Raw genomic sequence first — 57,671 nt, forward strand, 5'->3', positions numbered from 1 at the left:
GCCGGCGACGCGACGACGTGCGCGGCGACGCGCTGCTCGGTCGGCGTCATGGCGGGCATGCGCTGGTGGAGGGTGGTCAGCACGCTGCTCGACATGGCGCTCCACGGGTCGTCGGGGGCTGGCGGCGCTCACTCTGCCACGATCGTGTGTCCGGCGTGTAAAAATTGCCAACGGGTCTGGACATCGTGGCAATGATTGCCACTACTGTGCAGCATCGTCCTGCAACGCGGCAGGAGCACGACGACGGACAGGACTCCATGACCACCTCCGCTGGCATCTGGCCGACCGGTGTCGCGCACACCGAGCAGCGCCTCGCCGAGTCGGCCGGCCTCGACGAGATGACGTCGCTCGAGGTGCTGACCCTGCTCAACCGTCAGGACGCGACCGTGGCCGGCGCCGTCGCGGCGCAGCTGCCCGCGGTCGCCCGGCTGGTCGACGCGGCGGACGCCGCGCTCGACGCCGGGGAGCGGTCCACTACTTCGGCGCCGGCACGTCCGGGCGGCTCGCGGTGCTCGACGCCGCGGAGCTGCTGCCGACGTTCAACATCGACTCCGGCACCGTGATCGCGCACATGGCCGGCGGCCCCGCCGCGCTGGTCGTCGCCGTGGAGAACTCCGAGGACTCCGAGGACGACGGCGCCGCCGCCGCGGCCGGGCTCGGACCGCACGACGTCGCCATCGGGCTGACCGCGTCGGGGCGCACGCCCTACGTCGGCGCCGCGCTGCGCACGGCGCGCGCGGCGGGCGCGGTGACCGCGCTCATCACCAACAACCCGGGGGCGGTGCTGTCCGCCGAGGTCGACATCGCGATCGAGGTCGACACCGGCCCCGAGGTGCTGACCGGCTCGACCCGGCTCAAGGCGGGAACGGCGCAGAAGCTCGTGCTCAACGGCTTCTCCACCGCGCTGATGATCCGCCGCGGCCGGGTCTGGTCGAACCTCATGGTCTCGGTCGTCGCCACCAACGCCAAGCTGCGCGACCGCACCGTGCGCATCCTCGCCGAGGCGACCGGCCAGGACCTGCCGTCCGCGGCCGCCGTCCTGGCCGAGGCCGACGGCGACCTCAAGCCCGCCCTGGTCGCCACCCTGTGCGGCGTCGACGTGGACGCCGCCCGCACCGCCCTGGCGGCGTCGTCCGGATCCGTCCGCGACGCCGTCCGTCACCTCGCGCCGTGACACCCGTGTCCCGGCGCAGCACCGATGTCCCATCCGCCCGCACCCGAGCTCGGAGACAGCCCCTCATGACAACTCGCAAGCATCTGGTCCTCGCCGGCCTCGCCGCCGGCGCCCTCGCGCTGAGCGCCTGTGCTCCCGCCTCGGACGCCCCGGCGGCGGACGAGACCCCCGCCGCCGGTGCCGGGGGCGGCGAGGAGGTCACCCTGACCGTGTGGTCGTGGCAGGCCTCCACCGCACCCGCCTGGGAGGCGATCTTCGACGTGTACGAGGAGGCGAACCCCGGCGTCACGGTCGAGTTCGAGGGCTTCCAGCCGACCGAGTACAACCAGATCCTCGCCACCGGGCTCGAGGGCAGCGACGGCCCCGACGTCCCCATGCTCCGCGCCTACGGCGGCGTGCAGAACGCGATCCGCGCCGGCCAGCTCACCCCCATCGGGGACGACGTCGACGGGCTCGACCAGTTCGACCCGACCGTCCTGCGGGCCGCGCAGGGGCAGGAGGACGGGCTGACCTACGGCGTCCCGTTCGCCTACCAGACGATGCAGATGTTCTACAACAAGACGATGTTCGACGAGATGGGCCTGACCGAGCCCACCACGTGGGACGAGTTCATCGAGCTCCAGGAGACGCTGCTCGCCGAGGGCGTCACCCCCATGGCGCTCGGCGCCCGCGAGGACTGGGTGCTGCCGATGTTCCACGACGTCGTCGGCTCGGCCCGCTACGGCGGCTCGCAGTTCGAGGAGGCCGTGCTGACCGGGGCGAAGGACTTCACCGACCCGGACTACGTCGCCTCGCTCGAGATCGTCCAGGAGATGCAGAAGTACCTCGACCCCGACGTGAGCGCGATCGCCGTCGCCGACGCGTCGTTGCAGTTCACCTCCGGGCTCGCGGCGCAGTGGCCGGGCGGGTCGTTCGACCTGCCCACGTTCCAGGACGGCGCGCCGGACACCGAGTGGGGCGTCTACGAGGTCCCGCCGCCCCCGGCTCGGTGCTCGACGAGGCCGTGACCCCGGGTACGCGGACGGCAGCTTCGGCCTCAACGCCGCCTCGGACAACAAGGAGGAGGCGCTGGAGCTCCTCAGCTGGATGGCGACGCCGGAGTTCGGGCAGACCTTCGCCGACGAGGCCAAGCAGTTCTCCCCGCTTCCGGGCGTGGAGTACGCCGACCCGCTCATGCAGGAGATGAACGAGCAGTACACCGAGAACCCGGCGCCGTACCTGCTCCTCGTGGACTTCCGCTACGGCGACCCGACCGGTACCGCCGTGCTCGGGCCGGACATCCAGAGCCTGTTCCTCGGGCAGTCCACCCCGCAGGACCTGGCCGCGAACCTGCAGGCCGGCGTCTCCACCTGGTTCACGCCGAGCGCGTGACCTCCCGCCGGCCGACGCCGGGGCCACCTGCCCCGGCGTCGGTCGGCCCGCCGCCCCGCCGAGGAAGGGACCGACATGGCAATCCCCGCAGTCGCGGGCCGCACGTCGCGCGTGCGCAGCAAGAACACCGGCGTCCACCTGCCCTTCGGGGTGGGGCTCGCCTTCGTGCTGCCGGCCGCGGCGCTGTTCGGCGTGTTCATCCTGTACCCGATGGTGGCGGCGCTGAGCTACTCGTTCTTCGAGTGGACCGGGACCCGTCAGGGCGGCTTCTCCGGTTTCGGCAACTACGTCACGCTGCTGACCCAGGCGCCGTACGCGCACGACCTGCGCAACGCCTTCCTGCACAACCTGCTGCTGTTCGGCGGCGCGGTGGTCTTCCAGAACACCCTGGGCCTGGCCATCGCGGCGCTGCTGCACCGGCGCAAGCGCACCAAGCGGCTGTTCCAGACCGTGTTCGCGCTGCCGTACCTCGTCAGCCCGATGGTCATCGGCTACCTGTGGTCGCTCATGCTGTCGCCGCTGTTCGGCCCGGTGAACGCGATCCTGCGCGGCGTCGGCCTCGAGTCGTTCGCGCTGCCGTGGCTCGGCGACCCGACGCTGGCGATCTGGGTCGTCGTCGGCGTCACGGCCTGGCAGTGGATCGGCTTCCCGATCCTGCTGTACGGGGCCGCGATGGGCGGCATCTCGCCGGAGATCGACGAGGCCGCCTCGCTCGACGGCGCCACGTCGTGGAAGAGGTTCCGGCACATCACCCTGCCGATGCTCACCCCGACGATCGGGATCATCACGGTGCTGACGTTCATCGGCGCGATGGAGTCGATGGCGATCCCGTTCGCGCTCGGCGGCTCCTCGGGCAGCCCGGCGCGGTCCACCGACGTGATGATGCTGCTCTTCTACCGCACGGCGTTCGAGGGCGGGAACGCCAACTCGATCGGCGTCTCCTCCGCGCTGGCGACCGTCCTGTTCCTCTTCATCTTCATCGTGTCCGTGGTGATCACCCGGGTGATGCGCCGGGCCGAGCGGAGGCTCTTCTGATGACCACCGTCCAGCACGTCCCCGCCGAGCTGCCACGCACGCACGCGTCCGGTGACGCCCGGGTCACCCCGCCCGGCCGGGGTGACCGGCGCCGCCGACCCGTCCGCCAGGGCGGGCTGCTGAGCTCGGTGCTCACCAACGTCTTCCTGTGGGGCTACGCGCTCGTCGCCGTCGGCCCGCTCGTGCTCATGGTGAACAACTCGCTGCGCTCGCAGCAGCAGATCGCCACCGAGCCGCTCGGCCTGGCCCTCGAGCCCACCGTGTCCAGCTACCAGGAGGCATGGCTCACCGCATCGTTCGAGACCTACTTCATCAACTCGGCCGTGGTGACGGTCGGCTCCGTCGCGCTCGGCACGGTGGTCTCGGTCCTGGCCGCGTACGCCTTCGCCCGCAGCCGCAGCCGGTTCTTCGCCGGCGCGGAGGCCGTGTTCCTGTCCGGGCTCATGCTGCCGGTGCACCTGGCGATCCTGCCGCTGTTCTACATGCTCGACGCGCTCGGGATGACCAGCAGCCGGCTCAGCCTGATCCTCGTGTACGCGGCGCTCGGCATCCCGTTCAGCACGTTCGTGCTGGCCGTGTTCTTCCGGCAGATGCCGATCGAGCTGGAGGAGGCGGCGCGCCTGGACGGCGCCGGACCGTTCCAGACGTTCTGGCGCGTCCTGCTCCCGCTGGTCCGGCCGGCGCTGGCGACCGTCATCGTGTTCCGGTTCGTGCCGGTGTGGAACGACTTCTTCTACCCGCTGATCCTGCTGCGCGACCGCGACACCTACACCCTGCCGGTCGGCCTGACCCGGTTCTTCGGGGAGTACTCGACCGACTGGCCGCAGCTGTTCGCCGGGCTGACCATCGCGACGGTCCCGCTCGTGGTCATCTTCCTCATCGCCACCAAGCAGATCATCAACGGGCTCACCGCCGGCATGAGCAAGTGAGCCGGGGCACGTGAGTCACCCGGGCTCCGGGCTGCTGATCGCCGTCGACGTCGGCGGCAGCAGCAGCCGGTCGGTCGCCGTCGACGCCGCCGGGCGGCCGGTCGCGTCCGCGGTGGCGCCCGGTGCCCGCAAGACCGACGCGGGGATCGCGGGCGCCGTCGTCGACGCGGTCCGGCGCCTCGTGCCCGACGGCGTCGCGGCGCTCGGCGGTCCGGTCGTCGCCGTCGCGGTCGGGGCGACCGGCCTCGGGTCGCTGTCCACCGACCGGCCGTCCCTGGCCGCGACGCTGACGACGCTGACGGGGTGCGACCGCGTCGCGCTCGCCGCGGACGCGCTCACCGCGCACCTCGGGGCGCTGGACGGCGAGGCCGGTGCGGTGCTGGCGGTCGGGACCGGGGTGGTGGCGCTCGGCCGCGGCCGCGCCGGGCGGTGGCGGCGCGCGGACGGCTGGGGGCACCTCCTCGGCGACCGCGGCGGCGCGGCGTGGCTCGGCGCCGAAGGGCTGCGGCGCGCGCTCGAGGCGTTCGACGGGCGGTCCGCGGACGGCGCCGCCCTGCTGGCCGAGGCGCGCGCCCTCCTGGGCGACCCCACCGGGTGGCCACGGCTGGTCCACGAGCGCGACGACCCGGCCACGCTGCTCGCCTCGGTCGCCGGCGTCGTGACCGGCCTGGCCGACGGCGGCGACGCGGCCGCGCGCGGCATCGTCGCGGAGGCCGGGCGGAGCCTCGCCCGTGCGGCCGGGGCGGTGCTGACCGACGACGTGCCGCCCGTCCTCGCGTGCGTGGGGGGCGTCAGCCGCGTCGCCGTCGTCGACGCCGCGCTCCGGCACGCCCTCGCCCGGGCCCGACCCGACGTCCGGGTCGTCGCCGCGGCGGGGGACCCGCTCGCCGGCAGCGTCGCGCTCGCGCGCAGCCTGACGACGGCGGACCGCCCCGGGCCGGTGGAGGGGCTGCTGTGGACGTGACCACCGACGACCGGCTGGCCAGCGCCCTCGCCGGGACCGTGGACGGCGCCCGCCTGCGCGGGCTGCCCGGCACCGCCGTGTCGGTCGCCGTCCGCACCCCGTCCGGGGCGACGGTCCGGCTGCACCGGGGCACCACCGGGCGGGTCGAGCCGGGCGGAGAGCCGGACGACGTCACGGGCCAGACCCTGTGGGACCTCGCGTCGCTCACCAAGACGTACGTGGCCGTCGCGGCGCTCGCGCTGCACGAGGACGGCGTCGTCGACCTCGACGCGCCGGTCGCCGCGCTCGTCCCGGTCGGCGCCGGCCCCGGCGCGGCGTCCGTCACGCTGCGCCACCTGCTCACCCACACGGCCGGGCTCGCCGACTCCTCGGCCGCCTGGCGCACGGAACGCGACCCGGACCGGCTGCTCGCGACCGTGCTCGCCGGCCCGCTGACGGCCGCACCCGGCACCGCCCACACCTACTCCTGCCTGGGGTACATCGCCGTCGGGCGGGCGCTGGAGGTCGCGACGGGAGAGCCGCTCGACGCCCTCGTCACCCGCCGGGTGCTGCGACCGCTCGGCGCGGGGACCGCGCGGTACGGCCCGGTGCCCGCCCCGGCCGCGGTCGCCACCGAGGACCAGCCCGGCCGCGGCGTCGTCCGCGGTGCGGTGCACGACGAGCTCGCCCACGCGCTCGCGCGCCCGGTCGGCAACGCCGGCCTGTTCGGCACGGCCGACGACGTCCTCGCCCTCGGCGAGCTCGTCCTGGCGGACGGCGTCGGGCGCGCGGGGCGCGTGCTGACCGCGGCGTCCGTGCGTGTGCTGCGGGAGCCGGTCGCGGGTCTGCCGCCCGGGCACCCGCCCTACGGCCAGGCCGTCGGCTTCCGGGTGGCCGACGCCGCCTTCATGGGCGGCGTCCGGGGGATCGGGCACACCGGCTTCACCGGGACGTCCCTCGTGGTCGACCCGGGCCGCGGCACCGTCGCCGTGCTGCTCACGAACCGCGTCCACCCCACGCGGGCGGGGACGGACGTCAACCCGCTGCGTCGTGCGGTGGCCGACGCCGTCGCCGCGCACGCGAGCGGTCGCGCTGCTGACCGCCCGGCCGGGGTGGCGCAGGCCCTCGGGTAGCCTGGACCGCCGTGGCAGCCACTGACTTCGCGGTCGAGATCCGCAACCTCCGCACGACCCTCGAGACGATCCGTGGCGTGAGCGACCCCGAGGCGCTGCGCGCCCGGATCACCGACCTGTCCGAGCAGGCGTCCAGCCCGAACCTGTGGGACGACCCCGACGCCGGGCAGAAGATCACCTCCGAGCTCTCCGCGGCGCAGTCCGAGCTGGACCGCGTGGAGAACCTCGGCGGGCGCATCGACGACCTCGAGACCCTGGTCGAGATGGCCACCGAGGACGGCGGCGACGCCGACACCCTCGCCGAGGCCGAGACCGAGCTCGCGACCATCCGCAAGGACCTCGGCGAGCTCGAGGTCCGCACCCTGCTGTCGGGGAGTACGACGCCCGCGAGGCCGTCGTCACGATCCGCTCCGGTGCAGGTGGCGTGGACGCCGCCGACTTCGCCGAGATGCTGCTGCGGATGTACCTGCGCTGGGCCGAGCGGCACGGCTACCCGACCGCCGTCCTGGACACCTCCTACGCGGAGGAGGCCGGGCTGAAGTCGGCGACCTTCGAGGTCAAGGTGCCCTACGCGTTCGGCAACTTGTCGGTCGAGGCCGGCACGCACCGCCTCGTGCGGATCTCGCCGTTCGACAACCAGGGCCGCCGGCAGACGTCCTTCGCCGCGGTCGAGGTCATCCCGCTCATCGAGCAGACCGACTCGGTCGAGATCCCGGAGAGCGAGATCAAGGTCGACGTGTTCCGCTCGTCCGGCCCGGGTGGCCAGTCGGTCAACACGACCGACTCCGCCGTCCGCATGACCCACATCCCGACCGGGATCGTGGTGTCGATGCAGAACGAGAAGTCCCAGATCCAGAACCGCGCCGCCGCGCTGCGCGTGCTGCAGTCCCGCCTGCTGCTGCAGCGTCAGGCGGAAGAGAGCGCCGCGAAGAAGGCGATGGCCGGCGACGTCAAGGCGAGCTGGGGCGACCAGATGCGCTCCTACGTGCTGCACCCGTACCAGATGGTCAAGGACCTGCGCACGGAGTACGAGGTCGGCAACACCTCAGCGGTGTTCGACGGCGAGATCGACGCGTTCATCGAGGCCGGCATCCGCTGGCGGATGAACCAGCAGCTGGCGGCGGAGGCATCCTGAACCGGGACCGAGGGGACGTCCTCCCCTCCGCGCAGCCGGTGGGCCACCTGCGACGTGGCGTGTCCAGGGCCGAACGGGTGAGACGCCTGCCTAGGCTGGTCGGCGGTCAGCGCTCCGCCCCCTCCGTCCCCTCCTCCTGGCCACGGCAACCGTGATCCGCTTCGAGAACGTCAGCAAGGTCTACGAGCGCGGCGCGCGCCCGGCGCTCGACCGCGTGTCGCTCGAGGTCGGGCGGGGGAGTTCGTCTTCCTCGTCGGTGCGTCCGGCTCCGGGAAGTCGACGTTCCTGCGCCTGGTCATGCGCGAGGAGCGCCCGACGGCGGGCAAGGTCGTCGTCGCGGGCAAGGACCTGTCGACGATGTCGACGTGGAAGGTGCCGCACCTGCGCCGGCAGATCGGCGTCGTCTTCCAGGACTTCCGGCTGCTGCCCAACAAGACGGTGTTCGAGAACGTGGCGTTCGCGCTGCAGGTCATCGGCCAGCCGCGCCACCACATCATGACCACGGTCCCGGACACCCTGGAGCTGGTCGGTCTGGGCGGCAAGGAGAAGCGACGCCCGCACGAGCTGTCCGGTGGTGAGCAGCAGCGCGTGGCGATCGCGCGCGCGTTCGTCAACCGGCCCTCGATCCTGCTCGCCGACGAGCCCACCGGGAACCTCGACCCGACCACGTCCCTGGGCATCATGCGGCTGCTGGACCGGATCAACCGGACCGGCACGACCGTGGTGATGGCCACCCACGACGACGAGATCGTCGACCAGATGCGCAAGCGCGTGGTCGAGCTCACCCACGGGGAGATGGTCCGTGACCAGTCCCGCGGTGTGTACGGCTCGGCGCGCTGAAGGGTTCCCCGCGTGAGACTCCAGTTCATCCTGTCCGAGATCGGTATCGGCCTGCGCCGGAACCTGGCGATGTCGATCTCGGTCGTCCTCGTGACCTTCGTGTCGCTGACCTTCGTCGGGGCGGCGGCGCTGCTGCAGCAGCAGATCTCCCAGATGAAGGACGACTGGTACGACAAGGTCGAGGTGTCGGTCTTCCTGTGCGCGCAGGGCTCGGAGGCGCCGTCCTGCGCGTCGGGCGAGGTGACCGAGGAGCAGAAGGACGCGATCGAGGCCGAGCTGGAGTCCCCGGAGATCGAGCCGTACGTCCAGACGGTCTACTTCGAGACCAAGGAGCAGGCGTACGAGTCATTCCAGGACACGATCGGCGACCAGTGGTGGGCCGCCGAGGTGACCGCGGCGGACATGCAGTCGTCCTACCGGATCAAGCTCGCCGACCCCGAGCAGTACCAGGTCGTCGCGGACGTGCTGACCGGCCGGCAGGGGGTCGAGGAGGTCCTCGACCAACGGCGGCTGTTCGACTCGTTGTTCACGGTCCTCAACCGGGCGACCATCGTGTCGATCGGCATCGCGGGAATCATGCTGCTCGCCGCGGTGCTACTCATCACGACGACCATCCGGTTGTCGGCGATGAGCAGACGACGCGAGACGGGCATCATGCGGCTCGTGGGAGCATCGAACCTGTTCATCCAGCTGCCGTTCATGCTCGAGGGCGCGATCGCGGCCACGATCGGTGCGGCGCTCGCGGTCGGGGCGCTGTGGCTGGGTGTCCGCTATCTCGTGACGGACTGGTTAGGAGGTCAGGTGTCGTGGATCGACTACGTCGACTCCGCGGACGTCCTGACCATCGCGCCCGTCCTGCTCGCCGTCGCCATCGTGCTCGCCGTGATCTCCTCGGTGGTCACCCTGAGTCGCTACACGAAGGTCTGAATCGATGAGGCCCACCCGCCTGCTCACCGCCACCGTCGCCGGGGTGCTCGCTGCCTTCGTGGCCGTCGGGGCGCCCGCGTTCGCCGACGAGCTGGACGACCGCCGCGCCGCCGCGGAGCAGCGCGGTGCCGCCGCGGACCGCCAGCTCGAGGCGCTCGAGGCGTCGATCGAGGGCCTCGACGCCCAGCTCGGCCAGGCCGTGCTCGACCTGCAGGCCACCCAGTCCCGGCTGCCCGCCGCGCAGGCCGAGCTCGCCACCGCGGAGGAGGAGCTCGAGCGCTCCCAGCGTGAGGCCGACCTCATCGCCGCCCGACTCCTCGACGCGACGGATCAGGTCGCGCGCCTCACCGAGACGATCGCCGTCGACGAGGCCCGCGGCGAGGAGATCCGGACCGCCGTCGGGCAGATGGCGCGCCGCGCCTACAAGGGCGACACCGCGACGAGCAGCCTGAGCGTCGTCATGGACGCCGAGAGCACCCAGGAGTTCGTCGACCAGTACGGCATGGTCAACACCGCCATGCGGACCCAGACGAAGGCGCTGGACGAGCTTCGCCAGATCGAGGCCGCCAACCGCAACAGCCAGGCCCGGCTCGCCGCGGTGCGCGAGCGCGTCGCCGAGCTCAAAATCGAGGCCGACGCGAAGGTCGTCGAGGCCGACGCCGCCCGGGCAGCCGCGGCGGAGCGCAAGGCCGAGATCGAGAACCTCATCGCCCAGCAGGCCGCCCAGCAGGCGGCGATCGAGGGCATGAAGGCGCAGGCGGAGGGCCAGGCCGCCCAGGTCGAGGCGCAGCGCAGCTCGATCGAGTCCGAGCTGCAGGGCATCATCGCCCAGGAGCGCGCGGCCGCCCAGGCGGCCGCCGCTCGGGCCGCCACGCGTCCCGGCGCGGGCGGCGGGTCCGCGGCCTCCGCGGCCAGCGGTGCCGCGCAGGCGCCGTCGGGCAGCGTGTCCGGCGCGATGTTCTCCAACCCGACGTCGATCAGGCCGATGTACGTGACGTCCAGCTACGGGCCGCGGCTGCACCCGATCCTCGGGTACTCGCGACTGCACGCCGGGACCGACCTGCGCACGGGCTGCAACACGCCCCTGTACGCGCCCCGCGACGGGACGGTGCGGTGGTCGCAGTGGCGAGGCGGGTTCGGGAACCAGGTGATGATCGACCACGGCTACGTGGACGGGAACTCGCTCATGTCGAGCTCCAACCACCTGACGCGGGCGGTCGTGTCCGGCGGGCAGCGCGTCACGCGCGGGCAGCTCATCGGCTACGCGGGCAACACGGGCCTGTCCGGTGCCTGCCACCTGCACTTCGAGGTGTACATCAACGGCGCGACGACGGACCCGCGGCCGCTGCTCGGTCCGTAGCGCCTGCCACCGGCACGTCCGGTCGGTTCGCTCGGCTGGTCCGCTCGGCCGGTCTGCTCGGCCGGTAGCAGAACGCTCGATATCCCCGGGCGCCGCCGACCCGCCGTCGCCTAGGCTGGACGACGGCCACGCGCGACGCGCGCGGCTAGGCAGCAGGCAGCAGGCACGCGGGCGAGGGGACAGGGCAGACGATGGCCAAGGACACCGGGCGGAAGCTCGTGGCCAACAACAAGAAGGCCCGGCACGACTTCATGATCGAAGACGTGTTCGAGGCCGGCCTCGTGCTGTCCGGGACCGAGGTCAAGGCGCTGCGCGCCGGGCGCGCGTCCCTGGTGGACGGCTGGTGCACGGTCGAGCGCGGCGAGGCCTGGCTCGAGGGTGTGCACATCCCCGAGTACACGCAGGGCACCTGGACCAACCACGCGCCGCGCCGCAAGCGCAAGCTGCTGCTGCACCGCACCGAGATCGACCGGCTCGACGCGAAGACGCGCGAGAAGGGCCAGACTATCGTCCCGCTGTCGCTGTACTTCCTCGACGGCCGCGCGAAGGTCGAGATCGCGCTCGCCCGAGGCAAGCGCGAGTACGACAAGCGCCAGACGCTGCGCGAGCGGCAGGACAACCTCGAGGCGCAGAAGGCCATGCGCGCCAAGCGCGACCGCTGACGTGGGGGTGCTGGGGGGCGCCGGTGCCGGCGTGGTGGTGAGTGGCGTGCGAGCCCGCGCTGCGCGGGGCGTGCGCGGCGCGGTCGCTGCCGCGGTGCTGCTCGTCGCGGGCACGCTGGGGTTCGCCGCGCCCGCCGCGGCGCAGACCGACGGCCGGGAGATCACCCGCTACGACGCGGACATCACGCTCGGGCCCGACGGCGTCGCCGACGTCCGCCTCGACTTCGACTTCGACTTCGGCGACGACCCCGGGCACGGCCCGTTCCTCACCCTGCCCACCCGGCAGGACATCGCGGGCAACGACGAGCAGGACCGCCTCTTCCGCATCACCGACGTCACCGCAGCCAGCGAGACCGCCCCGGCCGACCTCGACACCGACCACGGCCGGTACGGCGTCGTGGTGCGGATCGGCGACGAGGACGTCGACGACGTCGAGGGCACCCACACCTACACGGTCACCTACCGCGTTGAGGGGTGGGTCAACCCGGCCGGCACCCGCGTGGGCACCAGCGGCACCGCCCCGCCCGAGGGCGACGAGCTGTACCTCGACGTGATCGGCACCGACTGGGAGATCCCGCTCTCCGACGTCACCGCGACGGTCACCGGCCCGGCCGACATCGTGGACGCGGCCTGCTTCGCCGGGCCGCCCGGCAGCACCGAGCCGTGCACGGGGGCGCCGACACCCGCGTCGTCCGGTGACCTGGCGTCGGCGCGCTTCGGGCAGGACGTCGTGCTGCCGGGGAGGCGTTCACCGTCGCCGCCGCGTGGCCGGCCGGGACCTTCCCCGGCGTCGAGCCGATCCTCGCCGAGACGATCGACCACCTGGACCCGTGGCGCCCGACGTCGCCGCTGGGTGCGGCCGCGCTCGTGACGCTCGTCGGCGGCGGGGCGTTCGCGGTGGTCCGCGCGCGACGCGGTGGCCGGGATCGCGAGGCGCTCGGCCTCGCTCCCGGCATGGTGTCCGACGGCGGCCCGGGTGCTGCCGCTGCGTCCGGCGGCGCCGCGGGGGCGGCGTCGGGCGTGCGAACGCGGCGTTCCACGAGCACCGACCTCCGGTCGCCGTGCGGGCGACGCCGCCGGACGCCGTGCTGCCCGGTGAGCTCGGCACGCTGCTCGACGAGGTCGCCGACCCGCGTGACGTCACCGCGACGATCGTCGACCTCGCGGTGCGGGGGTACCTGGAGATCCACGAGGAGCCGGCGTCCGGTTCGGGGGAGTCGGGCGAGGACGAGGACGACGACGGCGACGACGACGCGGCCGAGGACTGGCGGCTCGTCGCGACCGACCGGTCCCGCGCGGACCTCACCGGGTTCGAGCAGCGGCTGCTCGCCGACCTGTTCGCCGACCGTGCGTCGGTGCGGATGTCCGAGGTGCGCGAGACGTTCGCGTCGTCGATGGCCGCGGTGCAGGGGCTGCTGTACGAGCACGTCACCGAGCGCGGCTGGTTCCGCGGCAACCCGGCGACCGTCCGGTCGCACTGGTACCTCGCCGGTGGGCTGCTGCTGGTGCCCGGGCTGGTCGTCGCCGGGATCGGCATCGCGTCGCTGGTCGACGGGCTCGCGCTGCTCGGCGTCGTGCTGGTCGTGCTCGGAGTCGTCGTGCTGGCGCTCGCGAAGCAGGCGCCGGCGCGGACGTCGTCCGGCACCGGGGTGCTCGCCGAGGCGGTCGCGTTCAAGCGGTACCTGGAGACCGCGAGCCCCGACTCGCTGCGGGTGCTGCACGGCGAGGACCTGTTCAGCCGGTACCTGCCGTACGCCATCGTGTTCGGGCTGACGGAGCAGTGGGCCGGGGTGTTCGGCGATCTCGCGGCCCGCGGTGAGCGTGTGCCGGAGCCGACCTGGTACCACGGGTACGGCGCCGGCTACCTGTACTGGGGGCTGCCGGCGGGTTCAGTCAGAGCGTCGAGAGCTTCTCCACGGTGGCGACCGAGTCGATCTCCGCGGCGACGCCGTCGTCGTCCGGGTCGTCCGGCACCAGCGGCGGGTTCTCCGGTGGGGGAGTCGGCGGCGGGGGCGGCGGAGGCTGGTGAGCGGGAATGATGAGGACGGTGCGCGGGTTGAGCACTATGCTTGACCTGCTCGACCCCGGCCGCTCGCGGCCCGGTGACGGCACCCGGACGTACCGGCCGCTCGCGGACCGCACGCCCGGGGCTTGATAACTGCACACGGGGGTGATCGGTTTCGACGGTGGTCGTCGATCCAGGAGAAGCGTGCCGAGGACGCAGGGTTATCTCGTAAACGATCCTTGCAAACCAATAGGTGCCGATAAGAACAGCACCGACCAGTTCGCTCTCGCCGCCTGAGCGAGTCGAACGGTCCGTCAGCCTGAGAGTGCTCTCGACTCAGTAGCTGGCGTCATCTAGAGAGCCACTGCTCCCAACGTTCGTCGTCGGCGTTGGGGGGACACTTAGACGACTGAGCCCGTCCATGACATGTCTGCTAGATCATGGGGGCCGAGAAAATCGCAGCAGACTGCGCACGGAGAAGTCCTGGTTCACAGTCATCGGACGCGGGTTCGATTCCCGCCACCTCCACCCCTCTGACCTGCGGAAACGCTGGTCATGTTGACAGCAAGGTAGCCAATCGTTGACACGATTGACTACCTTGTTGTGTATGGCCTCTCTGCGGGAGCGGCGTCGCGCTGACGGGACGCGCGCGTTCGCGGTGCTCTGGTGTGACCCCGAGACGGGACGCCAGACGTCCCTGACGTACGACGACGAACGCGAGGCGATCGTCGCTAAGCAGCTCATCGAAGCCGCCGGCGGATACGCCGCCGAGGCGGCACGGATCGCTGACGCCATTCGCAAGCCCGGGCCCACCGTCGCCCAGGTCGTCGCCGAGCACATCGACCTCCTGACCGCGGTCGGCACCGACACCCGAGCGCACTACCGCCAGCAGATGAGGGCACACATCGTCCCCACGCTCGGCGCCTTCCCGGTGGCGGCGCTCACCTACCGGCAGGTCGCGGGTTGGGTCGCCGACATGTCGAAGAAGGGGCTGGCGCCGAAGACGATCGCCAACGTGCACGGCCTCTTCTCCGCCTCGATGTCCACGGCCGTGCGACTGGGCTACCGGCCCGACAACCCGTGCGCCGGCGTCCTGCTGCCCAAGTCGCAGTCCACGCGCGACGACATGACTGTCCTCACGCGCGAGGAGTTCATGTTCCTGCTGTCCAAGATCCCCGCCCACTACCAGCCACTGGTGCTGACCCTCGTCGCCACCGGACTGCGCTGGGGCGAGGCCACCGCCCTGACAACCGGCGACGTCGACCTCGTGTCTCAGCCGGCGACAATCAAGGTGACAAAGGCGTGGAAGCGAGATCAGGACCGGCACTGGTACGTCGGCCCGCCGAAGACCAAGCGCGCGCGGCGCACCGTGTCGCTTCCCGATGACTTGGTGGACGTGCTGTTGCCGCTCGTCGCCGGCAAGGCACCCAGCGAACTCCTGTTTACCAACACCGTCGGCGCGCAGCTGCAGTCCCCGCGATTCTGGACGACTACCTGGACGCCCGCGCTCGAGGCCGCCCGTAATCCCAAGCTGCCGGACGGCTCGCCCGACCGTGACGCCCCGCGGCTGTCGAAGCGGCCTCGCGTGCACGACCTCCGGCACACGCACGCGTCCTGGATGATCGCGGCGGGGACGGACCTATTCGTCCTGCAGCGCCGGCTCGGGCACGAGTCGATCACGACGACCACCGAGACCTATGCGCACCTGCTGCCCGACCAGCAGCGGGCGGCCGCCGATGCAGCTGGCCGCGCCCTCGGCGGGCTCATGTCCCCGCGTGCACCCCGCCCTGGCGCGAGCTCAAGTGATGAGTAGGGACCCAATCGTTGGCACGACGTCGCTCGCTTCTGCCAGGGCTCACTTGTCCGCCATCGTCAGATCGGTTCACTACACCGGCCAGCGCATGGTGATCAGCCGAAACGGAGAGCCTGCGGCGATACTCATCTCCCCGGACGACCTCGCCTCGCTGGAAGAGACCCTCGAGGTCCTGTCCGACGCCTCCGTAATGGGATATCTGGGTGAAGCGCGAGCCGAGATCGATGCGGGCACGACGGTCGATCTGACCGAACTCCACCGGCGGTGATCTCCATGGCCCCGCCGCCATGTGACCGGAGACAACGCGGTGCCCCCGAGTGTCTCGCGCGCGCGCCCCGCCGGTAGCTTGACCTCTCGGGTCTTAAGACAATCGGCGGTCGCCCGAGACGTGTGGACGACGCCGGTGTGCCGCAAGGGACTTGACGGTCGAGCCGAGAGCGCTGAGGTCACTCGAGGCCGTCACCGGCGGATTGGCCTCGTCAGCGACGCACTCAACCGTGATGAGCGCCAACAGCGCATCGACGTGCTCAGGCAGCAGCCGGATGCTTCCCCTCCCAACGCGTAGGTGCGGGATCCGTCCACGGCGCGCCTGCTCGCGCACCCACCATGGCGAAGTACCGAGCGTCTTAGCGACGTCCTCAGGGCTCAGCGTCACGTAGTCAGACATGTGTCCTCTTCTCGATCAATGCACTACAAGAGGTGTGCGGCAAGAGCAGAGCGACCGCGTTCGGGGCTGGGGAGTCCGCGCCCGCGTCGGCGCGAAGGTCGGTCATAGGTCGATGCCGGGCTCCGGCGGTCGGGTGGTCGGCCACCCGTGCGACGTCCGCCATGCACCATGGATCTGGCGGCCCTCGAGCTGGGGCGGCAGGTACCGCCGGGCGCCCTTGATCGTCCACCCGTCGAAGCCGCCCGACACCCGGGGTTCGCTAGGCCCGGCGGCGGTCAAGCCGTCGCGAAGCGCGCCGGCGGCCAGGTTCCCCAGTGCGAGGCTCACCTCCCGGTCGAGCGTCGCGCGGTCGCCGGCGATCGTCAGTGACGGGCGGCCCCAGACGCTGGCCTCCACCTCAACCGACCCCAGCACCTGCTCGGGGTGGTCGTCGAAGTACCGGTTCAGCACGATTTCGCCGCCGGGGAGCGCCAACTGGACCGTCGCCTCGAACGGCCGCGACCGAGCCTCTTGTGCCGGGTCGATGGCGGTAAACGCGATCAAGTCGATGACGTTGTCGGTACCGGTCGCGGGCCGCAGTGCCCCAGCCGGCAGCCGGACCGCACCGAGGAACGCCGCGTGCTGCAAGATCGCGCGGCGCTCCTGCGGTTCGGGGGCGTCCATCAGGTCGTGCGTGGCCAGAACGGTAATCAGCCCGCCGGGCCGGGTCAGGGTCGCCGCGGCGATCGTCATCTGGGCCTGGCGAACGACTCGCTGCGCCCACCTGGCCGGGTCGCGCAATTGCACGTCCGCCCACGGCAGGGACGCGACCACCACGTCGAAGCAGGCCGCTTCGCGGGTGGGCCCGAGCGGAACCGGGTCAGGCTCGGGCACGTTCAGAGGCACCATGCGGGCAGCCAGGAAGTCCACGGCTCGTTCCGGGCCGCCGGGCATGGCCAACAGGGTCGGGGCGCCGTCCCCCAGGACCAGGACGTCACCGCCGTCGAACCCCAGCTCGTGCAGCGTTGCCCACAGCGGGCCACGCAGCTGGGCGTAGGCGTCGTGGGCGCCGGTCGAGGCGTGATCGGTCAGCGCGGTCAGGTCCGCCAGCTCGCGCTCCAGGGCGCCGGGCATCCGGTGCATCACGCACCGCCCGATCGGCCGGGGGACACCAGGCCGGCGTCGATCGCCTCGGCGGCGTCGAGCCGCTCCTGGACGTCGGCGCGGACCATGTCCCGGAAGTCCGCGTCTCGGTTGAGAATGACAAGCCCATTCGGCCCCACTGTGATGGCCTGATTCGGCCCCACCCCCGCGTTCATCTGCGGGGAGTGCGACGGTCCTGCAGCGTCACTTTGGGTGACGCGTGCGGGGCGTCGCTGTGGGGTCAGCCAGGGGCGGCTCCTTCGCGTGCTGCGCGGCTGGATCGCAGCCGGTAGGAGTCGGTGCCGGTGGCGATGATGTGGGCGTTGAAGGTCAGCCGGTCGACGATGGCGGCGGCCAGGCGGGGGTCGGTGAAGGTGGTGCCCCACTCGCTGAATGGGGCGTTGCTCGCGCAGGCGATGGAGGCCTTCTCTTCGCGTTCGGTGATGATCTGGAAGAGCAGTTCGGCGCCGAGGGGGTCGAGGTGGACGTAGCCGAGCTCGTCCAGGCACAGCAGGTCCAGGCGGGCGTAGCGGCCCACGACGCGGGATAGCTGTTTGGCGTCGGCGGCCTCGACGAGCTCGTTGACCAGTGCGGCGGTGGTCACGTAGCGGACCCTGCGGCCGGCTTCGGCGGCCGCGACGCCTAGGCCGATGAGCAGGTGCGTCTTGCCGGTGCCCGAGTCGCCCAGGAGCACGACGGGTTCGCCGCGGTCGATCCACGCCCCGGCGGACAGCGCGGCCAGCAGCGGCGCCGGTAGGCCGGGCAGCTGGCGCAGGTCCAGGTCCTCGAGGCGTTTCAGGCGGGGGAACTTCGCCTCGTGGATCCGTCTGGTGCGGCGGCGGGCGTCGCGGTCGTCGAGTTCGGCGGTGAGGACCTCGGCGAGGAACGCCTTGTGGGTGAGGCGCTCCTTGACCGCGGCGGCCGCGATCCGGGTCGCTTCGGTGCGGATCGTGGGCAGGTGCAGCGCTGCTGCCCCGGCCGCGATTGCCAGGTCGGCGGCCTGCTCCGACCGCGCAGTGACCGGCCGCTGGTCGGCGTCCGGGACGCTCGTGGCGGCGCTCATGCTGTGGCCGCCAACGGTGCCAGCAGGCTGTCGTAGCCGCCCAGCGTCGGGACCGGGCGAAGGAGCTCAGCCGCGTCCCGGACAGTGTCGGCGCTGGCGGCGGCGGGCCGGGTCGTGGGTTCGAGGTGTCGGCGGGCCTCGACGGCGACGAGGTCGGCCTGGAGCCGTCCCAGGCGCACGGCCGCGGTCATCCCCGCCAGCACGGCCTCGGTCGGCAACCTGCGGTGCAGCAGCAGCACCCCGATCAGCTCCCGGGTGCCCGCGCTGTCACCGTGCGCGCGACGGGCAGCAGCCCAGAACTCGTCATGGCCGGGCGTGAACAACCCCGCCGCACGAGCCGTGACCAGGGCAGTCGCAGCCGGCAGTGCGCCAGGCCGGCGGGCTAGGACCTCCAGGTAGTGGTCCAGCACCAGGGTTTGGGTGTTCTTGTGCAAGCTGCGCACGTGCTCGGCGACCACCACCGCCGGCCGGCCAGGTCGGGCGTCGCGCACGGTGAACGACCGCGCCCCCAACGCGACGCTGACTCTGGCCCCGGCCAGGTGCGCCGGGACGGAGTAGTACGACTGGCGCACGCAGATCCGGGCCTTCGCGTCGACGTGGCAGGTCAGCGCGGTCGCGACGTCGAACGGCTCGCCCGGCAACGCCCGCAGCGCCACCTGCTCGCGGGCCGCGGCCTGCCCGACCGTCTCGACCCGGGTGGCGATGTGCCGGTCCTGGTCAAGGACGTCCGCGGCGGCGAGCTGTGCGTTCAGTTCGCTCAGGCTGCCCGCCTTCGGCACGGGGGTCAGGTGCCGGCGGCGGAACCGGCCGATCTCTCCTTCCACCCCGCCCTTCTCGTGCGCCCCGCCGATGCCGGGCTCGCAGAAGAACGAGTCGTACCCGTAGTGCGACCGCAACGCGATGAACCGCTCGTTCTCCAGCCGCTCCCGGCCCAGCAGCACCCGCACCACCGCAGGGCGCAGGTTGTCGTACCGGATCTGCCCGGTCGGGACCCCACCCAGGACGGTGAAGGCGTGCACGTGGCCGTCCAGGAACGACTCCTGGGCCTGGTTGGCGTACGCCACGTGCACCGCCCGCCCGGAGTGCGACAACCGCAGCGCGAACATCCACAGCTTCACGTAGACACCGTCGATCCAGGCCATGAACTCCCCGAAGTCAACCTCCGCCTCGACCCCGGCCGGGTGCTCCTGGGCGATCGGCACCACCCGGGTGCTCGCCGCGATCTCCGCCCGGAGCTGCCCGACCATGCCGCGCACGGTCGACTCGGCCAGTTGCGCGCCGTGCTCGTCGCGCAGGCGCTGCCACACCCTGCGGGCGGTGTGGCGCTGCTTGCGCGGCGCGGTCAGGTCCTCGATCAGCCACGTCCGGATCTGCGCCTCGTGCGCCCCGAGCACCGGCGACTGGCGCACCGGGACCTTGCGCGGCGGCGGTGTCGCGTCGGCCAGCGCCTGCCGCACCGTGCGCCGGTGCACCTCGTGCCGCTCCGCCAACGCACGGATCGACAACCCTTCAACTCGATGGTCTCTGCGGATACGTTCGAACATCTCCACCCTCGATCTCGCTCTCATCTACGCCCCTCGTGATCGTCTTGGTCGACGTCACGAACGTAGGGACAGGCAGGTCGGGGGTGGGGCCAAATCAAGCCATCACTACGGCCCCAAGTGGGGCCACATCAGGCTGTCACTCTCACTCGGTCGTTGATCGTCCGGGCGGGCTCCACGTCGCGGGGCGCGTCTCCGGGCCACAGGGCGACGAGGGTGGGGCGGTCCGCGGTGGACTGGGCGCCGCAGGCGGCGACCCAGCGGCGCAGGCGGTGGCGGGCGTCGTCGAAGTCGCGGTGCCACTGCAGCGGCGCCGACCCCGACGCGCCGTCGCCATAGCAGGCCAACCAGTGCAGGTGCAGGGCCGACAGCTCCCACACCAGCTCGTCGTGGCGGTGCCAGAACGGCGGGATCTCCAGAACCGAGAGCCCGTAGGCGGTCCGCAGCCAGGACACCCACGCGTCCAGCTCGACCCACCGGACCGCCGCCTCCGCCGCAGGCAGGGTGTTCCAGTTGACTGGCCCGGGCGGCTGGTCATCGTCACCGGGGAACCTTTCGAGCTGCGGGTCCGGGCGGCGCCTGGCTCGCGGTGGCTCGCGCCTGTGCGCATCGACCATGGCGACCACCGGCCGTCAGCGTGCCAGCGCGGGCGCCGGGCCCTGCGCCGCGATCGCCGCGACCGAGGAACGTCTGGGGGTACGGGGGTGCGACGATGGCTGGGCGGGCGGTGCGGAACGGGCGACGGTGTACTCGGTGCGCCAGGCCTCGTGCCCGAACCAGCGCATGACGAACTCCTCGCCGGTCCGCGGCGCTCCGTCATGGTCGTAGGAGTCGGTACGGACGTAGCCGGCGGCGACGATGACGTCCCCTTCCCGCACGCGGGTGCGGCCACGCTCGGCGGCGCGCCCGTAGGCGACGAGATTGTGGAACGACTCGACCGGGTCGCCGTAGGTGCCGTCCGCGTGGCGGCGGCGAGCCCTGATCTTGATGCGAGCAAAGAACCGCACCGTGCCCTCGCTGGCCCTGGACCACTCCGGCCGCGAAGCGATCTGGCCGACGATGCACTGGCGGGTCGGGATCGACATCACGGGCCTCCTGCAGCCACGCAGCACCGCGACGGTTGCCGCTGTTGCCATTTAGGTGTGCCACCCGCTCCGTGTGCTCTGGTGACGCATTGCTGATCCACGGGCCGACCGCGTCGCGCGGATGCGCGGACGCTTGTTCGGGTGAAGCCGCACCCGTCGCCGGACCGACCCGCCTCGCCAGCGGCCACGTGCCAAGTGCAGGCCCAGCGCTCGAGTGTGCTCAGATGCGCCCACATCGGGGCTCAACGTGTTTACCATGGCGCCATGTCTGAGGCGGATGGCAAGCGCAGCATGGGCAACGTGGCAAAACTGGCGGCAGGCGCTCTCGCGGCGAACGCCGAGCGCCTCGTTCAGGTCGGTAAGAACTCAGAGGTCCAAAGAGCTGCTACGGACTTCGCAAGGGCTGTTCGCAAAGCGTGGGCTTCGCCCTCCGAGCCATCCCCGTGACCAACCGTGAAAGCGGCTGACCGCCCGCTGGCAGGCCGGGATCGGCATCGTGTCACTACGGTCGCCACTGTCACGCTCGGCCGACGAGGTAGCCGGGTGCCCAACCAGTCGCGAGCATGCCCACGAAAATCGGGGCAGCACCCCAGTCCGGAGTGGGCTGGAACTGCGGCTCGGGAGTGACAGTCCCGTCCCAGATCAGCGCGTAGGCGTGCCAGCCGATCTCAGTTGCCGAGGGTGTGCGTGGTATGGGTTCCGCGGAACCACAAGCCAGTTCGGGTGGAGCGCCGGTACTGGCCAAGCCATCCGATGGGCCTACAGGTGACATCGATCCGGAGATCGTGCATTCCGCTCCGCGTTGGCCCGGCGAAGCGCTGGAGAGCGGCATACCAGCCGACGTAGGTCTCTGCGACCAGCGCAGCCCGCGGCACGCCATCGTCGGCTTGACTGGGACCGGTCAGCATCCAGTCGAAAGCGCCCGCACTAGCAGGGCCTTCAATATGACCTGTCAGATGCATCGGATCCCATCCGCCACCCCAGATTCTCTGCCAATCGGGATCGGCCGGTGCTCGGCCTATCGTGTGATCCTCCGGGCGCGGGGTTGGGTCGCCGGTCAACACGCGCCGAATCCCGGCACGCGCACTCCCGCTGACCCCTAGCCATTCCACGAAGCCTGCGAGGTCGTCCGCCCACCATTGCTGCACGGCACGGAGCACGGGCTCATTGGTGGCTCGTCCAGACCGGATCCACCGGCTGATACCGACATCGGGCTTCGACCAGCCGAGCCCGAAAACCAGCAGATGCAGTAACGGCGAGAAGTGGGCGATACGCGCGGTGAGGGCTTCGGTGGAGTTATCGGCTTCCGGAGACATTAGAGGCCGAGGTGGTGGCACGACGACGCCCGGGGCGGCGCACGACTGCCACGCCGTCGCCAGATGCCGGACCCATGGCCCGCTGTCGCCTAGCAGTGGTTCGGGGTCGGCCCTCCCGCCGTAGTCGCCGGCGCGCAGTGGTGGAACGTCCGGCGGCTGCGCCGCGGGGTGAGTATCAATCGCTTGCAGTATGGCTCGAAACTCGGAGTCGTCTGCGCCACCAGACTGAAGCGCCGCCCCGCCGTAGTGGTGGTCACCGCGGGCGAGGTAGAACGCCCAGCCACGCAAGTAATCGACTCCGCACCAGTGAGGAACTTGTCCGGTTCGTCGCCAATGGAGGCGCGCGGCAGTCAAGACCTCTCCTAGCGCTGCGGGGTCACCGGCGAGGCGTTTGTAGCCGTTGTACTGGTGCGCCCAGGCGAGCTGTGCGTCCCTGAGGGTGTCCGCGGTCACGAGAGGACCTTCGACCCGCTTGCTGCTTGATCCTTGGCCCACCACAGGAAGCTGGATACGTGCTGCAGCTTCTCGAATCCGGGGCCGGCGTGGTCGACAAGGACGTCGTTGCTCCAAGTGATGAGTCGGCCGATCGGCCACCGGGTGCGGTCACGCGGCGGAAGTTCCAGGCCGAAGACTCTGTTGGCGATCTCCCGCTTGCCACCGCCGTTGGGGCTGGAGTAGATGAGGATCGGCAAGAATCGGTCCGGCTGCACGATGCAGAGCACCTTGGTCAGCAGCGCTTCCTTGAAGCCACGCATCTCGAGGGCGTGGGGGCCTTCGATGAGGTGGGTGAGACGGTCCTCGAGGGGGACATGGTCAGGTCCGTACAGCAGATAGCCGATGACGCCACGGGTGCGTTGGACTGCCTCATCATCGCCTAGTTCGTTCCAGGCGGTGTTGAAGACCGACATGTTGCCGGGGTGGGCGCCGGTCTCTGTGTTGGCGAAGTCCTTGAGGGCCCGGGGGTCACAGTGCTGTAAGCCTTCGGCGCTGAAGATCTGCTGGTAGCGAGCCCAGTACTCGGCGACTTCAGGCTGCGGTACGGGGTGATCAGCAATGAACTGACCCTTGAGCGTCTCGACGGACTGCCGACGTGCTGGCGTGAGGGTGTGAGCGGTGTGGAAGGCGGTCCGCTGCGCGTCGATGGTGTCCCGTTGCTTCGGCGCGGGCTGCTTGTCTTCGCCGCGCCACCAACTGTGGGTGCACGCATTGCATCGGATGTGCCGACGGTCGCCCGCGCCCTTCTCTACAAGGTCGAGATCGTCGGACTGGCACTGGGGGCAGGTGACCATGCTGGGTACCTCTCGACGGCGTGGTGGATTGGTGCGTGACCCGGGTCAGCGCAGGGTGGCGGTCCAGAGCGCGGCGTCGAGGAGACGCAGCCGCGAGGTGTCTAGCCGGACGCGGTGGTGCTCGCCGTTGCCGGTGGCGTCGACGGCGGTGTCGATGGCCGTGATGATCTCGCTGTCCTGCAGGAGCGCGCGGAACAGCAGCCAGGTGGTGCCGTAGCCGTTGGCGGAGATCGGAATGCCGAGGTAGTCCCGGATCCGGGTGTCGCGGACTGGGAACAGGTCGGGTCGCTTGCGTGCGCACAACTTGCTAGTGGTGACCCAGGCGTCCGGGTTGCGGGTGGTAGCAGGCGACATTGCCGTCTTGACGCTGAGGTAAAGGTGCTGCATCGCCACGAGTGCGTGGGCGTCGGCGACCTGAAGCTGAGCGTCGGGGATAGCTCTCAGATTGGTGACGATTTCGGTGCGGGTGAGGCCGTCGTTCAGCAGGCGTCTGGTGGCGTGCGGTCGGATGCGGACGCTGAGCAGGCTCGTGGCATGCAGGTCGGTTGCGGTGATGTCATCGGGGTGGACGGGTTCAAGTTGGGCGAAGGTGGAACCGGCGTAGTTCCCGTCTACGTCGTAGAAGGCTCGCAGCCGATGGTGTGCGGGGGCTGGCCCATCGAGTGCCAGTGCGGTCAAGGCACGACGGTGCGCGTGCTCCAGGAGCACCTGGCTGGGCGCATCCCACCCGTTCGGAACCTGGAGCCATGGCGTGTCGGAGCTGGTCATGCGGTGATCCTTGCGCATGGCGCCGCCGACACGGCCGCGTGCACCGCGGTTGACAGTCTTACTCGCTGCAACTGGCCGCGCCCGTTCCTGATACTCGTGTGCGGGTTGTGCGACATTCCGGCTCTGCCCCGCTCCGAGGCAGGTGCCGCCGCGGGGCGGTGCCGCACCGGCCCGCGGCGGCGTTCGCGCTCACCGTCGCTCGAACGGTGGGCGCCCCGTGCCTAGGCCGTAGCGGCTGCGGCGGCTGGGACCCAAGGGATCGCGGCAATCTGCAGCGGCGGCGCGGGCGTGCGGGCGGTGGCAACTGCCCTACGCAGGTAGACGGTGAGCGAAGCAGGAGTGACTGCCGATTGCTCCGCACGCGGGCGCAACTGGATGTCGCTCTCAGGCGTGTGCACGATCGGCGCACCATCGGTGCCAGTTCCGGCGATCTCGCACTCGTCCGCGCGAAGGTCGACCAACAGTTCGCCGGCGCCAACGAAGTCCTTCGTAATGCCGATGAACACGCGGCCTCCCGCGATCGCAACGAAGGCATCGCGGGGACCGACGGCGTCAGCGGCTTGACGGACGGCCGTTGGACCTGCCGTCAGCCGGGGTGCCAGGACCCCGAACAACGCTTCGACTTTGGTCACTCCCGGAACCCACCTGAGCTCTTGCTGCAGTTGCGCGAGCTCGTCCTCGCTGACCCCCGACACACTCCGTATGTCGAGAGCCGGTGGTTCAGGTGCGATGGTGGCCACAGTCTCGGCGAGCTGACCGGCAAGCTCCTTCGCTTGTGCCCGTGATCCGGGCCGGAGCCCAGACCCGGGACGGGTCTCGATCTGCCGCAGGCGCCGTTGCAGTGTGCGAGCGATCTTGGCGGCTTCCGTCCGGAGCAAGTCCGCGCGTTCGGCGGCGTCACGAAGTACACGATCGCTGTGGAAGTCGGCTACCGGGCCTGGGTGGTCCTGCGTCGACGCGGCTGCACGGATCACTTCGTAGGCGTAGAGGCAGTCGGCAGCGGCAACGGCATCGATCAGGTCCCGGGCTAGTGCGTAGGCATCGCGCTGGATACGCGTTCTCTGGAGATCCGCCTTGCCGGTCGACTCAAGCTCACGAGCTCGCCGCGCCAAAGTCCGCGCTGCGGCCCTGCTGAACGCCTCCAGCGCGTGTGCGTCACCGCGGAGCTCCTCGAGCACGCCGGGCGGCACCTGCCCGGCTTCGACGGCCCAGGACGCCTCGCGAACGATGCGGTCGATCCGAACCTCGACATCGGCCCAGCGGTGCTCACGCTCCTCGTCGACGAAGTCGCGGACCATGTCGTTCATGGTCGCGAGCGCCTTCTCGATCCGGTGGAGCTGGACTTGGATCGCCGCCAACGCCACTGCCATACCGACGGTCGAAGCGAGCGTCGCGATCTGAGCGGCACCTGTTGCACCGACGAAGGCTGCGTTGGCGACGATCTGGCCATTCGCGTTGACGACGGTGCCGAGCGCCTGACCACCCGACTGCATCAGATGGTTGCCTGGAATCGCCAGCAGGCGCAGCGTCTCAGGGGCGAGCTGCACCGTGCCCTGGAGGCTCGCCGCCTTCCCGAGCCCGCCCAAGGCTTGCGCGATCGCTCCGGCGCCGCCGCCGACCGCATTCCACTGCCCGCCCGCGCTGCGGCCCGGCTCGCGAAGGTCCGTGAGCGCCTCGACTGTGGTGCGTGCGGCGTCGACCGATTCTGCAAGCACAGCGAACCGGCCGTGATCGTCGATCTGAACTAGCGTGACTTCCGGAGCGCCTGTGTCAGTCTCGTGACCGTCGTGCGCCGTCTCCGCCATCGAGCACTCCTAACCCGGTTCGCACCGATAGTCATGATTGGTCCTAGGCCCGTCCGTCGCGTGCCCCTTGCAGGTCAGGTGGCAAGTGTGACGTATTTCCTGGCCTGTGAGCGGCAGACTCGGGTCCTTTGACGGCGCTAGTTGTTCTGGCTCAGGACGTTGGTGACGCCTGCGTGCAGGCGTGAGGCCGGTGGTTGGTTGCCGGCGGCAGTGTGAGCGCGATGGTAGTTGTAGTGCACGTTCCACATCGTGATGGCCGCGGCGCGCTCGTCCTCGCAGGTCCAGACGCGGGCGTAGAGGAGCTCCTCGGCCAGGGTCCGGTTGTACCGCTCGACCTTGCCGTTGTGGCGCGGGGTGTGGGGGCGGATGCGCTGGTGGCGGGACGCGACGGCGGTCACGGTGCGGGCGAACGCGGTGGCCTTGTAGTTAGCGCCGTTGTCGGTGACGACGCGGACCAGGCGCACGATGCCGTGAGCGGCGAAGAACGCCCGGGCCCGGTGGAAGAACCCGATGGTGGTGACGGCCTTCTCGTCCGCGAGGTGTTCGGTGTACGCCAGCCGGGAGTACCCGTCGATCGCCGAGTGCAGGTACACGTACCCCGCACGGGCCCCGGTTGTCTTGGCGCGCCGGGCGGCCTTGTCCTGGGCTGAGCCGCGGCCGTGGGCGCGCCATCCGCCGCCGTCGGGGATGCGGCCGACCTTCTTCACGTCCAAGTGCACCATGTGCCCGGGGTACCGGGCCGTGATCGCCGTGGTGGTGCGGTTGGTCTGCCCGTCGGGGTCGATGTCGCGGCGGCGGTTGATCCCCAACCGGACCAGCCACCGTGACACGGTCGCCAGGGACACCGTGTGTCCGGTGCGGATCAGCTCGAGGTGGATCTGCCGGGCGGTCCACTTGTGCGTGCGCCGCCACGTCTCGATTTGCTCGACCACGTCGGCCGGGACCTGGGTCGGGGTGCGGTGCGGGATGCTGGGCCGGTCGACCAGGCCGGCGTCGCCGAGGTCGTCGTACCGGGTCTTCCACTTCGACAGGCACTGGCGCGACACCCCGGCCTCAGCCGCGACGTGCGCGATCGGACGGGACTCGCACCGCAGGACCAGACGGAGCCGGCCGGCAGGGGTCAACGGAGCGTTAGCGTGGGTCATCGAGGGGTAGGTCCTTCAGCTCGCAGGAGGTTGGTCGCACTTCCATCCTGCCGCCGGGACCTACCCCTCCTCACACCCCGCCGGCGTCACCAACCTCATGAGCCACAACAGCTAGTGGGTCCGCTGCACGGATCGGTGACAGCGGGTCTCAGGCGGCAAGTGCGACCTGAAGGGGTGTTGATGGTCTCGTACTCGATGGGTGTCACGCGAGCAAGGCGGGCTTGCCTGCGGCGGCGGTGGTAGGTCCGTTCGATCCAGGTGGCGATCGCCAGCCGCACCTCCTCGCGGGTAGCCCAGCGGCCCCGGTTCAGGACGTTCTTCTGCAGCAGGGAGATGAACGACTCCATGGCGGCGTTGTCGCCGGCAGGCGCCACCGGGCCCAGCGGGCCGACCACGGCTCCACCGCACCGCTGGCGCCCGCGCTTGGAGCGTGGAAGGCGTAGAGGCGGCTGGTATCGGCGAAGTGCGAGGCTTGCATGTCGTCGAAGCCGAACACTCAACGGTCGCCTCCGGAGCCCGTGAGGCGACTCGTCCAGCCCATGGTTTTGCTCCTTCTTTCGAGCCTGCGACAGTTGCGCCTGACTTAGTGAGGTGTGCTTGACTGCGGCGTTTCGTCCGAGGCCACTGATTTCCTTCTCGGTCGCGTGCTTGTCTGCGCGCAATCGCCGGCCGTCTTTTCGCTTGGTCCAAGGCTGCAGTTTCACCTGGATGGGCTTCAGGGAACGGAGAAGGATCAGGCCGGTTCCTTGAGGCATGGTGCGGATCTCTTGGGAGGACATGATTGCCCTTCGTCGGATCGAGGACTGTGTGGTCTTGGTTCCGTCCGGCCGCATAGAGGTGGCGTAGGTGATCTCGTCGCGGTCGCCCAGGAGGGTGGACCAGTCGCTGAGGTCTCGGGCGACGGCAGATCCGCCGAGGATGATCTTGGCGATGGCGGCGTCCCAGATGGTTCCGGTCTGGTGCTCTCCCCACGCTGTGCGTGCCTGGGCGATGGACTGCAGGACGGGCAGGACCGTGATGCCGGAGCCGCCGCCGTCGGACATGAGCTGGGGAAGTGAAGGCAGCGGGGCGAGGTTGCCGATTTCGTCCAGCGCGAGCAGCAAGGGTGGGTCCAGCCGTGCGCCGGGGAAGCGGGAGGCGAGGCGTTTGGCAGTTTCGGTGAGGTCCTCGACGAAAGCCGCGACCAGCGGACCGACTCCGCCGGAGCCTGCGCTGGTGCCCAGCAGGTACAGGGTTCCCCCGGAACGGATGAACGTCTCGGGGTCGAACTGTTCCCCGGGGTGCGGGGTGACGGCGGCGACCACGTCGGGGTCGGACAAGGACGCTAGGGCAGTCTTGACCCCACCCCAGACGGAGTCGCGGGTGCGGGGCTCGTTGTTGATGGCGGCGTTGAGGTCTTCTCCCCAGCCCGGCGCGGCAGCCGGGTGGGAGGTAAGGATCGCGACCGCGTCGGCCGCGGCCGCCGGCTGCCTGGACCAGGCGTACAGGTCGGCGGCGTCGCGTCCACCCAGAGCGGCGGCGTGGAGCAGTTGCTCGAGCACCTGCCGGGTGAGGCCCTCCCAGTAGCCGCCGTTCTCGCTGCCGTTACCGAACCCGGCGGCGGCGGCCAGTCCGCGGGCGCGGGTCTTGGCTGTCTGCACGTTCTGGCAGCCGCGCACCGGTGACCAGCGCAAGCCCGCGGGGACACCAGGTGCGCGGTGCTGAGGATCGAATATGGCGACCGGGCCGCGGCGCCGACGGGCCCTGATGGTGATCGCGATGGTGTCCGGGCGGGTAGATGTGCTGATGACCGCTCCGGGGGCGTCGAGGATCATGTTGATGATGACGTTGTGGCCCTTGCCCGATCGTGGCGGGCCGACGAGCAGCATCGAGTCCTCGACGGACGCCCATACCGGCTTGCCCTGGATGGTCCCGAGCCGGTAGCCGACGTCCTGCGGGGTTGGCTTGGACAGGGTGGGGCGCAGGTGCGCGGACCGTCGAAGGAGCGCCCGCGTGGAGGCGTGCTTGGCGATGTCGGCCTTGGTGGCGAACCCGTCGCCGGCCTGCGGCGTTGCGCGAAAGACCCGCCACAGGGCGACGGTGATCGCGATTGCCAGGGCGAGGAGGATCGCGACGACCAGCCAGTAGGTGACGGGTGCGAGGCCTGGGGCCTGTAGCGCGGTGGCGGGGGTTCCGGGGTCGGTCAGTACCTGGAGGGCGCCGGTGAGTCCGACGGTGGGCTGGTCGGCGCCGGTCAGGTACGCGCTGAGTGAGCCGGCCAGTCGCAGCAGCCCGGCGACGGCGATGCCGGCGACGAGTAGCACGATCCCGAGGTGGGTCAGCTCGTCTCCACCGGCACGGCCAGGCGCAGAGCTGCTCACGCTGCACCGGTGTCTTTGTTGGGGTCGTGCAGGACTAGGTAGCCCGAGTCGTGGCCGAGTAGCACCATCGCGAATGGCTTGCGGGCGAGCAGGCCGGGCGGCATCCGTAGCGCGGCCACGCCGTCGGCCCCCGCGTACGAGGTGGACACGACCACGGCGATGCTAACCCGTTCCCCGGGTCGGAACCCGGCCTCGGCGACGCCGAGGAACGACCCACCCGTCGAAGGGTGCACCGGCGTCGGGGCGGGCACGTGGGGGCGCTCGATGAGGCGCAGCTCGTCGGCGTCGGCGGGGGTGATGATCTCGGCGATGTGGGTGCCGTCGGGCCAGGTGACGTCGACGCGCACGACCTGCCCGACGTGGACGCTGATGGCCTCCATGACCTGCCCGATCGCCGCGCTGCCGATGGTCGCCCACTCGGCGGGCACGGGAAACGGCTGGGTGTCGATGTGCACGGTCAGTCGGTCGTCCTCGCCGATGACGATGTTCGCCCGCGGCAGCACTGTGGCGCTGGGGTTGGGGCGCTTCACAACGGCACCGTGTGCGTGGGCTCGGGTTCGGGAGCCGGGACGGGAACGGGGATGGAGCGGGCGGCCCGGTCCAGGCCGGGCGGTTCTCCGCCGCCCACCTGCACGGTGTCCAGCCGGTCGAGGATCGTCAGCGCCGTCTGGCGCACCCGGTCGAAGGTGGAGGTCACCACCTGCACCGGGTTCACCAAGGACACGGACGCGGCCCAGGTGGACACGTACGGGACCGTGTACTGGCTGGTGTCCAGGCCGTGGGCCGCACCCACCATCAGCGCCACCGACTCGGCCTCCACCTCCGCAACGCCGCGGTGGCCGGCGGCTTCCTCGTTCGCAGGGCCGTGGAGCATGACGTGGGCCAACTCGTGCGCGAGCGTCTTGACCCGGGCCGCGTCGTCCATATCCGTGCGGACCGTCACGGTCGCGTCCAGGTAGCTGGTCAGCCCGTTCGCCCCACCGGTCGCGGCAGCGTCCGGCGCCTGGCGCAGCGTGAAGCCCCGCTCGAGGACCTGCATGGTGAGCCCGTCCCACAGGCCACGGGGTGCAGCGCCGTGCAGGAGCTGGGGCGCTGGTGGCTCGGGCAGCGGGTCACCCTCGGTCTGGGTGATGTCCCACATGTACGCCGGCCGCGTGGCGACCAGGCGGGAGCGCATCGTCTCGCCGGGGTCAGGTCTTTCGCCGGGGTCGAGCGGGCGCCACGGCCCGGTTGCCGGGTTGGCCGCGACCATCCGCTGAATCACCGGGGCGAAGATCATGTACCGGGACTGCCCCTTGAGGACCTGGCGTCCCAGCGACTGCCACTGGCGGTACCCGGCCACGTAGGTCGGCACCGGCTCGCTGACGCGGCCGGCGTCGAACGCGGCGGCGTGCTGGACGTAGATGAGCAGCGAGTTGCCGAAGTTGCGCCGGCGGAACTGCGCGGCGAACTCGATCGCCCTGCGCCAGTCGGCCTCCGTGGTCAGCGCACCCACGGCGTCGGCCAGCGTGGCGTGCAGCGCGTCGAGCTTGGCCTCCCGGTCGGTCACCTGCGTGGTGTTCCGGTGCATCACAACCCTCCCCGCCCGGTCTCTTGCGATGCGGGTGCGCTGCCTGCGCCCGACGGGGGCGGTCAGGCGGGCGTCGGTCCCGAACAGCTCCAGTTCGGCGGGGACCATCTGGTGGGTGACCAGGAACGACCGGTCGCGGATGCGCCACAGCCCTTGGCCCTTGCCCAGGTCGGGGAGCAGGTCGCGCTCGGTGTGGGTCAGCCCCAGCGCGGTGGCGGTCGGGCCCAGCTGGTCGGCCTCTTGGCGATAGATCACCCGGGTTTCGGCGTTGGCCAGGAGCGAGGCGGCTAAGGAGCGCATTGCCGAGCCGGAGTCCCCGACGTTGTCCAGGTCGGACAGCTTGTGGAAGATCAGGACGTTGGCGATGCCGTAGTGGCGGGCCAGGCGCCACTGGGCGTCCATGCGCCGCAGCAGGGCGGGGTGGGCCATCAGCCGCCACGCTTCGTCGTATATGACCCACCGCTTCCCGCCGCGGGGGTCGGCCAGGGCGGACTCCATCCACGCCGACGCGCACGTCATCAGCAGTGACAGGGCGGTGCTGTTCTCGGAGACGGCGGACAGGTCCAAGGAGACCATCGGCAACCTCGGGTCGAACCGGACGGTGGAGGGCCGGTCGAACATGCCGGCCAGGTCTCCGGCGACCAGGCGGCGCAGCGCGTGCCCGGCCAGTCGGCCGTCCTCGGCCAGCCGGGCCCCGTCGCCCCGGTCCGGCTCCAGGAGGCGGTCGACCACCATCGGCAGGACCGGCACGTCGGCGGAACGGACGGCGCCGGCCAGGGCGACATCGATGGCGGTGTGCTCGGTCGGGGCTAGGCGGCGCTCCAGGACGGTCTCGGCCAGAGCGCCGATGAGGTCCCGCCGGCGGGCGGTGACCTGCGCGGCCCACCGGGTGTCGTCGACGCCGGCCGGGCGGTGGCCCTCGTCGAGCGGGTTGAGCCGGTTGACCTGGCCGTGCCCGAGCTCGATCGCGATCCCGCCCACGGCCCGGGCGACCGCGGTGTGCTCGCCCTTGGGGTCACCGGGCACGTACACCCGCCGCCCGAACGCGATGGACCGGGTGTACAGCGACTTGGCCAGGGCCGACTTGCCCGCCCCGACGACCCCGGCGATCACCATGTTCGGTGCGGTAATCAGCCCACGCTGGTACAGCACCCACGGGTCGTACACGAACGCCGACCCGGAGTTGCGGTCCTGCCCGATGAAGACCCCGTCCGCCCCGAGGCCGCCCTCGGCGAGGAAGGGTACGCCCCGGCCCAGGTGGCCGAGGTGTCCTGATGCTTGGGTACCCGCAGGTGCCCGCGGGTCCGCAGCGCCGCCGGTCCGCGCTCCCCGGCCGCGGGCAGGTACGCGGTGGCGCGCCGCTCGGCCCGGTCGGCCTGCCACCGGACCCGGGCAGCGGCCTGCTGCTCGGCTCGTGCGGCGATGGCGGCGTCGGCGGCCGCCCGGCGGCGTGCCGAGCGCGACCGGCGTCGCTCCCCGGCGGGGATGACCAGCACCGAGGTGTGCACCCGCTCGCCGGTCACAGGCTCGGCTCCGACACATGGCGTATCGGCCGGCTCGAGCGCTCGGACGCGACGGTGGGCCCGGTGACCAGTGCGACCGGGGTGCGGGTGGCCGGGTCGTCGGCGTACCAGGCGATCTGCCCTGAGGACTGCGCGGCCAGGTCCAGGCGGTGCAACGCCTCGCCCTGCATGATGGCGGCCTGGTGCAGGTGCTGCGCCGCCGACAGCCCCAGCGCCCGGCCGGCGGTGCGGTGCCCGTTGTCGTCGTGCGCGGCCTGGAGGTTGTCGCGATGCGCCTGGGCGACCTGCTCCAGCACCTGACTGAACCGGGTGGCAATCGCCAGGATGTTTCCCATGGCCCAGTACGTGTCGGCCGGATCGTCAAACCGGCGCGTCGCGTGAGCAAGAGCCCGCATCGCCTGCGCTGCCTCCTCGGCAGCGGCGACGGGGTTGTCGTCGTTCGGCATCGCGGCCTCCCTGGTAGCGGTCACCAGGAAGGTGTGCGAACTCAACTCGCCAGTCCGGACGCCGCGACGGTGAGGTACAGGCCGGCCACCAGCGCCGGGCCGAACGGCAGCTGCCGACGATCGCGGCGGGTCAGGCGCCACAGCGCCAGCGGTGCCGCGAGCAGATGCGCCAGGACCACGAACCCTCCGACGGTCGGCCACCCGGCCCAGCCCGCTACCAGGCCCAGCGCCACCGCGAGGCGGACATCACCCAACCCCATCGACGCGAACCGCCACAGGAGCACGTACACCAGCCCCACCGTCGCGGCGGCCGCCCCGGCTCGGACCAGGCGTCCGCCGTCGCCACCGACGAACGCGCCAGCGACGAACACAGCGGTACCGGCGGCGAGGCCGGCGCGTGTGAGCACCGTGGGGATGCGGCGGTACCGGGAGTCGATCACCGCGGCGGCCGCCATCAGCGGCGACAGGCACAGCAGCGCCGTCATCAGCCAGGCGTCGACGCCGGCCGTCCGGATCGGTACGACGGCGAGTGACGCCGTGACCGCGAGGATCTCACCCCAATGACGGTGCATCAACTGAGCGCCCCCGGGACGGGTGGACGGCTCCGGCTCCGTCACCTGCTCCGCACGCTGGGCGCCCACAGACCCCACGGTAGGGCCGTGGCCGCGCGGCTCTGGGACGATCGCTCGGGGCTGTGGATGACCGCGCCACGTGCCGTCGCACACGGACCAGGATTCGGCCCATGGTCCACACGCGGTTCCTCACGCCCGCCGACGTCGAGGAGATCCTCAACGTCTCGCGCGGGCAGGTGTACTCCCTGGTCCGGGGCGGGGACCTGCCCGCCATCCAGATCGGCGGGCGCGGCGTCTGGCGGATCGAGCAGGCGGAGCTCGAGGCGTACATCGCCCGCCAGTACGACCTGGCACGCCGCAAGTACAGGACAACGGACCCGCCGACGAGCCCGACAGGCGCCGCCAAGGACTGAGGCCACCACCCCAAGTCTCGAACGCGCGTTCGATTCACGGGGATACGATGCGCGATCGGACGGGACTCGCACCGCAGGACCAGACGGAGCCGGCCGGCAGGGGTCAACGGAGCGTTAGCGTGGGTCATCGAGGGGTAGGTCCTTCAGCTCGCAGGAGGTTGGTCGCACTTCCATCCTGCCGCCGGGACCTACCCCTCCCTCACACCCCCGCCGGCGTCACCAACCTCATGAGCCACAACAGCTAGTCCGCCCACCAGCGCAGCGACGACGAAGAGACCCTGCCGGCTTCTCTGCCCGGGAGGTTCCCGAGCTCCCGGTGCGGTTACGTGACATCGAGCTGTTCCACATCGGCACCGGTCGCCGGGACCGCAAGGAACTCCACCTCAGGGAGGGATCGCACAATGCGTACAGTCTCGACACTTACGGTAACTATTCGACGGAGCAGATCGAGAATATGACGTGAATTGCCCGAGTCGCTGGACCAGGTATTCGGATCGTTGAGGATGCCCGACGCCTTGTCGGTCTTGAGCTGGTAGCGCTCCAAAATCCACTCGATCGCTGACCTGGAGCCCAGGGTGTATTCGTGCGCTTCGTCAGGGATGCCGGTGACAGTAATCCGCGAGTTATAGTGCACCGTTGAGCGATCTTTCGTGGAGCCCTTCCTGCCGAATCGCATCTTCTCTACTCGATAGAGGTCGCGATCTGCGCCGTGAAATAGCGGCTGCGACTCTGGCTCGCCTGTGATCTGCAGCGACCAGGGCTCGACCGACTCATAGCCCAAGTGCAAGTTTGACAGTGCGAGCCCAGCCTCCGAGAATGCGATGAAATCCGGGCGCAAGGAAACCATCGGGAGCCTGGGCAGCATCTTTTTCAAATCGGCACCAAAGGCCTCGCGATACGCTGGCGAATGCAGCACCCCGTACGCGTAAGTGAAGATCTGATCTTTGGTTACGTCTTGCCCGTAAGCTTCTCTGTAGCGAGACAGCGTTGCGTCCGTGACGTTGTCGTATCTTTCATAGCCGTCGATCACCTCCGGTTCCTCGCCGTCGAGGGCCAGTGCGCCTTGCTCGACGGTGACGCCTGCTGGCACGTAGGTCCATCGAGGAAAGTACCGGCCCCGCTACCCGCGCCGGTAAGATGAAGATCCGGAATGCAATCCGTGGCTAGTGCGGAGAAGGCGACGCCCGAACCCTTCCCTACGACGTAGAAGCCCCAATTGGGCACATCTGAAGCAGGGAACATCGACGGCAGTTGGAGCGTACTCGCGTTAAATTGCGAATCGAAGTACACATGCTGCTTGTAAAACGGACGATACATCGCCTTCCGGATATGACTCCGATCGAAGGAGGCCCTTCTCCCTCGGATAAGGTCCGACTCAAGAGTGGCATCCCAACTCATCTTTGTCGGATCTCGATCGATTATCGCCTCGACGACCGCCTTCCTGTCCCGCGCCCCCTGAGCCACGGCTTCCTGGACAGCGTCAACGTGGCCATTGAATACTGCGATCGTTCGTTGGATGTTGGTCTCAAGTTGAGCTCTGGACGAGTTGTAGGCCCAAGCGTCCCGATTCGTTGGAAGCCCCAACGTATGCGATCCGAGCACACTGGCTCCTTGTTCGCCGCGCACCAGAGCGAGAGGAGAGAACTCGCCAAACTGGGCCGTGCGCTGCTCGAGCCAGTCCCCAGATTGGTGCGGCTCAATGGTAGACCATTCGATATCGGCGATGGACTTCCCGGCGAGAAATGCCATCTTGTCCGACCGGGAGAGGTGATCGGCCACGGCGGCATACTTCACGGTCCCAGGCTCTTCCGATGCGCCGGTCTTTACCAGGAACACCACGGCGACTGTCGTTTGACTCCCGGCTCCGAAAACCTGACCGCCTTCCGCCTGCCAATCCGTCTTCTTCATATTCCCGCGAAGGTTCAAGACGTATATCCAGTCAAATTCTTCGACCAGCGTCTTGCGCATGCCGTCCGCCGAGCCAGCCTCAAGGAAGCCTCCGTTCGTCACGAAGCCGATCACGCCGGCATCGCCGATACGGTTTGAGGCCCAGCGTATCGCGCGGACGTATGAGTCGAACAGCTTGTGCTTGCCTTTACGGCTCATTCGCGCGACATACGTTCGCGAGATGTGTTCATCCAAAGTCGCGTACTTGACGTTGGCATTGTTGTCATTCTGCGCTGCCTGGCCCACTGAGTATGGAGGGTTGCCGACGACGACGCGGACGTCAAGGGTCTTCTGCTCTGACAGGCGCGCGTTGTTGGCCGGGAAGATCTTCGCATCCATTGTGTCGTCGCGCTCCGACATCTGAAAGGTATCGGTCAATACGATGCCGTCGAACGGTACGTAGCCTTCCGGTGATCCATGCTCGCTGACTAGGTCGTGAAGGGCTGCCTCGATATTTATCGCGGCGATGTAGTAGGCCAGGAGCAGGATCTCATTGGCATGCAGTTCGTCGCCGTACTTGCGGAGTAAGTCGTCGGGGCGGATGAGCCCGGACTGAAGCAACCTAACGATGAACGTGCCGGTTCCGGTGAATGGGTCCAAGACATGAACGCCTCGATCGGTCAGCGAGGCGCCGAAGTGTTCCCCCAGCAAGTTCTCAACCGAGTGAAGAATGAAGTCAACGACCTCCACGGGGGTGTAAACGATCCCCAGTGCCTTCGCCGCCCGCGGGAAAGCGATCTTGAAGAACTTCTCATAGAGTTCTGCAATGATCTTCTGCTTTCCCGCTGCGTTGTCGATGCCGGCCGCGCGCAAGCGCACCGACTCGTAGAACCTCCCGAGGGTCTCGTTCTCCGCCTTGAGGTTGTAAGGCTCAAGCGTGTCGAGCATCGCCTGCATCGCTTGAGAAACCGGATTGTGCTCTGTGAAGGAGTACCCCTCGAACAACGCATCGAACACGGGGCGCGTGATCAAGTGCTGAGCGAGCATGTCGATCGCGTCACTCCGACTGATCGAGTCGTTGAGGTTCCCGCGCAGGCCGGCATGAAAGGCGTCGAACTGGTCATGCACGGGCAGTTCTGGGTTGTCCAATAGCGCCTCAATGCGCGTACGGTGTGCGCGGGCAATGTCCGCGACACTCTTGGCCCAATCTTCCCAGTATCGACGGTCACCTACCTTGGTCACGATCTTGGCGTAGATGGCGTCCCGCCATTCGTCGAGCCACTGCAGGTTCAGAGTCCCCTGAGTACCCTTATCGGCGGACGACCCCAAGTCGCCGTCATCAGCCTCGCCGCCTACACCGATGATCTGAACGCGGTCATCGCGGCCTTGATTGAGATCGATCTTGTTGACCATCGCGTTGAACCGCTCGTCGTGGGCACGCAGGGCCTGTAGCACCTCCCACACCACCGCATAGCGGCTGTTGTCCCGCAATGCATCTTCGGGCGTCATGCCGGCGGGGATGCCAATGGGCAGAATGATGTAGCCGTACTGCTTACCCGGCGATAGGCGCATCACACGGCCTACGGACTGCACGACGTCGACGACGGACTTGCGCGGGCTGAGGAACATGACCGCGTCCAGCGCGGGCACATCTACTCCTCGGACAGGCAGCGGGCGTTGGACAGCACCCGGCAGATATTGGCGTCCGTGTCGGCCTTGAGCCAGTCCAGACGCTGGTTGCGGACCAGGACGTTGAAGGTGCCGTCGACGTGGTCGACCTCGCACCGCAGCGGGCTATGGCCGGTACTGGCCTGCCCGGGTACGTCGTAGTAATCGCCCGAGGCCGCGAGGCGCTGGTGCGCGAGGTAGTCGCCGACCACCTCACCGAACATCTGTGCGAACTGCTTCGACTTGGCGATCGTGCCTGCGAACGCGACAGCCCGAGTCATCGGTGTCGCGTCGTCGCCGAATCCAGACTCGGCGTGCCCACGTTTAGCCAGCCCGTTCCAGCAGCCGACGATCTTGGCGAGGTCGTCCAGGCGTAGTTCTGAGTTGTCATCCGCGAGCTGCGCCTGGAAGGTCCTCGAGACGTCCTTCTCGTCCACCGCCAGTACCAGGACCTTGTAGTCGGTGAGGAGCCCGGTGGAGACTGCCTCGCCGAAGCCCAGCCGGTGAAACTCAGGGCCGTAGTCGGACTCGTCGTCCATGGACGTCAGGACCGCCTGGACCTGGCCAGCCTTCGCCTTGGAGTTGTCGTCGTATATGCGCGGGGTCGCGGTCATGTAAAGGCGCTTCGCTGCCCGGATGAACGTGTTGTCATGCACCCGCTTGAACGCCGACTCGTCCTCGCCGTTCAGCGTCGCGCCAGTGGTGCGGTGCGCTTCATCGCAGATGATGAGGTCAAAGTCGGATAAGCCCTTTGACTGTGCCTCGGCCACCACCCCGAGCGACTGGTAAGTGGAGAAGATGACAGTGAGCTTCCCTGCACCGGAGCCCGTTTCCGCAAGTTGCGCGTGCAGCCGGTCTGAGTTGGTCGTAGCCGGCAGCGCAAGGTCAACCACGGAGATGTCCTCATCCCCCGGGACGTTGGCGCGCTTGCCGATCTTGGTATCGGAGCAGACAGCGAACGGGCGCAGTGCGGCCTCGGTCTCAAGCGACCATTCCCGTAGCGTCTGCGACAGCAGGGAGATCGAGGGCACCAGGAACAGCACCGTGCCGCCGGGAGCAACCAGGTCTTCGGCAATCCGTAGCGAAGTGAACGTCTTGCCCGTACCACAAGCCATGATCAGCTTGCCTCGCTCAAAGGTCTGAAAGCCCGCGCGCACCTTCTCGAGTGCTGTCCGTTGATGGGGACGGAGCTGCTTGCGGTCCTTGAGCTCCATGACCTCCGGGGTGGAGACGTCGAACTGCGACCAGTCGATCGAGGACTCGGCCAGGTCCATAAACCTCAACCGCTGCACCGGAATCTGCTGATTCTCGACTGCGTCCTCGGCGTTCTTGCCCCACTTGTCCGTAGTGCTGACGATTAGCCGCTGACGAAAGGGTTGCTTGCCCGACGCCGCCAGGAAGGAGTCGATGTCCGCCCGGGCCAGGTAGTGCGCCGGATCGTAGAATTTGCACTGGATCGCGACAATGTCACCAGTCATGGCGTCCTTGGCGACCAAGTCAATCCCCGTATCGGGCTTGCCGTTGCGGCCTGGCCAGTCGGTCCACATCCACACGTCGGCGAACCGCTCCGACCACTGCAGATCAGTCTTGAAGAACTGGAGCATCAGGCGCTCGAATTTGTCGCCCTTGTCCCGCTCATCCGTCGCGGAGTAGTACAGCTTGTCCAGGATGTCTTCAAGCGTCGTCACGGGGCGCATCATCCCTCATCCGCGGTGTTCGGCGAAGCGCCGAGTGGGTGAAGGGTCGCGGGCGGCCGGCGTGTCGAGGCCTCCGGCGGCCCGTCCACTCCGGCCTCGAGATGCGGCATCGCCGTCGGCGTCGGGATCGGTGGACGGCTCCTGGCGGGTCTGCCCATGGTCGCCACCGGCACCCGGTGCGCCGGCGGGTTGCAAGCTCGTTGCTAGGGCGACGACTACTCTGCGGTGCCGCCGGTTGCTGGCGCGGATCAGCTCGCCACTTGCCGAAGGGCCTGCCGCAGCGCGGTCCCTGTCAGACCCAACTGTCAGGATCACTCCATCACCGCGGCGACGCCGCCCGCACCCAGTAGCGACACATGACAGGACAGGGTCTCGCTCAGACCGGGCGGCGCGCCTCTCCAGCCGACCGAGGAGCGTGTCTAGAGTGTTGCTCACAGGAACACGAAGTGAGGTAGTGGCGTGAGTAACGGCGGTAGCGTCGTCGGGCTGTTCGCCGGCATCGGCGGCATCGAGCTGGGCCTGGCCCAGTCTGGCCACAGATCTGAGCTCTTGTGCGAAGTGGATGCCGGCGCCCTTGCCGTTCTCGCGGACCGCATGCCGGATGCGGAACTGCACCCCGACATCCGAACCTTGAGGTCCTTGCCGAAGGTTGACATTGTCGCGGGTGGCTTCCCATGCCAAGACCTGTCTCAAGCTGGGCGCACCGCCGGAATCGGAGGGAGCGGTCCGGCCTTGTGGATCACGCGCTGCGCTTGGTTCGACGCCAGCGAGGCGGACCCCGGTGGCTGATGCTGGAGAACGTGCCCTTCATGTTGCAGCTGGACAGGGGACGAGCGATGCGCCACCTCACCGAGGCACTCGAGGAGATGGGCTACCGGTGGGCCTACCGCGTCGTCGACGCCCGCGCCTTCGGCCTTCCCCAGCGACGGCTGCGCGTCGTGCTACTCGCCTCGCGCACCGAAGACCCGAGAACTGTGCTGTTCGCCGACGATGTGACCCCCGACCTGCCTGGGCTCGAAGTCGCCGACGATCACGACTGCGGCTTCTACTGGACCGAAGGTGTACGCGGCCTTGGTTGGGCCGTCGACGCCGTGCCCACCCTGAAGGGAGGCAGCACCATCGGGATCGCCAGCCCCCCAGCTGTCTACCGCCGCGAGGGACACGACCTCGGGCTGGGCATCGTCACACCAGGCCTCGTCGACGCCGAACGCCTGCAAGGCTTCGACCCCGACTGGACCACCGCATCCGTGCGCGATGCCGGCACTCGCCTGGGACACCGTTGGAAGCTCGTCGGCAATGCGGTGCCGGTTCCCATGGCTGCCTGGGTAGGGCGCCGACTGTTCGAACCTGGCCAGTACGACGCCAGCGCCGATCGAGGTCTTCAGCCCGGCGATCCTTGGCCGACGGCTGCGTGGGGTAGCGGGGGTGGCGTACCGGGCTGACGTGTCCACGTGGCCCGTGATGTCGTCGTACCACCATCTGGAGGACTTCCTGATCGACGCCAAGCCCCTTCGCTGCGCGCCACGACAGGCTTCCTCAAGCGCGCCGAGAGCGGCAACCTGCGCTTCGTCGACGGGTTCCTCGACGACATCCGCGCCCATGCCGACATCATGCGTCAGCGTGAGAAGCTCGTCGCCGCCTAAACTGCAGTCCTGACGGCGCACGAGTAGACGAGGAGAGCCCCATAGTGGACGGTCCCGAGATCATCACCCGGACCCTGTCCCTTCCCGCAGTCCCCGACAAGCATGGCAACCTTTGGCAGTACCACTCTCGCTCGGACCGGCACTCCAAGGTTGCGTGTTGGGCGATCCTGTTCGATCTGTTGCAGCACTCGCAGACCTTCGCTGCACATGCTCGGGCCGGAAAGGTGACCTTCGGGATCAACCGCCAGATGCGGGATTTTCGCACCAATCGCACCAAGGATCTCGACCTGGTCATCAGCAGACCAGGACCCGCTCCGCTCTCGCGGCCACCGGCGACCATGCACGACCTCGCCCTGCGATGGGGTCTGCGTCTGACGCCCGAGCAGCGCACCCGGCTGGCGGAGCTCGCGCCCTTGGTGGAAGGCACGGCGGGCAACGTGCTGGTGGCGCTCGAGGCGAAGGCGTGCATGACCGCGCACATCAAGGCGCTGCCTCGCCTGTTCGACGAACTCAGCTCCAGCTACTCGACCGTCCATGCCGACACACAACAGGCGCTGGCGGTCGGATTCGCCATGATCAACGCGGCACCGACGTTCCTCAGTGCCGACATGAACAAGTACGACCTGCGGGAGCGCAACGCGACGGTGAACATCCACCCCGAGCATGCGGTCACGCGGACCATCGCCAAGATGCGCGAGATCGACCGACGCACCGGCCCGGGCACCGACGGCTTCGACGCCTTCGGTGCCATGGTCGTGTCCATGCGCAACGACGGGACGCCGGTCACGCTCATCACCGATCCCCCGGCTCCAAGGCCTGACGACGTCGACTCCTACCAACGCATGATCGGGCGGGTCGTGCAGAGCTACGACGTCACGTTCGCCGGCATCTGAGCGGGAGGGAGTGTCCTGTTCGGGTGAGCGGTGACCGGACCGAGAAGGTCGCGCGATCGACCCCAGCGGCCTCCACTCCTGCTGTCCGCAAGCGGATGCAGGCCACCCGGGGGCGTGACACTGCCCCTGAGTTGGCCCTGCGCCGCGAACTGCACCGCCGGGGGCTTCGCTACCGCGTCGACCTGGCCCTGCCCGAACTGCCGCGCCGGCGCATGGACATCGTCTTCACCCGAGCACGCCTCGTCGTACTTGTCGACGGGTGCTTCTGGCACGGATGTCCAGAGCATGCCAGCACCGCCAAGGCCAACGCGGACTTCTGGGCAGCGAAGATCCACGCCAACCAACGTCGGGACACGGACACCGATCAACGGTTGACCGCCGCTGGCTGGACCGTCGTACGCATCTGGGAGCACGTGCCCATCAGCGAGGCCGCCGACCGCGTCCAACGCATGCTCCCGACAGTAGGACGCTCTGACGCCGAGTTGAGCGTGTGAACGCTTAGGGGTCTTCCGGAGACTTCTGAAGATCTTCCCAAGAGTGTCCGAAGCGTGTCGGTGGACGTCGAGGGGCCACGTGTGCCATGCTCGGCCCGACAACGACGAAAGCCGACTCGAGTCCTACCTCGAGTCGGCCCGTCGACCAACAGGCTTGGCGGCCCGTGATCCGTGTTGACACCTTGAGTCTAAGCCGCCAGGCCTCCAACCGTGCAACCCGCACGCCACTTGGAGTGACCGATGTCGCATGCCCTTCCGCCGAGCGCGGACCCCACCATCAGCGAGCACTACCACCTCACCGGCGCGCTGCCGTTCCTGAACGTGCACGTCCAGCGCGACAACCTGCTCTTCCTGGACCCCAGTGCGATCCGCAACAGCCCGGCGGAGCACGCGATCGCCGCCCAGCTCCAGCTGACGAGCTTCTTCGACGAGGTCTCACGCTGCGCGCGGAGCCCGCACCCGGCCGACCGGGACAAGGGCCAGAAGCTGCTCCAGCAGCTGCACGAGCCCAACGAGACCCGACTGGGCATGTCCGCCAACGGCGTCGCCGGACACGGCTTCGGCGACGGCATGGGCGCCCTCCTGTGGCACGAGCTCCGCACCAACCCTGCGTGCCTTCACGCGGCGCTGCGCAAGCTCGAGGACGTCCCGCTGTTCATCGACGGGGTCGGGCACGACCTCATCTCGGACCTGACCACGCGGATCGTGTTCGACGTCCTGGCCGACTTCACTGCACAGATGATGATCACGTACCCGAGCCTGGCGGTCGGGGCCACCACCGAAGTCAGCCCCGTGTGGGACGCCACCACGCTGAGCTGGACCACCCGGAGCCTCCACCTGCCGTTCGTCGACGGCCGGCAGCTGCTGCTCGTCCCGAAGGGCTGGGTTTACTGGCGCCTGCTGATGGACTACGAGGCCTTCTACAACCGGCACAGCACGCGCACCGTCCAGGACGAGCGGACCACCTACGACCGCGACCGCAACCCTGTCAAGCCGACGAAGAAGGCACTGAACGCGGAGTTCAAGGACCTCAAGCGCCTGAACAACCAGCAGGCCGTGCGCTACATCCGCGAAGACGTCGACCTCGTCGGGCAGTACCGCGCCGAGGTCGACGCCGAGTTCGAGCCGCTCGACGACAACCAGCTCGAGGAGCGCATGTAGGCCACCCGACCGGTAGTGCCGGCGACCCCGTGTCGCCGGCACTACCGGTCGGTCACCCGCGCTCGTCCCAGATGGACGAGGCTCGAACGATCACCAAGAACAGAAGGCGTTCCGTGAGCATCACTGAAAATCTCGACTTGTCCGCCGGCGCGTACGTTAAGGGTGTGCGCCTCAGCGACACCTGCTTCGTTGCCGCCACCAGCTTCCAGCAGCTTCGGACCATCACTCGCGACCCTGACGTGCTGCAGCCGGGCAGCAAGCGTGGCAACGACGACCCCGCCATCGAAGAGGAGCGGGCCATGCATGAACTGATCCAGCGAGCCCTATCGGGCAACAAGAAGTCCAACGTCCCGAAGTACACCCGCTACATCGAGCAGCTCGTGCGTGGAGAGATCCCCGGAGTGCTTCCTCCGATGCACCTGTGGTCCGCGGCGCCCCTCGACGTCGTCGTCGTGGGCGCGACCACGTATGCCCTGGTGCCCAACGGCGAGCACCTGCTTGCCATCGACGGCGAGACCCAGCTCACTGCACACCACGCCCTGGGCCGCTCGATCACCATCGACGACAAGACGCGATCTCAGCACCGCGCGTTTCCCTTGGTCGGAATCGTCCACCATGGCATCAGCACGCGTGACGCACGCCAGTACTTCCACGACCTGAATATCCTGGCCGTGAAGCCCAACGCCAGCCTTGGGCTGTCCATGGACACCCAGGACCCGATTATGCAGGTCGTCACCGACGTCGAGACCAACGTCGCTCTGCTAGCTGGGCGTGTGGAGAAGATGTCCCGCCAGCTCGCCAAGGCCAGCAACAAGATCATGACCCTGCAGAGCCTGCGGCAGATGGTGGTCAACGTCGCCAAGGGCATCAGCGGAGTCCAGTACGGTGCACGGCCCGCACCGGTGAACGACGTCGACTTGCGCGAGCTCACCGCTGCCGCCACGGACTGGATCGGCGCCTACCTTGAGACATTCCACGCCGAAGTGGTCGACCGTGAGAAGTCGCTAGCCAGCAGCGGCCCTGTGCTGGCCGCCGTCGGCGCTATGGGCAACGAACTTCTGCACGTGGGTCCGGAGGAGCGGTCCGTGGCGATGCACCGCATGCTCGACGGGCTACGCCGCGTCGACTGGACCAAGGGCCACCACTGGGTCGGGATCGCAGGCAACTACACCCCGTCAGGCGTCTTCTCCGTCAAGGGCACCAAGGAGGTCGCGTATTCCGTCTACAACGCCCTCACCGACATAGACAACGGCGGCTACCATCAGGTGCACATCGCAAATGCGCGGGACCAGGTGCCGGCGTCGAACCACGGTGAAGGCGCTCTGGCGGGCGACCCTCAATAGATGCTCCTGCTTTCGGGTCCAGATTCACCTCGACGTGCCGCGGACCGTCGTCTAACGGCAGAGGTTGCGCCGCTGTCAACTCACGCCCTCGAGGATGCGCACGCGAGCAGCCAAGCAGGTGATCGCCTCCTGCGCGGTCGCGACTGGGGCCTCCAACGCTGTGATGCGATCGCCTGGTTCCAAGGGGCGATCCGCTGACGTCGATACCGGGCGCCAGCCGCGGCCTCCGTCGGCAATGCTGCTCGCCTCGCGGCACAAGTAAGCGATCTTGTACAGAACGCGCAGCGCCTCCATTGTCGTGAATGACTGACGATCCCAGCCGGGTGGCTCTGGCGAGCACCTGCGTCGGCGGATGCACAGTGCCGTTGACCTCGACCAGGTACTTCATAGATCATCATCGGTGATCTGGGCGCGCACTCGGCTGTGGGGTTAGCGGCCCGCCGGACCGTCTCGTGTCCGACGACTGACCGCCATCAGGGGCTGCGGTGCCGTCGTCGCGCGCAGAGACGCGGAGCGGGTTGGCCTTCATCGCGCCGGCCACCTGACGAGCCCACCGTGTCGTGAGGTAAGGGTGGTGGCCCGGCCGGTTCGCACAGATCGGCACGGTCAAGCAGTTCATCGGGTGGTTCGACGCCAACGCGCCCAGGCCGTGATCGCGAGCTCTGCGCCCGCCACCATCCGCTTGACCGAGGCATGGAAGCGTGTCCCGCGTAGGACCAGCTCTCGCAGTTCGTGAGCAGCCGGCGAGGGTTCAGCCCAGACCACGGATTTGTGATTCGGCGGAAGGCCGGCCAAGCTCCATGGATGGCCATCAGTCCCGTCGAGCGAGAGCTCGCAATTCGCCTCGCCGCCCAGAGCTGGCTAGGTGCCCAGCGAGCTCAAGGTGTCGAGTACTGGACGCAGCGTGCCCTTGAAGAGTTCATGTTCGCTGGTGAAAAACTTCCTCTGATGGATCGCCAGCGTGGCATCCGGAAACCGGCTGGCATGGCGGCTGCGCTCTCAATCCGCACCGTCTACCGGCGCGAGGGCGCCGAGCGCCCGTACGAGGATGGACTGGGCGTCGACGGCCTCCTTCGATACAAGTGGCGCGGCAGCGATCCTGACCACGCTGAAAATCGCGCACTCCGGTCAGCGATGACACTTCGGCTGCCGCTCATCTGGTTCTACGGCTTCGCCGAGGGCCTCTACGCGGCCAACTACCCGGTCTACCTCCTCGCCGAGGAGCAAGAGCACCAGCAGTTCGTCGTCGCGCTCGGTGAGGACCAGCGCATGGTTGACGTCGGCCAGGAGGCGGACCCGGCCATCCGCGCCTACGTTGAGCGCATGACCCGCCAAAGGCTGCACCAGCCGGCCTTCCGTGCGGGCGTGATGCGGGCATACACGAGCAAGTGCGCGATCTGCTCCTTCCGTCATGCCAACTTGCTCGACGCGGCCCACATCACCGCGGACGCTCACGCCGAGGGTGACCCGGTGACCTCCAACGGCCTGGCGCTATGCAAAATTCACCACGGCGCCTACGACGAGAACATCCTCGGCATCAGGCCGGACCTGACGGTCCACGTGCGTGAGGACATCCTGGGCGAAATCGACGGCCCGATGCTGCGCTACGGCATCCAAGAGCACCACAACAGGGCTCTGATGGTGGTGCCGACGTCGCAGCGGGACCGACCTGACGCCGTACGGCTCAAGCGGCGCTACGAGGCCTTTCTCGCGGCCCACTGAGGCCTCTGCGCGCCATGGCCAGCGCAGCCGAGCAAGCTCCGGAGCTGCGTCGCGCGATGCTCCCGTCCGCTGATGTCGCGAGGTCTCCGAAGTTCTCCACGGCGAGCCTGCGCAAGAAGTGAGCCGCCGTCGGACGCTGCTCACGTGCCATAGCTGTCTCGGCTTCCACGCCGGCCGTGGGCGACCTAGTCGATGTGGCTTAAGTCTTAGTTGTGAAGCGGCCGGCAGTGTCGTCGTCCTGCGGGTGAATTCTCCAGCCAGGCATCGGACAGTTCCGCTCGTGTCAGGCCGAACCCCTAGCATGCCGGGCGTGGACCAGCTCGTCGCCAGTCTGTGATTCAGAGCACGGCGGGTCGAGGTCAAGCCGGACCACGTCCACGCCGATGGGCAGTTGGTGCCGGTTCCCGTCGTCCAGGCGAGGCGGCGCACGCTGGACGACGAGTGGGGCGGGTTGAGCAATGGCAGGGGTAGTAGCACTCGGAGGCGGCACCAGCGCGGTCGCGGGTTCCGCCCACGCCGGGTGTGAACGGTTCCGCAACACGGATCCCCTGCTCACCGGGCGGACGAGGCGCAAGCTCGCAGAGGAGCTGGGTTTCCCTGACGTCTCCGGTGTCATCCCGGAGGCGCGCTGGATGCGCGCGATGCTGTTCGAGCGGCTTGTGCATGACACGGCGTTCATCTCCGAGCTGATGACCCGCGGTGTCGGTCGGCTGGGCCTCGAGCGACCGTCCGGCGTCAAGCATGCGCAGTGCCGTCGATCCGAGCGGCGGACGGTGAGGGCCCTCGCCGAGGCACATGAGGGCGCTGCGGAGCGGGGCATCGCGACGATGCTCACCGAGGCCGCGGTGCCGATGGCAGGGTTCGAAGGACACGCGGCGACCCCCGTGCTCCCCGACTTCCTCGTCGTCACGAGCCGACCCGTTGCTGACGGGCCGGACGGTTCCTGGCTCATCGCGGGTGATGCGAAGGACTACGAGCGCATCCGGTCCAGGATCGACGACGGTCGGCTCTTGAAGGGCTTCCTGCAGGTCGCGCTCGGCGCCGAGTCCATCGACCGATGGACGGCGAAGCCGGCCGGCATGCTGGTGCACGAGTCCGGATTCCTCGCCGTGCCGCGATCCGCCTACCTGCGGCCTGAGCTCGTAGTCGAGCGGATGGGCGACCACCGGGCGGAGGTGCGAGGCCGCCTCGCCCAGCGCCGTGCCGCCGCTGCGGCCATGGCAGGCCCCGAGGGGGACGGGCCGGGGGACACGTCCTCCGCCGCCGTCGACTCCTCCTGGGCCCACGTCCTCGCGGAGTTCGACCCGGGCCGCTGCGTCACCTGCTCCCTGTTCGGCTACTGCCGGGACGGGCTCCGACGCTCCGAGGACCCGCACGACCTCCTCGTCGAGATCGGGGTGCCGAAGCGCAGCCGACCCGCGGCTTCCGCACTCCTCGCCGACCCGTCCGCGGCTACCGCGCTGACGGAGCGAGAGGAGCTCGCTGTCAGAGCCACGCTGACAGGCATCCCGCAGTGGACGACGGCCCGCCGCGTCGACCCGGTCGGCCAGCCCGCCACGGTCAACGTCGTCATCGCCAAGTCCGATTCAGCGGCCCTCGGTGTCTACGGCGCGGCGGTGCGGGTCGTCCGTGACGGTGGCACTGAGGCCTGGCGGCAGCGCATCTTCCGCGAGCCCCGCACTCCGCAGACCCGCACGCGCATCCTGTCGATGATCGGCGAGGCGGTCGCGTCTGTGCTTGACGACGCCCCGGACGGGCGGCCCGTCCACCTGTGCGTCGCCGACCGGTCCACGGCAGACATCCTCGCGACGATGGCCGACTCCGCCGCCGGCGTCGAGATCAGCCGGCTCAGCTGGGAACGCGACGTGGCGCAGGGGCGCCCCGCCCTGACGTTCGACGGTGCACAAGCCACGATCCCGCCCGCCATGCCGGACGCCGCGAGGCTGGGCGCGAGCTTCCTCCTGGACGAGGACCGCGCGCGCGCGTTCAGCCTGCGATCGCCGCTCGTCGCGATACAGGAGGTGCTGGCACGCCACCTCGTGACAGGCGGGCCGTACTCCGACGCCGGTCGGCTCGACTACCTCGTGGAGTGGGGCGAGGCGACCGGTGCGGTGGCCCACCGCGCTGTTAGTGATGACGTCGCAGCCCGGGTCAACGCGCCAGGAGCCCGCATGACGACGACGAGGTCGAATGAGCTCCACCGAGCCGAGCGGGACGAGGACTGGGAGACGTACGAGGCGCTGGTCCGGGACGAGCTCACGTTCCGCACCGACGTCATGGACCGCGCCGTGGCGCTCCTGGGGCGTGTGCCGCGGTCGAGGTTGTCCGTCGTCCACGAGTCGATCGAGGCGGCGGCCCAGGCCGTCTGGCGTCGACGGCTGGCCTTCCACGCCTCCGATCTCGTCCGCTTCTCGCTGACGGCCCGGTTCTGGCGGGACCGAGTAGTGCCCCTGCTGGAGGCCGACGTCCGCTGCGCCAGAGTCCTCCGCGCGCTCGTCGACGCCGGAGGCGCGCGCGACCTCGCGCGCGACGCCGGCAACCGCGAGTACTTCGAGGTGGAGGTCGTCTCGACTGCCCCCTTCTGGTCCACTCGACGGCGCGGGCGCTGGTCGACGGTATGGCCCTGGTCGCGCTTCACGTGAACGGGGTAGCCGAGGTCGAGCGCGCCGACATCGAGGTCAAGGCAATCAAGACCGCTTTCACCTTCAAGGGTCTGACGAGCGGTGTGCTGGCTGCGACCGACACGGAGGGTGAGTGGACGTGGTCGATCGCGACTGCCCACTCCCTGGCACTGGGCGACCGCGTGATCGTCGCGCATGTGGACAGGATCGGGGAGCTGAAGTTCAGCGGGAAGCAGCTCAACATCGCCCGCCCCGCCCCGGACGACGTGCTTGCCCCCAAGGCCGACTGCGCAGTCGGCGACTACGACGACGCGCCGTCGGCTCACCAGTACTGCTGCAAGTCGCACGAGGTCTCCGCCGCAGAGCGCGCTGATGAGAACGCCGCGCGGCGCGCGCGAGGGAGATGAACCCGGAGGCGTGGCCGCCCGTACTCGATTTCGAGCGGTTCGTCGCACCGGGTGACGAGGCTCTCGGCGAACCCGGCGGTGACGAGCTCCCGGACGTGCCGGACGGCGCGACGATGGACGACGTCGAGTGACGGCCATCGTCTTCCGCGCCGCGAGTCACTCCGACGAGGGGGATCCACCACGCGGCCGCTGCCGCTGCGAACGCCGCGGTGGTCGATGAAGCGCTGTCGACAGTCACCGGGGCGATCGGCGGGACGTCCGGGACGGAGCGGGTCCTGCTGCGCGCGTCCGCCGGCGCCGGGAAGTCCTTCGCCCTGGTGCGAATGGTGCATCACGCCCTCAGCGCCGGGGGCGCCAAGCGGGTCGCGGTCACCGCATTCACCAACAAGCAGGTGCAACCGCTAGCGCGCAGGCTCGCCGAGGAGCTGGGCAAGGACGTTGTCGCACTGCTGGCCGGGAAGGACGTGCAGGTCCCGGACCCGGTCACCACTGCAGCGACGGTGGTCCGCAGAACCGCCGAACTGCCCGGAAAGGTCAAGGTCGTCGTCGGAACGGCGAGCCGGCTCGGGGCACCCAGCGAGGCGCGCCGCCTGCGAGATCACCTCGGCGCGGACGGCGACGCGGTGTTCGACGTCCTGTTCGTCGACGAGGCCTGGCAGATGTCCGAACACCTGTTCGCGAAGGTTCGTGGCCTGGGCCGCGTCGTCGTCGGCGTCGGCGATGTGGGGCAGCTTCCGCCTCTGGACCCTGGCGAGAACCCGTGGCGGGGGACGCGGGCTACAACCCCTACCGCGCCTGGCCGACCACATTCGAGGGCGACGCCGTAACCTGGGCTCGCGATCTGCCGACCGTCTGGCGTCCCACGGCGGAGCAGCTGCCGCTCTGGCGCGCGTTCTATCCGGATTGGGAGGAGTTGCACTGCGTCGCGGCGCCGGGTGACCGGTCGCTCGTCACCCCGCTCGACGATGGGATCGCGGCCGAGCTTTGGCATCAGGTGGGCACCGGGCGACCGACGCTCCTCGAGGTGACCGGACTCGACGATCCGGACTCTCCAGATGTCGATCTGCCTCTCATGCAGGTCGTGGAGCGCCTCCTCGATGAGCTCCTCGAGCGCGGCTTCGAGCTTCGCGAGCGGGCGTACGCGCCCGACGGCGCCCCTGGGGAGATGCGAACCCGTTCGGTCGCCTCAGCCGGCGCGGACCCGCTCATCGTCATCCTCGCCACACGCAACCAGGCCGTGGATGATGCTCACGCCGTGGTGGACCGCCTAATCGAGCGTCACGGGCTCCCGGCGGACGTCCTGGTCGCTTCGACGGTGGACTCCTGGCAGGGCCAGACCAACGGCATCACGATCGCCCTTCACCCGCTGTCGGGAGCCGACGGTCTCGATGAGTTCAACTCCGCCTTCGGGCGTCTGGCCGTCGCATGCACTCGGGCCACCCACGGCCTCCTCCTGCTCGCCCGCGCCGGACTCGACGACCTGCTCGACGACGCACCGGCGCGACCAGGCACCCCTTCGGCGAGCCGGGACCTCGTACCCTGCCCCGGCAGACCCATGACCGCATCGTCCGCACACTCGACCGCGGCTCGATCGACGCGTCGGCGCTGCTCAAAAACTGACGCCAGGAGGAACCCCTTCTCGTGACCGCTCTCGATGATGCAAGGGCCTGGGCAGGTTCACCAGAAACATCGTCCGGAACGATCACGAGCTGCGCGGCGAGGCGTCCGTGCTCCAGCCCTCGAACGGGTAGGCCGGGCTAGGTTTTCTGCTGAGGGCCACGAGCAGGTCGCGCTCCTCGTTCCCGATCGGTCCGCGGATTCAGCGCCCGCGACGCCTCGTCGGGTCGGATTCAGGGAGAGTGGTGAAGACGTCTGCCTCTTGGTTCGGGATCATGAGCTCCGGATGGCTCCGATCTGACGCTTGACTTCGCGAAGCGTGTGGTACCGGTCCGCCATGAAGGCGGCCGTGAGGGCGGCAGGGCTCAGTGCGTCGTCGTAGTGAGTCGCCGTCCAACTCGACCCGTTTTCGAGCTGACGGAGACCGTTCACGGCTTCGATCATCTTTTGCTCGGTCCACTCCTGGACGACCGTCTCGATCCGCAGCGCCTTGTCGTCGTCCCCTTCCGGGTTCGCCCACTCGCTGACAGCAGTGACGAGTGCGGTGTAGCCGCGGAACTGCTTGTTCAGGACGAGCATCGGCGCCGTGATGCCGTTGTCGCCGACCAGTCCAGCTGCGCGGTCGTGCAGCCCTCGGCCATCAGGGTTGACGAGGGTGTAGTCGTCCGCCTCCGCCTCGGTGATCCACCGGGGTTCCAGCTGCAGCGAGGAGTAGACCTCCTCGGCGTTCGCCCCGCCCGGATCCAGCTGGCTCAGCAGCGCTCCGATCCCCCGTGTGCCACCGTCCTTCCGTCGCCGCCCGGTCGCGGTGGGGCGTTCCACCGAGTCGCCAGTGCTGCCGACTGGACCGCTGAGGCCGGGGCCGCCGGCGCGGCGGCCGCCGTCTTGCTCCTGACGATACCGACGAGGGCGGAGGAGGGACATGACGTCCTTCAGTCGGTCACGGATTCGGCGCGCGCGGTCCGGGTCGTCGGACTGGAGCCGAGCCTGTTCCTCGTCCATTACGAGACGGATCTCAGCCGGCAGGGCGGCCCTGAACTGCTCCGCCCACAGGAGCCAGGCGTCGGTCTCGAATATCGGGCTACCGCCCACGAGCACGTGTGCGCGCGCGAAGTCGGATGTGGCCGAGGAACCGAGCGGCTCGATGACGAACGCGATGCGAGTTTTGCCGAACAAGACCCCCATGCGCGCGAAGTACGGGTTTGCCTGATTCCCTGTCCGCCAGTCGTGGAGCTCGTTCTGGTACAGCGCCGCAAGGCTGCCGCCACTCTCTGTGCGAGACGACACGTCATAGCCCGTGCCAGCGGGGAACACCCACCAGTGGATCGCCGCCGGGGGATACCAGCCGACGCGTCGCCCGCGACCGTCTGCGTGCCGTGATGGCCGCCATCGCGCCCTGCCGCGGCGTCCCAGACGCTACCGGTGCCCTGGACGCGGGCGAAATTCCACGACGCCATCGCGGCCGCCTCGGTCGACGAGTGGGGCCAGCCCTCGGGATCACCCGCCGGCTGCCGCACGAGCGTCTCCAGGGCATGGTCATCGAGCCGGTAGAACCGCCTGTTCAGATACTTGAACAGCCACGACTTCGGTCGCCCCAGGGGGACGAGCGTTGTCTCCTCCGGCTCGTTGCCGAGGAACGTGACCACGGTGCCCGAGCCGGTCGTACGGATAAAGTCAGGGAAGAACTCGATCGGTGTCGGGACCACGATCTGCTCGTTAAGTCCGAGGGGGATGGCGCCGTACTGCCGTGTCCTCTTGTCCCACCCGATCTGGATCATCGAGCCCTGACCGTCCCTGAGCGACCGAATGAGCAGGCCCTCCTTGTGGCGCGTCGGTCCGCTGATCTTGAGACCCATCCCCTGGTTGCCCTGGAGCGACTGGTTGGCGCCGGCGCCCTCGACCGCGAGCGTGGTCATGTAACGCTCGAGCGTGTATCGGTCCATCCCGTCACCGTTGTCCGCGCAGCAGAGGAACCAGGTCGCGCCCGACTGTGCGTGCAGGGCCCAGTCGACGTCGAACTCGATCCGGCCACCTCCCGCGGCTCCCGTCGCCTCGAGCCGCCGCCGTATCGCCTCCTCGGCGTTCTTGGCGACCTCGCGGTACTCCTGGTCGGGGAGCAGTTCCGCTGCCAGCTTGTCGGCGATGAAGTCGGCGTTCTCGACCTTGAACAATGGGTGGAGCCCTTCTCGAAGGCGGCTCGGCGGCCGGTGTCGATGCTATGTCGCGCGCGGCGCATCGGGAGAGGACGAGGTCATGGCCCGGTGCCGCGGCGCTGGGCGAAAGCTATCGCGGAGGACCGACACTCGGAGCAGCGCAGCGCCTCGCCTGGCGAGCCGGGCCGAAGTCAGGACACGAACACCTGGACACGGTGCCATTGCACGTAGTCCGGAGGGGCGCGGCGTGGCCACGCGCGAGCATGGCCCGGCGCCGTAGCAGGGAGCGATGAGCAGCCAAATCCTCATGCACTCGTTTGAGCTTCCTGGATGACTTGCGTGAAGAGCTCAGCGGCTGACTCGTCCATCCAATAGCGAGCAGGGACTCCATCGATCCAACGTGACGGCATATGGTGGCCCAAGCTGGTTGCGACGCGACCTGGCCACGCGAGCGTTCCGGCGACGCCCCGAGCGTCGGTGCCCATGGCCGCGCCGAGTTCGGACGCTGAAACGGGATGCGGAGCGGCATCGAGCAACAACTTGAAGAAGTCCTTCGCCTGGTCGGAGATCTGCCGCCAGAATTGGGTGGCGGCATCGAGATCTCTCTCAGGGTCCCAGTGCTTCAGCCCGTCGGCACCCGGCGTGGTGTGCCCTCGGAACGCTTCCCGCACGTCGGCCAGGCGGCGCCCGTCAGGCAGCAACCAGAAAATCCAGCCATTGGTCATCCCGCCTCTGACATGCTTGCCCGCCGCCGACGGCGTTCCGAACTCTTGCCCCCCGATCTGGATCGTGCCGGACTCGGTCACCATCCCTGTGGTACCGGCCCACTTGCCGCCGCGCGCCCTCAGCACGACCCCGGGCTCGATGAGGCCAGCGGCGACCAGATGCTTAACCTCGACCCAAGCTTCCTCGTCGGCCTTTGCGTCTGCTACCTCGCCCACGTGGCCCTCGGGTACCGGCCAAGTGCGAAGCAGTGCGTCGATGATGTGGCCGGTGCGCTCATCGATCAGCTCTTCGGTCCAGCCGTCCGCCGACATCTCCCGCACTTGCCGGTTCATCAGCAGCACGTCGTACTTCGCAAGCTTTGCGCGCTTGCCCTGCTCGCCCAGCCACGGGGCGTTGGAGACTGAGGTGTTCAGCGCCTCGGTGAGCAGTGTGAGGTTGCCCAACCGGTGAACGTGATCGTTGCGGTCGATCTCCGCGGCGAGGCCTTCGACCGGCCAGTGTGTCTGCCACTTCTGAGGCAGCAGGTGTTCGATGGGGTACCCGCGCCGGGAAACCCTGCCGGCGTCGTACGCGGAACGCAGGTCATCCTCGACCGCTTCGAGGAACATCCGAAGACGTGCGCGCGGATAGCGGCGGTAGGCGCTCTCCGAGTGCAGCGTGCGTCGCAACTCGATGTCACCCGGCCAGTAGGTACTCGACACGCGCAGGCGGGAAAGATGCTCGGCAACCCTCGCCGGAAGCTCATGCGCTGGGGTCGAGCGGTGGACACGGATGATGTCGGCGACTGTGCGGCCGATTGCCGACAATGGCAACCGCATGAGCAAGCGGCGAGCGACCCAGCTCTCGACAGAAGCCACGACCTGGTCAACGACATGCCGGGGAAGATCGGAATCGGGTTCATGCAACCACAGCAGGATAGGCTTGAGTACTTCGACGCCCGCGGCCCCCATGCGGTAGATGCACATCTCAGTGGCGGAGAGGTTGCGGTCGGGCTCCGCGGCAGCCATCGTCCACCGCTCATACTGGTCGGCTTGTTTCTTGATCGTTGCGAGCAACTCACTCATCTTCTGCGTCGACCCGTGCTCGACGTAGTGCTTGAAGAGCGTGAATGTCTGCTTGGTCGAGACCTCCTCGGCGGTGCGAGATGTCAGCCATTGGTTCAGGAATAGCGATGACCGCGACATGAACAGTCGGCCGACCGAGACGTCCTGCTCCCAAAACTTGCGCTCGAACGGCCAGTCCTCGTGGTAGACCTTCCGGGTGTCGGCACCTTCGGCGTCGAGTCGCTGGAACACGAAGTTCTTGATCAAATCCGCGGCGGTCAGCGGAGTTCCACGTGCGTTCAGGGTCTCGAAAATTTCCTGGGAGTTCTCCGTCGACTTCAAGTCGATCACCACAAGCTGGAGACCCTGCTTCAAGACCGTGGCCAGGGCATCGGCTCGACGGGCCAGGCCGTTCGGGTCCACTCCTGCGAAGCCTTCGGTGAGCCATCCGCGCACTTCGGATACGAAGAAGGCGTGAGCCCGGGCGATCTTCGACCCGGCGTGCGCGAGGGCGCCGTGGTCGAACGGAGGCGCGGCGTTCATTACTTCGTCGAACGCGGCTCGATCGCGGTTGGTGTGGCGGATTTTCAACTGCTCCGCGGGTTCGGGTACAAACATCGGGGGGTTGTGAGTGAGCGACTGCAACTGCGCGGCTAGGGTCTCGAATCTGGTTTCGGTGAAGACCGTCGACGCGGCGTCGAGCATGATCTGCAGCGTCGTGAGTCGCTGCTGACCATCAATGACGTTGGACGCGGGCACCGCACCGGTGACGCCGTCGTGTGCCTGAAGAACTACGGCCCCGAGGAAGTGCGCTGCCACGTTGAAGGGGTTGGCAAGACGCAGGTTCGCCATGCGCTCGACGTCCTGCCATAGCGGCAGCCACTGCTCTTCCTCGTCCCAGACGTACGGGCGCTGGAAGAGCGGCACGACCAGGTGTTGGGGGAGATTGAAGATCTCCATCGGCGTGCGTACGTTCGTGTCCATCTGACCCCCGTCGACCGTGAACCTTTGCGACACGGTAGCCGAGCCACGCCAAGGCTCGTGCGATACCAAGGGGCGAAATCCGGGCCGCCGCGGAGTTGGCGCCGGTTCGACGTCCAGCTGGTGCCGAGCAGTCGCCCTCTTCCCGCTGGAGACGTGCCGCTCCGTACAACGGTCCTCCGACCGTGGCCGCCAGGCCGCCCAGGCGGCCTAGGACCCAACCGGAGGACCATGAGGCTGTGCCGCTTCGTGGCCTGTTTACCGCGAATCCGATGGACGATGCGGTTGGGCAGGTGCCCGGGCTCGGGCGCTCCATGCTAGCGCTGTCTGTGGCGCGCTGGGTGTGACTCCCTTACGCGTTGAGTACAGGGGAAGGAACACGGCGAGGTGTGCCTACTCCGCTGTGATCGCTAACCGGAGGGACAGGGTGAAGTTCGCAGGTGGTCCCTGAGTGGCCGGCGCACCCAGGCCCTGAGTGGCGTGGAGAATGCGTGCCGCACGGCCAGTGACGGCTCACGCTGAAGGTCCATGGGGCAAGTTGGTGCGGCGAGGCCAGCCGGTCCCTGCGCGCACTCCCATGGTCTCGGCGGTTGGAAGAGCGCAGATCGCGGCGACAGCTATCCACCGCGCGACCTGCCCTGGAGGTGCCGCGGGCGGCGCAGCTGTGCCGTGCCACGCCCCGTTAACCGGGTGCGACGCACCCATCGCGGGCCTGCGAAGGATACCGGTCTACGGCCGGGACCGACAGGTGATGGCTGCGTGGTAGGCGACACGGCGCCGCGGACGGGAATCGATGTCTGCCGCCCGCCCTGGCGGGCGGCATCGGACGGTGTCTCGTGGGCGGGCAGCCGGGTGATTTCCGCAAGTTGTGCACACGGGAACGGCTCGCGATGGCACGATCTAGCGAGCGAGGACCGAACCGGGCCCGGCAGGGCAAGTTGACGAGGGACAATTCTGTTGCAGAACGATGCCGGAAGTTGCGGGATCCCTTCGATGATGGAGGTTCAACGCCAGGGTATCGCCGGGGACTCGCTCGGCCTGAATGACGACGCGCACGGTGGTGGTCGGTGATGCCGGAGGACGACCTCTTCTACCGTCCCACCTCCGTCGGTCTGGCGTTCGAGGCAAGTGAGGATCTAGTTCGCGTCCTGGTGATCGGCTCCGCGCCCGACGCGCTCCGCGCGGAACTGGAACGCTTGCCGGCCGAGGTTCGGGAGTGCGCTCCATCCGCTTCGGACGGAGCGCTTCACGCGGGCTGTTACTCGATCTACCGCCGAGGCGAGTGGCACGGGCTCCTGGTCGTCGACGGCCAGCCCCCGGTGCAAGCGGGGAGCGCGCGCTATCAGTTTACGGACGACGGCCCACGTCGGCACCTGGGCTTCGCGAGGCTGGCGCTGGCGGAAGCGTGGGACGACGCGCGCCCGTTCCTTGGAGCCTCCGCGTTCTCCGTCAACGACATGGTGCGAATCGTTGGCGTCGAGACCCCGGGCCGAGTTCGCCGGGTGGTGGCGACGCCGGCGGGCCACCGCATCGAGGTGGCCGTCGACGGTGAGCTGAGGAACGTCGGTGAGGCGTCAATTGTCAAGATCGACGGGGATCCCCG

Annotated in this window: 51 protein-coding genes, 1 other RNA gene and 5 pseudogenes (2 of these 57 cut by a window edge); 32 read left to right on the plus strand and 25 right to left on the minus strand. The window is 69.0% G+C overall.

Annotated features, from left to right (window positions below; genetic code table 11):
* A protein-coding gene (locus tag REH70_RS04015; RefSeq protein WP_310752480.1) for a MurR/RpiR family transcriptional regulator crosses the window boundary here: on the minus strand, window positions 1–95 show its 5' portion. The gene continues 772 nt to the left of window position 1, outside the view; 95 of the gene's 867 nt are visible here — the first part of the coding sequence; the start codon lies at window positions 93–95; its stop codon lies off the left edge, out of view.
* A 162-nt stretch (window positions 96–257) separates the two neighbouring features.
* On the opposite strand from REH70_RS04015, the gene REH70_RS04020 reads away from it, so the two are divergent.
* The 18 genes and pseudogenes from REH70_RS04020 (at window position 258) to REH70_RS04105 (ending at window position 15,595) form a co-directional block, all read left to right on the plus strand.
* Entirely contained in the window at window positions 258–563 is a 306-nt protein-coding gene (locus REH70_RS04020) for a hypothetical protein (protein WP_310752482.1), read from the plus strand.
* Window positions 509–1,174, plus strand: coding sequence for an N-acetylmuramic acid 6-phosphate etherase (locus tag REH70_RS04025; protein WP_310752484.1), 666 nt, complete (start codon window positions 509–511; stop codon window positions 1,172–1,174). The genes REH70_RS04020 and REH70_RS04025 overlap by 55 nt, the downstream gene beginning before the upstream one ends.
* Before the next feature lie 65 nt (window positions 1,175–1,239).
* On the plus strand, window positions 1,240–2,181 hold the full coding sequence (locus REH70_RS04030) for an extracellular solute-binding protein (protein ID WP_310752487.1): 942 nt from the start codon (window positions 1,240–1,242) through the stop codon (window positions 2,179–2,181).
* Between the two features lie 79 nt (window positions 2,182–2,260).
* Window positions 2,261–2,545, plus strand: coding sequence for a hypothetical protein (locus tag REH70_RS04035; RefSeq protein WP_310752489.1), 285 nt, complete (start codon window positions 2,261–2,263; stop codon window positions 2,543–2,545).
* 75 nt (window positions 2,546–2,620) lie between these two features.
* A complete protein-coding gene (locus REH70_RS04040; RefSeq protein ID WP_310752491.1) occupies window positions 2,621–3,580 on the plus strand; it encodes a sugar ABC transporter permease in 960 nt (319 codons plus the stop codon).
* Window positions 3,580–4,509: a carbohydrate ABC transporter permease gene (locus tag REH70_RS04045; RefSeq protein WP_310752493.1), complete on the plus strand. Its 930-nt coding sequence runs from the start codon at window positions 3,580–3,582 to the stop codon at window positions 4,507–4,509. Before REH70_RS04040 ends, REH70_RS04045 begins: the two co-directional genes overlap by 1 nt.
* A 10-nt stretch (window positions 4,510–4,519) precedes the next feature.
* On the plus strand, window positions 4,520–5,473 hold the full coding sequence (locus tag REH70_RS04050) for a BadF/BadG/BcrA/BcrD ATPase family protein (protein ID WP_310752495.1): 954 nt from the start codon (window positions 4,520–4,522) through the stop codon (window positions 5,471–5,473).
* On the plus strand, window positions 5,470–6,585 hold the full coding sequence (locus tag REH70_RS04055) for a serine hydrolase domain-containing protein (protein ID WP_310752496.1): 1,116 nt from the start codon (window positions 5,470–5,472) through the stop codon (window positions 6,583–6,585). Before REH70_RS04050 ends, REH70_RS04055 begins: the two co-directional genes overlap by 4 nt.
* An 11-nt stretch (window positions 6,586–6,596) precedes the next feature.
* Window positions 6,597–7,720 (plus strand): peptide chain release factor 2 gene (gene prfB, locus REH70_RS04060; RefSeq protein WP_310752498.1). Its coding sequence is split into 2 segments (ribosomal slippage): window positions 6,597–6,954 and window positions 6,954–7,720, totalling 1,125 coding nucleotides; the frame shifts between segments, so codons are not numbered across the junction.
* Between the two features lie 151 nt (window positions 7,721–7,871).
* Window positions 7,872–8,560: pseudogene (ftsE, locus tag REH70_RS04065) on the plus strand (cell division ATP-binding protein FtsE).
* A gap of 12 nt (window positions 8,561–8,572) precedes the next feature.
* On the plus strand, window positions 8,573–9,487 hold the full coding sequence (gene ftsX, locus REH70_RS04070; protein WP_310752500.1) for a permease-like cell division protein FtsX: 915 nt from the start codon (window positions 8,573–8,575) through the stop codon (window positions 9,485–9,487).
* 4 nt (window positions 9,488–9,491) lie between these two features.
* Window positions 9,492–10,847, plus strand: a complete 1,356-nt coding sequence (locus tag REH70_RS04075) for a peptidoglycan DD-metalloendopeptidase family protein (RefSeq protein WP_310752502.1) — start codon at window positions 9,492–9,494, stop codon at window positions 10,845–10,847.
* A 191-nt stretch (window positions 10,848–11,038) separates the two neighbouring features.
* Complete coding sequence (gene smpB / locus REH70_RS04080) at window positions 11,039–11,509, plus strand: SsrA-binding protein SmpB (protein WP_310752504.1); 471 nt, start codon at window positions 11,039–11,041, stop codon at window positions 11,507–11,509.
* A 46-nt stretch (window positions 11,510–11,555) separates the two neighbouring features.
* A complete protein-coding gene (locus REH70_RS04085; protein ID WP_310752506.1) occupies window positions 11,556–12,380 on the plus strand; it encodes a DUF2207 domain-containing protein in 825 nt (274 codons plus the stop codon).
* Between the two features lie 190 nt (window positions 12,381–12,570).
* Window positions 12,571–13,548 carry a DUF2207 domain-containing protein gene (locus tag REH70_RS04090; protein ID WP_310752508.1) on the plus strand — a complete coding sequence of 326 codons (978 nt, stop codon included), beginning with the start codon at window positions 12,571–12,573 and terminating at the stop codon, window positions 13,546–13,548.
* A 127-nt stretch (window positions 13,549–13,675) separates the two neighbouring features.
* Window positions 13,676–14,045, plus strand: a transfer-messenger RNA (tmRNA) gene (gene ssrA, locus REH70_RS04095).
* 76 nt (window positions 14,046–14,121) lie between these two features.
* A complete protein-coding gene (locus REH70_RS04100; RefSeq protein WP_310752510.1) occupies window positions 14,122–15,327 on the plus strand; it encodes a site-specific integrase in 1,206 nt (401 codons plus the stop codon).
* A complete protein-coding gene (locus tag REH70_RS04105; RefSeq protein ID WP_310754134.1) occupies window positions 15,320–15,595 on the plus strand; it encodes a type II toxin-antitoxin system Phd/YefM family antitoxin in 276 nt (91 codons plus the stop codon). Before REH70_RS04100 ends, REH70_RS04105 begins: the two co-directional genes overlap by 8 nt.
* A 93-nt stretch (window positions 15,596–15,688) precedes the next feature.
* Here the strand turns inward: REH70_RS04105 and REH70_RS20355 are convergent, their stop codons facing one another.
* The 18 genes and pseudogenes from REH70_RS20355 to REH70_RS04190 form a co-directional block, all read right to left on the minus strand.
* Complete coding sequence (locus REH70_RS20355) at window positions 15,689–15,994, minus strand: helix-turn-helix domain-containing protein (RefSeq protein WP_396134676.1); 306 nt, start codon at window positions 15,992–15,994, stop codon at window positions 15,689–15,691.
* 102 nt (window positions 15,995–16,096) lie between these two features.
* Window positions 16,097–17,107: a hypothetical protein gene (locus REH70_RS04110; RefSeq protein WP_310752512.1), complete on the minus strand. Its 1,011-nt coding sequence runs from the start codon at window positions 17,105–17,107 to the stop codon at window positions 16,097–16,099.
* A 250-nt stretch (window positions 17,108–17,357) separates the two neighbouring features.
* The gene (istB, locus tag REH70_RS04115) at window positions 17,358–18,179 is read right to left on the minus strand and encodes an IS21-like element helper ATPase IstB (RefSeq protein WP_310752514.1); all 822 of its coding nucleotides are present in this window, start codon (window positions 18,177–18,179) and stop codon (window positions 17,358–17,360) included.
* Window positions 18,176–19,747: an IS21 family transposase gene (gene istA, locus REH70_RS04120; protein WP_396134677.1), complete on the minus strand. Its 1,572-nt coding sequence runs from the start codon at window positions 19,745–19,747 to the stop codon at window positions 18,176–18,178. The genes istB and istA overlap by 4 nt, the downstream gene beginning before the upstream one ends.
* Window positions 19,748–19,851: 104 nt before the next feature.
* The gene (locus REH70_RS04125) at window positions 19,852–20,175 is read right to left on the minus strand and encodes a hypothetical protein (RefSeq protein WP_310752518.1); all 324 of its coding nucleotides are present in this window, start codon (window positions 20,173–20,175) and stop codon (window positions 19,852–19,854) included.
* A 177-nt stretch (window positions 20,176–20,352) separates the two neighbouring features.
* On the minus strand, window positions 20,353–20,805 hold the full coding sequence (locus REH70_RS04130; RefSeq protein WP_310752520.1) for a single-stranded DNA-binding protein: 453 nt from the start codon (window positions 20,803–20,805) through the stop codon (window positions 20,353–20,355).
* Window positions 20,806–21,473: 668 nt separating this feature from the next.
* Window positions 21,474–22,574, minus strand: coding sequence for a hypothetical protein (locus REH70_RS04135; protein ID WP_310752523.1), 1,101 nt, complete (start codon window positions 22,572–22,574; stop codon window positions 21,474–21,476).
* Window positions 22,571–23,410 (minus strand): hypothetical protein, encoded by an 840-nt coding sequence (locus REH70_RS04140; protein WP_310752525.1) that lies wholly within the window; start codon window positions 23,408–23,410, stop codon window positions 22,571–22,573. Before REH70_RS04140 ends, REH70_RS04135 begins: the two co-directional genes overlap by 4 nt.
* A gap of 45 nt (window positions 23,411–23,455) precedes the next feature.
* On the minus strand, window positions 23,456–24,178 hold the full coding sequence (locus tag REH70_RS04145) for a DUF6308 family protein (protein ID WP_310752527.1): 723 nt from the start codon (window positions 24,176–24,178) through the stop codon (window positions 23,456–23,458).
* Between the two features lie 221 nt (window positions 24,179–24,399).
* Window positions 24,400–25,983, minus strand: a complete 1,584-nt coding sequence (locus tag REH70_RS04150) for a hypothetical protein (RefSeq protein ID WP_310752529.1) — start codon at window positions 25,981–25,983, stop codon at window positions 24,400–24,402.
* 137 nt (window positions 25,984–26,120) lie between these two features.
* Window positions 26,121–27,128 (minus strand): IS481 family transposase, encoded by a 1,008-nt coding sequence (locus REH70_RS04155; protein ID WP_310752531.1) that lies wholly within the window; start codon window positions 27,126–27,128, stop codon window positions 26,121–26,123.
* A gap of 95 nt (window positions 27,129–27,223) precedes the next feature.
* Window positions 27,224–27,523: pseudogene (locus REH70_RS20360) on the minus strand (IS3 family transposase); the annotation flags it as partial.
* Window positions 27,524–27,763: 240 nt separating this feature from the next.
* Window positions 27,764–29,431, minus strand: a pseudogene (locus REH70_RS04165) (type IV secretory system conjugative DNA transfer family protein); the annotation flags it as partial.
* 53 nt (window positions 29,432–29,484) lie between these two features.
* The gene (locus REH70_RS04170) at window positions 29,485–30,018 is read right to left on the minus strand and encodes a hypothetical protein (protein WP_310752533.1); all 534 of its coding nucleotides are present in this window, start codon (window positions 30,016–30,018) and stop codon (window positions 29,485–29,487) included.
* A complete protein-coding gene (locus REH70_RS04175) occupies window positions 30,015–31,058 on the minus strand; it encodes an ArdC family protein (RefSeq protein WP_310754135.1) in 1,044 nt (347 codons plus the stop codon). Before REH70_RS04175 ends, REH70_RS04170 begins: the two co-directional genes overlap by 4 nt.
* Before the next feature lie 60 nt (window positions 31,059–31,118).
* Window positions 31,119–32,581 (minus strand): annotated as a pseudogene (locus REH70_RS04180) (ATP-binding protein); the annotation flags it as partial.
* Entirely contained in the window at window positions 32,578–33,027 is a 450-nt protein-coding gene (locus REH70_RS04185; protein ID WP_310752535.1) for a hypothetical protein, read from the minus strand. The pseudogene REH70_RS04180 and the gene REH70_RS04185, both read right to left, overlap by 4 nt.
* A gap of 41 nt (window positions 33,028–33,068) precedes the next feature.
* Window positions 33,069–33,668 carry an A24 family peptidase gene (locus tag REH70_RS04190; RefSeq protein ID WP_310752538.1) on the minus strand — a complete coding sequence of 200 codons (600 nt, stop codon included), beginning with the start codon at window positions 33,666–33,668 and terminating at the stop codon, window positions 33,069–33,071.
* A gap of 101 nt (window positions 33,669–33,769) precedes the next feature.
* Here REH70_RS04190 and REH70_RS04195 point away from each other — a divergent pair, with 101 nt between their 5' ends.
* A complete protein-coding gene (locus REH70_RS04195; protein WP_310752540.1) occupies window positions 33,770–34,012 on the plus strand; it encodes a helix-turn-helix domain-containing protein in 243 nt (80 codons plus the stop codon).
* A gap of 322 nt (window positions 34,013–34,334) precedes the next feature.
* Here REH70_RS04195 and REH70_RS04200 read toward each other — a convergent pair whose 3' ends face one another.
* Genes REH70_RS04200 through REH70_RS04210 form a run of 3 tightly spaced genes read right to left on the minus strand, consistent with a single transcriptional unit; the run spans window position 34,335 to window position 39,255 of the window.
* Window positions 34,335–35,102: a type ISP restriction/modification enzyme gene (locus REH70_RS04200; protein WP_310752541.1), complete on the minus strand. Its 768-nt coding sequence runs from the start codon at window positions 35,100–35,102 to the stop codon at window positions 34,335–34,337.
* Window positions 35,039–37,549, minus strand: a complete 2,511-nt coding sequence (locus tag REH70_RS04205; RefSeq protein WP_310752543.1) for a type ISP restriction/modification enzyme — start codon at window positions 37,547–37,549, stop codon at window positions 35,039–35,041. The genes REH70_RS04200 and REH70_RS04205 overlap by 64 nt, the downstream gene beginning before the upstream one ends.
* 2 nt (window positions 37,550–37,551) lie before the next feature.
* A complete protein-coding gene (locus REH70_RS04210; RefSeq protein WP_310752545.1) occupies window positions 37,552–39,255 on the minus strand; it encodes a DEAD/DEAH box helicase family protein in 1,704 nt (567 codons plus the stop codon).
* Between the two features lie 468 nt (window positions 39,256–39,723).
* Between REH70_RS04210 and REH70_RS04215 the strand changes: the two are divergent.
* From REH70_RS04215 to REH70_RS04270, 12 genes and pseudogenes are all read left to right on the plus strand, one after another.
* Window positions 39,724–40,706 (plus strand): annotated as a pseudogene (locus REH70_RS04215) (DNA cytosine methyltransferase).
* Between the two features lie 9 nt (window positions 40,707–40,715).
* Window positions 40,716–40,907 (plus strand): hypothetical protein, encoded by a 192-nt coding sequence (locus tag REH70_RS04220; protein WP_310752547.1) that lies wholly within the window; start codon window positions 40,716–40,718, stop codon window positions 40,905–40,907.
* Window positions 40,908–40,951: 44 nt separating this feature from the next.
* The gene (locus tag REH70_RS04225) at window positions 40,952–41,800 is read left to right on the plus strand and encodes a hypothetical protein (RefSeq protein WP_310752549.1); all 849 of its coding nucleotides are present in this window, start codon (window positions 40,952–40,954) and stop codon (window positions 41,798–41,800) included.
* A 23-nt stretch (window positions 41,801–41,823) separates the two neighbouring features.
* Window positions 41,824–42,294, plus strand: coding sequence for a very short patch repair endonuclease (locus REH70_RS04230; RefSeq protein ID WP_310752552.1), 471 nt, complete (start codon window positions 41,824–41,826; stop codon window positions 42,292–42,294).
* A gap of 240 nt (window positions 42,295–42,534) precedes the next feature.
* Window positions 42,535–43,455 (plus strand): hypothetical protein, encoded by a 921-nt coding sequence (locus tag REH70_RS04235; RefSeq protein ID WP_310752554.1) that lies wholly within the window; start codon window positions 42,535–42,537, stop codon window positions 43,453–43,455.
* A gap of 113 nt (window positions 43,456–43,568) precedes the next feature.
* The gene (locus tag REH70_RS04240) at window positions 43,569–44,798 is read left to right on the plus strand and encodes a DNA sulfur modification protein DndB (protein WP_310752556.1); all 1,230 of its coding nucleotides are present in this window, start codon (window positions 43,569–43,571) and stop codon (window positions 44,796–44,798) included.
* A gap of 804 nt (window positions 44,799–45,602) precedes the next feature.
* A complete protein-coding gene (locus REH70_RS04245) occupies window positions 45,603–46,520 on the plus strand; it encodes an HNH endonuclease (RefSeq protein ID WP_310752558.1) in 918 nt (305 codons plus the stop codon).
* Between the two features lie 632 nt (window positions 46,521–47,152).
* Window positions 47,153–49,162, plus strand: a complete 2,010-nt coding sequence (locus REH70_RS04250; protein ID WP_310752560.1) for a hypothetical protein — start codon at window positions 47,153–47,155, stop codon at window positions 49,160–49,162.
* Window positions 49,138–49,548 (plus strand): hypothetical protein, encoded by a 411-nt coding sequence (locus REH70_RS04255; protein WP_310752562.1) that lies wholly within the window; start codon window positions 49,138–49,140, stop codon window positions 49,546–49,548. The genes REH70_RS04250 and REH70_RS04255 overlap by 25 nt, the downstream gene beginning before the upstream one ends.
* A complete protein-coding gene (locus REH70_RS04260; RefSeq protein ID WP_310752564.1) occupies window positions 49,545–49,679 on the plus strand; it encodes a hypothetical protein in 135 nt (44 codons plus the stop codon). The genes REH70_RS04255 and REH70_RS04260 overlap by 4 nt, the downstream gene beginning before the upstream one ends.
* 78 nt (window positions 49,680–49,757) lie before the next feature.
* Complete coding sequence (locus REH70_RS04265) at window positions 49,758–50,375, plus strand: AAA family ATPase (protein WP_310752566.1); 618 nt, start codon at window positions 49,758–49,760, stop codon at window positions 50,373–50,375.
* A gap of 197 nt (window positions 50,376–50,572) precedes the next feature.
* Window positions 50,573–51,193 carry a hypothetical protein gene (locus REH70_RS04270; protein WP_310752568.1) on the plus strand — a complete coding sequence of 207 codons (621 nt, stop codon included), beginning with the start codon at window positions 50,573–50,575 and terminating at the stop codon, window positions 51,191–51,193.
* A gap of 245 nt (window positions 51,194–51,438) precedes the next feature.
* Here the strand turns inward: REH70_RS04270 and REH70_RS04275 are convergent, their stop codons facing one another.
* The 3 genes from REH70_RS04275 to REH70_RS04285 form a co-directional block, all read right to left on the minus strand.
* Window positions 51,439–52,167: a hypothetical protein gene (locus REH70_RS04275; protein ID WP_310752570.1), complete on the minus strand. Its 729-nt coding sequence runs from the start codon at window positions 52,165–52,167 to the stop codon at window positions 51,439–51,441.
* On the minus strand, window positions 52,167–53,336 hold the full coding sequence (locus REH70_RS04280; RefSeq protein ID WP_310752572.1) for a hypothetical protein: 1,170 nt from the start codon (window positions 53,334–53,336) through the stop codon (window positions 52,167–52,169). Before REH70_RS04280 ends, REH70_RS04275 begins: the two co-directional genes overlap by 1 nt.
* A 287-nt stretch (window positions 53,337–53,623) precedes the next feature.
* Window positions 53,624–56,071: a DUF262 domain-containing protein gene (locus tag REH70_RS04285; RefSeq protein ID WP_310752574.1), complete on the minus strand. Its 2,448-nt coding sequence runs from the start codon at window positions 56,069–56,071 to the stop codon at window positions 53,624–53,626.
* A gap of 1,067 nt (window positions 56,072–57,138) precedes the next feature.
* Between REH70_RS04285 and REH70_RS04290 the strand changes: the two genes are divergently transcribed.
* On the plus strand, window positions 57,139–57,671 hold the beginning of the coding sequence (locus REH70_RS04290) for a helicase-related protein (protein ID WP_310752576.1). 2,833 nt of this gene lie beyond the right edge of the window; only the first 533 of its 3,366 coding nucleotides appear in the window; its start codon is at window positions 57,139–57,141; the stop codon falls past the right edge of the window.

The organism is Cellulomonas sp. ATA003 (assembly GCF_031582905.1).
GTDB lineage: Bacteria > Actinomycetota > Actinomycetes > Actinomycetales > Cellulomonadaceae > Pengzhenrongella.

Bases quoted from the DNA above. Each gene is read 5' to 3' on its own strand.
- REH70_RS04110 (WP_310752512.1), bottom strand. From the start codon at position 17,107: ATGCCCGGCGCCCTGGAGCGCGAGCTGGCGGACCTGACCGCGCTGACC.
- REH70_RS04275 (WP_310752570.1), bottom strand. From the start codon at position 52,167: ATGGACGAGGAACAGGCTCGGCTCCAGTCCGACGACCCGGACCGCGCG.
- REH70_RS04040 (WP_310752491.1), top strand. From the start codon at position 2,621: ATGGCAATCCCCGCAGTCGCGGGCCGCACGTCGCGCGTGCGCAGCAAG.
- REH70_RS04245 (WP_310752558.1), top strand. From the start codon at position 45,603: ATGGCCATCAGTCCCGTCGAGCGAGAGCTCGCAATTCGCCTCGCCGCC.
- smpB (WP_310752504.1), top strand. From the start codon at position 11,039: ATGGCCAAGGACACCGGGCGGAAGCTCGTGGCCAACAACAAGAAGGCC.
- REH70_RS04150 (WP_310752529.1), bottom strand. From the start codon at position 25,983: ATGGCGGAGACGGCGCACGACGGTCACGAGACTGACACAGGCGCTCCG.
- REH70_RS04100 (WP_310752510.1), top strand. From the start codon at position 14,122: ATGGCCTCTCTGCGGGAGCGGCGTCGCGCTGACGGGACGCGCGCGTTC.
- REH70_RS04140 (WP_310752525.1), bottom strand. From the start codon at position 23,410: ATGGTCACCTGCCCCCAGTGCCAGTCCGACGATCTCGACCTTGTAGAG.
- REH70_RS04285 (WP_310752574.1), bottom strand. From the start codon at position 56,071: ATGGACACGAACGTACGCACGCCGATGGAGATCTTCAATCTCCCCCAA.
- REH70_RS04260 (WP_310752564.1), top strand. From the start codon at position 49,545: ATGAACCCGGAGGCGTGGCCGCCCGTACTCGATTTCGAGCGGTTCGTC.
- istB (WP_310752514.1), bottom strand. From the start codon at position 18,179: ATGAGCGCCGCCACGAGCGTCCCGGACGCCGACCAGCGGCCGGTCACT.
- REH70_RS04235 (WP_310752554.1), top strand. From the start codon at position 42,535: ATGTCGCATGCCCTTCCGCCGAGCGCGGACCCCACCATCAGCGAGCAC.
- REH70_RS04035 (WP_310752489.1), top strand. From the start codon at position 2,261: ATGGCGACGCCGGAGTTCGGGCAGACCTTCGCCGACGAGGCCAAGCAG.
- REH70_RS04045 (WP_310752493.1), top strand. From the start codon at position 3,580: ATGACCACCGTCCAGCACGTCCCCGCCGAGCTGCCACGCACGCACGCG.
- REH70_RS04175 (WP_310754135.1), bottom strand. From the start codon at position 31,058: ATGCACCGGAACACCACGCAGGTGACCGACCGGGAGGCCAAGCTCGAC.
- REH70_RS04030 (WP_310752487.1), top strand. From the start codon at position 1,240: ATGACAACTCGCAAGCATCTGGTCCTCGCCGGCCTCGCCGCCGGCGCC.
- REH70_RS04255 (WP_310752562.1), top strand. From the start codon at position 49,138: ATGGCCCTGGTCGCGCTTCACGTGAACGGGGTAGCCGAGGTCGAGCGC.
- REH70_RS04075 (WP_310752502.1), top strand. From the start codon at position 9,492: ATGAGGCCCACCCGCCTGCTCACCGCCACCGTCGCCGGGGTGCTCGCT.
- REH70_RS04185 (WP_310752535.1), bottom strand. From the start codon at position 33,027: ATGCCGAACGACGACAACCCCGTCGCCGCTGCCGAGGAGGCAGCGCAG.
- REH70_RS20355 (WP_396134676.1), bottom strand. From the start codon at position 15,994: ATGTCTGACTACGTGACGCTGAGCCCTGAGGACGTCGCTAAGACGCTC.
- REH70_RS04250 (WP_310752560.1), top strand. From the start codon at position 47,153: ATGCGCGCGATGCTGTTCGAGCGGCTTGTGCATGACACGGCGTTCATC.
- REH70_RS04020 (WP_310752482.1), top strand. From the start codon at position 258: ATGACCACCTCCGCTGGCATCTGGCCGACCGGTGTCGCGCACACCGAG.
- REH70_RS04145 (WP_310752527.1), bottom strand. From the start codon at position 24,178: ATGACCAGCTCCGACACGCCATGGCTCCAGGTTCCGAACGGGTGGGAT.
- REH70_RS04130 (WP_310752520.1), bottom strand. From the start codon at position 20,805: ATGTCGATCCCGACCCGCCAGTGCATCGTCGGCCAGATCGCTTCGCGG.
- REH70_RS04195 (WP_310752540.1), top strand. From the start codon at position 33,770: ATGGTCCACACGCGGTTCCTCACGCCCGCCGACGTCGAGGAGATCCTC.
- istA (WP_396134677.1), bottom strand. From the start codon at position 19,747: ATGAGAGCGAGATCGAGGGTGGAGATGTTCGAACGTATCCGCAGAGAC.
- REH70_RS04155 (WP_310752531.1), bottom strand. From the start codon at position 27,128: ATGACCCACGCTAACGCTCCGTTGACCCCTGCCGGCCGGCTCCGTCTG.
- REH70_RS04105 (WP_310754134.1), top strand. From the start codon at position 15,320: ATGAGTAGGGACCCAATCGTTGGCACGACGTCGCTCGCTTCTGCCAGG.